The following is a 57,671-nucleotide window of genomic DNA, read 5'->3' as shown; positions in this document are numbered from 1 at the left end:
TCTTGGCGTAAATTTCACACGGTTATCTGCTCCATAAATTCCTTCCATTTGGAACAAATACACTGCTGGGCGATCTTCTGCCAAAATCTGTTGTACCTCTTGATATTGTTTTTCACGTGATGCTGGATCCATATTTACAAGCGCATCTTGTAATAACTTTTCAACTTTAGGATTGTTATAATCCGTTTCCCCTGCTGCTTCTGTTTTGAGATAACGATTATAGTTATTGGATGCGTCAAATAATGAATTACCTATGCCGATCATAAAAATTTCTTTGAATGATTTGGAACTGTATCGTTCACTAAAAGCACTTGGTTCTAGCACTTCCAGATTTGCTTTAAATCCTGCTTCATTCAGCATAGCCGCTACCACTTCAGCATATTCTTTGTATTGAGAAGAGACCGTCATATTCAATTCTGCTCCTGCATGACCGGATTCTTGTAATAATTGCTTCGCTTTGGCTGGATCGTATAATGTCTGTTTGTATAGCGAAGGATCAGCTCCAAAGTTACCCGGTGTAACAGATGTACGAGTCACAATCCCTGCTCCACCTGCAATACTGTCTACAATCCCTTGCTTATCAATCGCAAAGTCAATCGCTTCACGTACTTTCGGATCAGCTGTGACTGTACCCTCTGTTTCACGCAAAATTAATTGAAGTACACGTTGGATTGGAGCTTTAACGATTTGTTTGCCTTCTTCGCTCTGAATACGTTCTACATCGGTAGAAGGAATACCTGAAGCAATATCAATGCCTCCTGCTAACAATTCAGATACACGGGTAGAAGCTTCAGGGATTGAGCGGAACACAACCGTATCCCATTTAGGTGCTTCTCCAAAATACTTATCATTTTTGACCAATTCTACACGGTCATCTTTTGTCCATTTGCTGAACTTGTAAGGACCTGTCCCGACTGGACTTTTAAGAAAAGCATCGATTCCTTTTTCTTTGATATATTTTGAAGGTAGAATGCCTGCTCCCATTTTGGACAAACGATTTAATAATAGTGGATCAGGACCATCTGTGATCATATCAATGGTGTAATCATCGACTACTTTTACTTCTTTAATAGATTTGAAATACGAGTTTTGTTTGAGCGCACTATCTTTGGCTACACGATCAATCGTGTATTTCACATCTGCGGCTGTGAACGGATCACCATTATGGAAAGTAACGCCTTCACGTAGCTTGAATCTCCATGTTGTATCGTTTACTTGTTCCCATGAAGTAGCCAGCACAGGCACTTTCTTTTGTTCATTATCATTTTTGACTAAATAATCGAACATGTTGACCAGTACAGCTTCACTAGAGGTATTGTTATTGTTATGTGGATCAAAGCTTTCAATATCAGTCGCATTCCCGATCGTTAATGTTTTGCTATTCGTAGCTGAATCTGTAGATGATTCTTTGCTACTACCACACCCTGCTAATACAATCGCGACCACTAACAATAATAATCCACTGGTTATCCATGATTTTGTTTTCATTTTCTCCACTCCACCCTTTTAAATCGTACTTTTTTTATTGATGCGTGTGACGGATCGGTTGATCCAAATAATGTAATGCCATAGCAGACAACATCGCTACACCATAAGGAAGTGCAGATTCATCAAGATCGAACATGGGATGATGCAATGGATATGAAGTCTCAGGTTGTCCATTACTTGTCCCTAAACGGAAAAACACAGCAGGTACTTGTTCAGCATAAAAAGCAAAGTCTTCGCCACCTGTAGAAGGTCGAGTATATTGCCACTCCGGCCCTTCTGCCATCAGATCGCAAGTAGCAGTCAAAAAATCAACCATTTGATTATCATTTTTGACGACAGGATAATTCATGTGGTAATCGAGTTCGTAATCAGCTCCAAAGGAACCTACAATCCCTTCAATAACCTGCTTAATCTTCGTAGGCATTTGCTGACGGATATCCGCAGATAATGTGCGTACTGTGCCTACCATTTCAACTTCAGAAGCAATCGAAGCTGCCATTGTTCCTCCTCGAATCTGTCCGATACTGACAACAGCTGTTTCTAATGGATCGATCATTCGACTGGTAACATGTTGCAGGGCAGAAATGACTTGCGCTGATACGGCTATCGCATCAATACCTTCATGCGGACGTGCTCCATGTCCTCCTTTACCAATAATACGAAGTGTGAAAAAGTCAGCTGAAGCAAAAGCGACTCCTTTACAAACAGATACTTCACCGATCTGCAAACTCGGATAAACATGTAAGCCTGTCATTGCATCCACATGAGGATGCTCCAGTACCCCATCTTTGATCATGGTATCGGCTCCGGCTAGCCCTTCTTCCGCCGGTTGAAAAACGAATTTGATATTACCCGATGCGGGTATACCCAGACTACTTAGTAATTGAGCTGCACCCATTAACATGGTTGTATGTGCATCATGACCGCACAGATGAGCTTTACCGGCGGTTTGCGAAGCATAGCTCGTATCTTTGGCATCTTGTATCGGTAAAGCATCCATATCTGCTCGAAGTGCAATTGTTGGTCCGGGTTCTATACCACGCAACAGTCCGACAACACCTGTTTTGCCTATACCCGTCTGCACTTCAAGCCCTAGACTTTGTAAATGCTCTGCTACAATCGCTGAAGTTCGAACTTCCTCATAGCCAATCTCAGGATGTCTATGTAGATCACGTCGCCATGTAGTTAATTTTTCTTGCATAGACTGCGCAGCAGGTAATAACTGCGACAGTCTCACTTGTATCCCTTGCGGATCAGAATGATTCATAAGGATTCACTCTCCTTTTCTTGAGTTCGGATATCATGATCAAATACTCGATGATAGATCGAAGAGGCAGACTGTTCAATATGTTGACGCATCAATATTCGAGAGCGTTCCCCATCATGTGCACGCAGTACATCTAACAATTCAAAATGGCTATCTGAATTGCGTACCCGTACTTCTTGACTATAAGGCATAAGATCAAGTGCAGGATTGATCTTGGTACGAATCTCTCGTACTGCTTTTTCAAAATAAGCATTATCAGATGCTTTGGCAATCATCAGGTGAAACTTCACATCCAGCGCACGAAATAACTCGCGTGAACAATCTTGTTCAATACTCATCTCTAGATACTGCTGTAGTTGATGTAACTGTTCGGCTTGAATATGCTGTGCAGCTAGAAAAGCAGCTTCTGGTTCAATAATCAGACGGTATTCAAATACTTTGCTCCATGACTCCCAATTACTCGCAATCTGTTCACGGTGACGATGATGAGAATTGAGCGTTAAAGGTAAAACAAAGGTTCCTCCTTTAGCCCCGACACGCTTTTCAATCAATCCTTCTTCTTCTAATCGAGAAAGAGCCTCACGTACCGCTAATCGGCTAGCATTGAACATAACCGCCATATCTCGTTCATTGGGAAGTTGTTCTTCAGGTAGTAATTCTTTTAAAATAATCGATTCTTCTAATTGGTCGAAAATAAAATCACTAACTTTTTTAGGAGAAACTTTCTCAAATTGTTGTGGAAAATAAGTTCGCATGTCTTCCTCCTGATTTAAAAAGTAATGAGGATATAGTGTTAATTGTTCTACTTTAATGGTATAAGGTACGAACTTTAGACCATTTAATAAGGCGACAAAAAGTGACTTTTATTTAATATACTCTCTGTTGGAACAGAGGTCAACGATTATTCATACCAAAACGATAGGTTTTATCAATTTCAAATAAAAAAAGCCTAATCAGTGGTATAATCACTGATTAGACTTCTTTGTTCGCGGCAGCATATCCTAGCTTTTTGAGTAATGGAATAATATCTAATTTCTCATCATGATTTAATCCTTGCGTAGCTTTGATAATAGCTTGTTTGTGACCTGTAAAAATGCTTTCAAAAAATTGATTGCCTTCTTCAGTTAGCTCTGCAAAAATAACACGACGGTCATTATCACAAGCACGACGGCATAACATATTTTTCTTTTCTAACTTGTCGACCACATACGTGATATTCCCGCTAGAAATCAGTACTTTTTGCCCTATTTTCTGCAATGGCTGTGGATTCTCGCTGTGATACAAAAAGTCCAATACACCAAACTCAGTTGGGTTCAGACCATAACTTTGAATATCATCATTCACCTGATTCATTACAGCCTGATAAGCACGTGACAATATAATTAACAAATGAAGAGATTCTTTTTCTTCATCATTTTCCATATCTGGATTCGGTTGAATCGACGAGTGTTTCATCTATGAAACCTCCTAACTATCATAATCGTTATATTCTAAACATATAGCGCCTGCGATGTTTTTCATTTAAATTCAGAAAAATATACGCAGACGCTTTATGATTTTATTTCAATAAAATACGTTTAAATTAGAAGCTTTGCGCAACTGTTGCTGCATTTTGAAGACCATCAGCAACGATTTGTTGTGAACGATCCGGGAATGCGTTGTGACCTTCGATGATGAATTTCTCAACATCTGTAATACCCCAGAAGCCAAGCAATGTTTGTACATAACGTACAGCCAATTCGATATCAGCGCCAGGACCTTCAGAATATACGCCACCACTAGCGTGTAACAACATTACTTTTTTACCACCAGCAAGTCCTACAGGACCTTCAGCAGTATATTTGAACGTTTTGCCAGCTTGAGACAAGTAGTCGAAGTAGCTATGCAATACAGCAGGAACAGCAAAGTTCCACAATGGGAATGCAATAACCACTTTATCAGCACCCAAAAATTGAGTTAAGTATTTGTTTACACGGTCAACAGCCGCTTGCTCTTCAGCAGATACTTCCATACCTTGAGAAGCTTTGAAGTTAGCACCTAGAACAAATGCATCATAGTAAGGAATATTTTCAGCAAATAAATCAAGTTCTACCACTTCGTCTTGTGGATGAGAAGTTTTATAGCTGTTTAGGAATGCTTCGTATAGTTGTACGCTGACTGCTTGATCAGCAGGACGGTTATTCGCTTTAACAAAAAGAACTTTAGACATGGATGAAATCTCTCCTTTTATTTGGATACTGTAATAGTATCAATTCATAAATCTTAATTTAAAGATAATATATAAATACACTTTTGTCAACTATAAATTATATAGTGTACTGATAGCAGTTAAACTAAAAGCAACCATCTGATCACTTCCTCTATCAGACAGTTTCTTTTAGTTTTTAGCTTGCTTTATTATATTTATGAACGACGAGCAGGTGCACGTAATACTTCGATAACGCCACTTTCATAAGCAACAACAACTGCACTAGCCATATTGATAAATAATCCATTATCTACAACACCTGGAATATTATTCAACTGATGATGTAATCGTGCTGCATCCTCAATCACATTGAAATGACAATCTACTGTATAGTTGCCATTGTCTGTTTTGAACACATCGCCATCTTTCGTTTGACGCAATACAGGTTTGCATCCAAAGCTAGCTAATTTCTCAATCGTCCACTCATGAGCAAAAGTAACCACTTCTACAGGCAAAGGAAAAGCGCCCAGTTTCTGTACCACTTTATTTTCACCTGTAATGATCATCACTTGACGACTTCGAGCGGCTACGATTTTTTCACGTAGCAATGCGCCTCCGCCCCCTTTAATGAGGTTAAGATTAGGATCGACCTCATCTGCACCATCAATTGTAAGATCAATTTCTCCTACTTCAGCAAAAGGAATGATGGGTATAGACCACTCCCGTGCTAGATTTTCTGATTGAACAGAGGTTGCTACTGCACGTATATGTAGTCCTTGCTTCACACGTTCACCAATTTTTTCAATAGCATAAGCCGCTGTAGAACCTGTGCCTAGACCAACCATCATCCCTTCTTCTACCCAATCCACTGCTTTCTCCGCCGCTAACTTTTTGATATTCATGACCTGTTCACTCCATTATTTAGTCTAATAATTTATTGGATACGATGTTATGGATATGAAATAACAGAATGAGTCTCATCCATAGATTTCATGTAACATTTGCACTATACTGAATACGGGTGAATATTCTCAGCATCATACTATACACATTCACAAATTAAAAGGAGCTTACTATTATGCGAACCGAAAATCAGATCAAATCCAAACTCAACGAATTGACATTGCAGAAAAGAAATATCCAGACACGCCTTGAGGGTCTAACGCCTGAAACTGCTTCTTATACCTCGCTCAATGAACAACTTGCTCGTATTGAAGATATGTCCAATATGCTTGAATGGGTACTTAATGAACCGCTAGGAAAATATCATGCGTAATCATCTTATATCCTATTTTATCTGAATGTATTCAGAATTACAAAAGCAATTCCTCTCTAATTTCTATCCTTCTTATTGCAAAAAATGACAAAAACTATATAATTCTAAATATTTTTTAGGTCTTTTGGTTCAATTCTATAGAACTATGTTTATAAAGTTAAAGAAAATTACTAACTACTATAAATTATTGGAATACAAATTCCGACATATAGAAATGAGTGTTACTGTGCCATTTTTTACAGCTTTATGGAAATAAAGCGACAAATTATTCGAAACAAGCCGATTTATGGGTCATACTAAATACCTAATTCGCTTAGTTCTCTATTAGTTGATTTGTTATTTTATTTCTTATTGATTGTTGTCAACAAACAGGCTCACAACAATCCTTATCCATCTACAAAATCTTAGATTGTTGACTACGTTGACCGATAAGCTTTATAGGGAGTCACGCAACCTTAGATTCACCAACCAAAAATAGGAGTGAGAGCATTGAAGAAAATCAGTAGACTATCTTTTTTCGCTAAAAATTTATTAATCTCAGCAGCTAGTATCATACTTATCGGAGTCATCTTGTTGGTAAGCAGTTATTTTACCCAGAAAACGATCTTAATCAATCAACTTCATGGTCAAGTTCAAGCGGTAACCGACACTTTTGCACAAGGTATTACTCTTGCTGATGTTGAAAAACTTGTAGCTGAAAAAAGTTATGAGGGTGCTAAACAAACAGAAATCCGTAGCTACTTAGATAATATCAACAAATATAATCCTAACATTTCTCAAGCTTACATTTTCGGGACGGAATTGGCAGATGGTAATAAAACATCATTGATCGCTGTGCCAACTAAAGTTATGGAAGCTTTAAAACAGGGAAATATCGATATCGGATATTTGTACGAACAACCTACTGAAATCGTAAACGGAATTCAAGAAATGCTCAAAACGAAACAACCTACATTTACAAGTTTCTACACCGATGATCTTGGACTATGGACGACTATTTTGTATCCTATTCAAAATGGTGACGGTAAAGTTGTTGCTTACTTTGGAGTAGATGCAGATGCAAGTGCTGTACCAGAAGGTCTGAATCAATTGTTAGTACGTGGTATTACGATCATGGTACTCTTCCTTATCGTTATCTTCTTACTTCAATTCTTTGTAGTTCGTAGAACACTAGCTCCTCTTCGCGAATTGATTCGTGGAATTGAAGATGTAAGTAAAGGTAATCTAGATATTCATATCAAAACAGGTAAAGATGATCTAGGGATTATCAATCACAAATTTAACCAAATGGTTGAAAAAATGAACAGTGTTATCGTGAATGTACAATCTGCTTCTCAACAAGTTACTGAATCTGCCAAAATGCTAATGGATACTTCATCTGACAATAGTGAGCGTTCATTAACATTGATTAGCAATATTCAAGACATCGCTAATGGTATGAAATATCAAGAAGAAGCTACAGAAGATACAGCTAAAGCAATGGGAGAAATTTCAACCGTTATTCATACGATTGCTAACAACTCTTCCAACGTAGCAGACCAAGCGTATTCAATGGAGCAAAAATCAGTAGAAGGTAATAAAGTCGTTAACCAAGTCACAGAACAAATGACATTGATCTCTCGTTCTGTACATGATACTTCCAAAGCAGTTGAATTGCTTGAAAGTCGTTCACAAGAAATCGGTAATATTCTAGGTATTATTACAGGAATCTCCGGTCAGACTAACTTGCTTGCTTTGAATGCTTCGATTGAAGCAGCACGTGTAGGTGAACATGGACGTGGATTTGCAGTGGTTGCTGGAGAAGTTCGTAACCTTGCAGAACAGTCTGCTCAATCTGCGAACCAGATCAGTACTTTAATCACTGAGATTCAAACAGAGATCCAAAATGCAGTAACTGCAATGAAAAAAGGAACAGAAGAAGTGGAATATGGTCTATCTATTGCTGACCAAACTGGCAAACTGTTTGCCGAAATTCAATCTGTAACTAAACAAGTAACCGAGCAAATTCAAGATATTTCTAGTGCTACTCAAGAAATCTCAGCAGGTACAGAAGAAATGACAGCAACTACAGAGAACCTTAAAACAACAGCAAGTGTTGCAGCAGAAAATAGCGCTAAAGTATCTCAGCACGTTGAAGGTCAAAAATCTTCGATTATCTCGACAACAGATGCAGCTAACCAACTTTCAACAATGGCTGAACAACTTCAAGAATTGATCTCTCATTTCCATGTACGCAAAATAGATTAATCTGATTTAGGGAAGAATGCCTTCCACAGAACTTGTGGACGGCATTCACTTTCTATCCTAATATCTTTATTTTAAGAAAATTATATATTTTATTTCATCATTAGATCACATTTAATTCACATATATCGCTTACTCTTTTCTCATATCTACCATTACAGCGATCAACTTCAAAGGAGAGATGTTCTATGTCACTGTCGGAAAATGCCTTTACACCTAACGAATATATTCAATTACCTGCTTTGCAAATTCCACTAGATCAAGCAAGACAACAACAGAAAGATACGTTTGCTGTTTATCGTTTTGACCTAGGTGCCAAAATTGCTTTATACATCGGGACATTAGTCAATCCTATTGAGCGTCAAGCTGTTCTGTTTTCTGCTTACCTTGGATGGCTTTATCGAATCTCGGGGGAACACGAGATTCATGCAGTATCTGGATCAACAACTGGACTTTTCCCTTTTTCTCTTTCTATCGAAGATTATCCCTATTTTCAGTCTTTAGTCGACTATGTTGCTTCACAACTCGATGCAAGCCCAGCTACATCTCCTGTAAAAAGCGAAACGGTTTTTCATTTTGGACAGCAGATTCCTGCACAACCTGGACAAGTCATGAACTGGACATTAGAAGCTCATGCCACCTCACTCTCTATTGCGATTGAATATAACGATTCTTTACTAACAGCAGCAACGATTGAACGCTTTGCGGATTATTATATCCGTTTGTTAGAAGGATTATTAGATAATACAGCACTTGCTATTGGTTCTATTGATATATTAAATGCTCAAGACCACACGATCTATCAAGAAATGAATAACACTGCTTTCCCTTATCAAGATCAACAAACGTATCATGGCGCTTTTGAAGCTGCTGTAAATAAATACCCTCAACATACTGCTATTTCTTTTCAAGGGACAGAATATACGTATGAAGAGTTGAACCAGCGCGCTAACCAAGTTGCACATTTGTTGTTAAGACAAGGATTGCAACAGGGTGAATTTGTAACGATGTATATTGATCGCAGTCTGGACAGTGTGATCAGCTTACTAGGTATTATGAAAGCTGGCGGTGTCTATGTACCTGTAGATCCTTCTCATCCTGATGAACGCAATCATTATATTGTCCAAGATACCCAATCTGCTTTTGTATTGATTCAGCACAAATACAATAATAAAGTTCTTCAACTGACTGAAGGTATTACCACATTACGAGGCATCCTTGATATTGAATATCTGAACTTAACATCTGATCCAGCATTTTTGATCAATCCGAATATTACTGTATTACCTGATGATCTAGCTTATGTTATTTATACGTCTGGTTCTACAGGTAAGCCTAAAGGTACATTGGTTGCTCATCGTGGCGTAGTCAACTTAGGCGAAATTTTGCAAAGAGAATTTAATGTAACTTCTCAAGATGTGATGACTCAGTTTGCTACTTATAGCTTTGACGGCTCTGTCTGGGAAACAATTGCTGCCCTTTTCCATGGTGCACATTTATTCTTATTAGATGCTGAAGAAAGAGTGTCTATCGAAGAATTTGCAATTGCCATTGAGCGTACACAAACAACAATTGTAACAGCTTTACCTACTGTATTCTTTAATCAGTTATCTGCTTATTTGTCTGACGAAGGTTATGCCAGATTAGCCAGTCTTAAATTGATTGCTGCTGCTGGAGAAGCGTTGTATGGCAAACGTGTACGGACGTTCCAACAGAAAATAGGCAAACCGATTGAAGTGGTCAATGCCTATGGTCCTACTGAATGTACGGTTTGTGCAACTATGCATAAAGTAGATACTACACTTAGTGAAGATGTTGTAAATGTTCCTATTGGACGCCCTATTGATAACTATAAAGTCTATATCATGAACGAATTTCAAATGCTCTCTCCTGTAGGCGTTCCTGGAGAAATCTATATTTCGACTGTAGGTATTGCTCATGGTTATCTGGATCAACCTGAAAAAACAGCCGCAGCCTTTATGCCAGACCCATCCGGTAATGGTGAAAAAATCTATCGTTCGGGTGACTTAGCTAAATTGTTAGCAGATGGTACGATTGAATATGTAGGTAGACGCGATTCTCAGATTAAAATTCGAGGTCATCGTATCGAAATCGGTGAAATTGAAGATAGCCTGAACAAATATCCGAATATGCAAGATGCTGTTGTGGTTCCTAAAGTAGATGAAACCGGTCAAAATATGCTAGTCGCTTACTTTACAACGATTGATGGTACAGCATTATCTCCAGCTGCAATTAAGCAATTTTTGTCTGATCGACTGCCTTCTTATTTTGTGCCTAGATTTGTATGTCAGTTAGACGAGATTCCTATCTCTCCAACAGGCAAAGCAGAACGCAAAAAATTGATCGCTTATGATCATATCGAAATGCAAGAAACAGCTACCGATTATGTCGCTCCACAAAACGAAACACAACAATGGATAGCAGATGCATGGTCAGGCGTTTTAAATAAGCAACAAATAGGTATTCACGATGACTTTTTTGAAATTGGCGGAGATTCTCTGAAAGTACTCCATGTTCTTACATTGTTAAAACCACAATTTCCTAATCTCAAAATAGCGGATCTGTTCGCTTACAAAACGATTATCCAGTTAGCCGAATATGCTCTTCAGTTAGACGATAAAATGAATATTGAAGCAACAAGCCCAATGATTGAACACACTATTGATCTGGTGGAGTTCCCTGCTCGTATTCAAACTAGTTACTCAGGATTGCTGAACACCACTCATGTTTTATTAACAGGCGCTACAGGATATCTAGGATCACACTTGCTGTATGAGCTTTTGCAACAAAGTGATGCTCACATCTATGCCCTTGTACGTAAAACAGGTAGTGCAGCTAGTATAGAACGTCTCAAAGGCACAATGGAACTGTATTTCGGACAAGAAGTATTACGTGACTTTGAAAAACGTGTAACTGCTGTAGAAGGCGATCTAGAAAGTAAGCGTCTAGGTCTTAGCGATAGCGATTATGAAATGATTACAGAGCATATTGATGCGATTATCCATAGTGCAGCAGATGTTCGACATTTCGGGGATACCGAACAATTTGCCAAATCTAATATTTATTCAACAGCAGAATTACTAGCGATCGCTAGTACACGTCAAGGCATTCGCTTCCATCATATTTCTACGATGGGGATTCCTGAAGATTTATCATTAGAAGGCAAATGGGATCAAGTAAAACAAACGGGTATCCTTGCTGACGATCTTCAAACTGAAAATATGTACACTAACAGCAAGCTAGAAGCAGAAAAATTAATATTTGCAGCTGGAGAACGTGGTATCCCTGTCAATATCTATCGCGCAGGTAACTTATCTAGCCAATCGGTAACTGGTCGCTTCCAACGTAATATAGACAGTAATGCAATGTATCGTATGATCAAAGCGATGCTGTTATTAGGTAAAGCCCCTGCTGCAAATCAATGGATGGACTTTACACCGATAGATTATGCAGGTCGTTCAATTATTCATCTGGCGCTTCAACCGGATACAGCAGGTCAAATGTTCCATATCTGTAACCCACAACAAGTTCATTACGATGATTTGATTGCAATGATCCAAACGTTTGGATATTCGATTGATGTTTTACCTGCTAAAGAATATGCTGAATGGCTGTTAGATTCTTCTATCGAGAAGCAAGCAGATGCTCTTTTACTAGCAATGGGTCAATTAGATGGTGATGGCGCTAAAGATTCTCCTTACCGACTCGCTAATCCTGAGACTGCCAAGTTGTTAGAACAACAAGAAGTATTCTGCCCCAAACCTGATTATGAATTTATATCAGCCATGTTGAGTTATGCATCAAGTATCGGTTACTTCCCTACTGCACCTGTACGTGATGTAGCTGATGTCACTGTCGATGAAATGATTTCTAGTGATATGAATAGATAAAATGATAAAATAAGCGTCTAAATAATTAGGTAAAAGACCCGGTTTATTGACCGGGTCTTTTATTTTTTTGAAATATTTTGCACAACTTAATTGAAAACTATAAACTTTCTCAAAATCGTACCGATATAAATAATACATAATACGACATATTAAGACAAAATAAAACAAAATTTCTTTTGTCGATTATTGTAATAATATGTTTCACAGTGTATAATATGGTTAAATATATAATACTTAATACCTACAATAAGCAGGGAGACCTAAGACTAATGAACTTTAAAAACTCCAAACTAAAATTAACGGCACTTATTGCCACTATCGCTATTCCACTTACGTTGTCACTATATGTACCAACTATGAATACTACAGATACAACTACTCAACGTTATATCGTTTCTTATTCTAACGATCAAGGTAAAGAACAGATTGCACAAGTAGCTGATCAATCTACTAATGATCTTCACGCATTTAACCATCTAAACATGGTTGCTGTCAATCTTACAAATGATCAAAAGAATGATCTTGCTACACAATCAGGCATTACAAGTATCGAACAAAATACAACCTATACTTCTGCTGCTCAAGCTTTTGGTGGAAATATCAAAACAGTAAATGTAAAAGGAAATGAACAAGCTTCATGGGGATACGGTACTATTGATGCTCAAATGGCTTCTGATAGTGGTTACACAGGTAAAGGTGTAAAAATCGCTATTTTAGATACAGGAATTTCTGCTCACTCTGAATTGAATATCGCTGGTGGTGTATCTGAAGTGGGTTACACTCAATCTTATGCAGATGATAATGGACACGGAACATTTGTAGCAGGCGTGATTGGCGCTCAATCGAATGGTAAAGGTCTTGTAGGTGAAGCACCAGACGCTCAAATCTACGCAGTCAAAATTTTGGATAGCAAAGGTAATGGTTCAACAGAAGATTTAGCTAAAGGTGTAGACTGGGCTATTCAGAACCATATGGATATTGTTAACATGTCGATCGCTTTTCCAGAAGGTTCTCCAGCCGTTGAACAAGTACTTGCTTCTGCTGATCAAAATGGCATCTTGCTTATCGCAGCTGCTGGTAATAAAGGTACAGCTAGTGCAGCAACAGATACGGTTCAATATCCAGCTAAATCTAGCCATGTGATCGCTGTAGCTGCTATAGACGACAATCTACAACGTGCTGATTTCTCTTCTAGTGGTTCTGATATCGAACTTACAGCACCAGGTGTAGATATTGTAAGTACATCTAGTAACGGTAAATATGAGCTTCGTAGTGGTACATCGGTTGCTGCTCCATTTGTAACAGGTATGGCTGCTATTCTCAAACAAGCTTATCCAGGTAGCACTAATGCACAGATTCGTCAGGCTCTAAACCAAGGCAGTATTGATTTGGGAGCAGCAGGTCAAGACAATCTGTATGGTAACGGTATGATCAGCTTCCAGCATTTATTAGGTAAAGCTTCTATTCTTGCTTCTAAGTAATGATCCCATGTCCACTTTCCCTTGAAAAGCTGGCATGTTCATATAGAGAATACTTTGTCCCTGTTTTGCACTAGATGACGCAGCTTATATCTACTACAACCTACACTATTCATATAGTATTGTGATGATCAACATCAGATAATAATATGCATCCAAATAGCCACGGTTTTATACCTGTGCTCATCCAAAAATAAAAGCGCCGTTCTCAGCCAGAGACACGACGCTTTTATTTTGTTCTTTTATTGTTTCAGTGGAAAAAACTTCTAAAGTTCAGCGACAGGCAAGCTACCTTGCATCCAATGAAGCTCACTATCTCGAATAACATAGTCTGCCCATTTCATCTCACCAATTCCCCAATTACGAAACTCGGTAATATGACGGTAAAATTGCTCAATCACAGCTTCTTTCGGTTCAGACATCAACGATTGAATCTGTTCACGTAACCGCTCAGGCTTCTCTCTCACACTGTCTAGTACACGCATCATCCACTTATGTCCGGGATACAACATTTCATTATGTGCAAGCACCATACGGCCACCGAATAGTGCCATATTCATCACTGCTTGATGTAGCAAGTACGTATCATCACGCTTCAACGCTTGTTTGCATTCTCCATACCATGCTTCAAATTGAGCATAAAACCGATGGATATTATTTTGCTTCAAAGACATAGGATATTCTGTGATCGTATTTAATACATCCCGCAGTTCTGGAATATCTGAGAATACGACAATAGCACCTAGAAAAGCAAACCGTGCAGGTTCACTACCACAGCGAGCTACTTTTTCCAAATACGCCATACTAATGTATTTGCCATCTATATTTTGCAAAGAACGTCCTACCTTACATTCGGCTCCATCATAATGCAATGAACCGGATTGGAAACGGTCTTCAAATTCTTGATCTGAAACAATAATCATAATATTCATATCTGAATGAGGTGAAGAATATCCATAAGCGACCGAACCAGTAATCAATAGCCCTTTCACTGATGAATCACCACGAAGATGTTCTGTCAGTTGTGAGAGGCAATCCGATAATATATTCACACGGGCCCTCCTTAATCTCAATTTTTTAGTGTTCGATTGATAATGATAATTATTATCAATTAACTTTGTAACGATATTGTAGCTTATTCAATTTCACTTGGCAAGTATTTATGGCGAATCTGTGTCTACAAAATTCAAACGGTATCGAATGTATTCACAATTACGCTGATAATTGGGATACGAACTAAAGCTTACGCATCTATTGCACTCTATCGCTCAACAGAAAAAAGCCTTTTTCTTGTAACCCTGAAGATGAATTCAGAAATCACTTGAAAAAGGCTTCGTCGAATCATTTTATTATACAATGCTGTAGTTCACGATCTGCTTTCGCTCACTCTAGCAATTACGCTTTGGGATGAATCATTTGAGAAGGATCAACGTATTTGTCGAATTCTTCTTCCGTCAACAATCCACTTTGTAATACAGCTTCTTTCAAAGACAGCCCTTCTTGATGTGCATGCTTGGCAATTTTCGCTGCATTTTCATAACCAATATGCGGGTTCAGTGCAGTTACAAGCATTAATGAATTGTCCAAGTTATGTTTAATCTGATCGACATTCGCTTCAATGCCTACAGCACAATGATCATTGAATGAAATCAATGCATCACCAAGTAATTGAACCGATTGGAGGAAATTATAAATAATTACCGGCTTAAATACATTCAATTCAAAGTTACCTTGACTTGCCGCAAAACCGATCGCTGCATCATTCCCCATTACCTGTGTAACGACCATCGTCATCGCCTCGGATTGAGTAGGATTGACTTTACCCGGCATAATCGAGCTACCCGGTTCATTAGCAGGGATTGTAAGCTCACCTAGACCGCTACGAGGTCCACTTGCTAACCAGCGCACATCATTAGCAATCTTCATCAGATCAGCCGCTAGTGCTTTGACAGCACCGTGTACATAGACCACTTCATCATGGCTTGTTAACGCATGGAATTTATTTGGAGCCGTCACAAATGATTTGCCTGTTAATTCTGAAATTTTCTCAGAAGTTAGTCGTCCAAAATCAGGATGTGCATTAATTCCTGTTCCGACCGCTGTGCCTCCGATAGCAAGTTCTTTCATTTCTTCTACACTATGTGTAATCATACGTGTACTTTTCGCCAGCATCGCTTCCCATCCACTGATCTCTTGTCCCAGTGTAAGTGGCGTTGCATCTTGCAAATGAGTACGTCCAATTTTGATCAAATCTTTGAACTCTTCTGATTTCTGTGTAAACGTCTGTTGAAGCTTAGCAATCGCAGGAATCAAATGATCTTCTACAGCCAATACACCAGCTACATGTAATGCTGTTGGAAAAGTATCATTCGAACTTTGCGACATATTCACATCATCATTCGGATGTAAACGATCTGTTTTGCCTTGTTCTTCAAGCCACTGATTACCACGATGTGCAATCACTTCATTGACGTTCATATTGGACTGTGTACCGCTTCCTGTCTGCCAGACAACTAACGGGAAGTGTTCATCCCATTGACCTGTTAGAATCTCATCTGCGGCTTGAGCGATCGCTTGTGCTTTATCAGCGGATAATTTACCTAATTGTTGATTGACCAGTGCTGCGCTTTTTTTGAGCAAAGCAAATGCATAGACCACTTGCTTCGGCATTTTTTCTTGACCAATTTTGAAGTTTTCTTTACTGCGCTGTGTTTGTGCACCCCATAATTTATCAGCAGGTACATTAATTTCGCCTATTGTATCTTTCTCTACACGGTATTCCACTCGACAAAATCCTCCTTTGGATCAAATCATCTGTAAAATAGTAGGACAGATTAGCATCGTTCTGCTAAAGATCAACCTCTATGATTGTAACGCTTACATGCTCTGCAAATCAATCCTTTATACACCAATCGATCGGTTCCATCCCTTGTGATTCCAAAAATTGATTCGTATGGCTAAATGGCTTACTGCCCATAAATCCTTTGTGCGCTGAAAAAGGACTGGGATGCGTAGAGGTAATCACATGGTGCTTACTGCGGTCGATGGCTGCTCCTTTACGCTGTGCATGGCTTCCCCACAGAATAAATACAGCAGGTGTCTCACGTTCATTTACAGCTTCTATCACACGATCTGTAAATGTCTCCCATCCTTGATTCTGATGCGAAGCCGCTTGTCCACGTCTGACTGTCAGTACAGCATTAAATAATAAAACTCCTTGTTCTGCCCAATGAATCAATGAACCATGCTTAGGAATCGCACACCCTAGATCATCATGTAACTCTTGATAAATATTATGTAACGAAGGTGGAATCGATACCCCTGGCTTGACTGAAAAGCTTAACCCGTGCGCTTGCCCTGGACCATGATAAGGATCTTGACCCAAAATAACGACCCGAGTTGATTCTAATGAAGTGTAATGCAGTGCGTTAAAAATATCATACATATCTGGATAGATCGTTGCTGTCCGATATTCTTGCGCTAGAAATTGACGCAGTTCCAAATAATAAGGCTTTTGCAGTTCATCTTCTAGTACATCTGCCCAATCATTGCGAAATATAGCACTCATAAATTAGCTTCTTCCTTTCATTGACTAGATTCTTTTATCATTACCCATATTTAAGAATAACCAAAAAATAGCAGTCTCTTGATGATACTCAAGAAACTGCTATGTGAATATATCTATATTTTACAGACGGGATTGCAAAAATTCATCAGTAAACTTTTTAAATTTATGACTCATTTGAGTTAAACTATCTACCACTTCACTAAATTCATTCACTAAGTGTGCTTGTTCATGAGAAGATGTAGCAATTGCTGAAATTTCTTGTTCCATATATTGAATCGATTGTTGCACACTGGATAATGATTTCTCAATATTTTGTGTCGCTTGCTTCGTATCGACAGACAATTTACGAACTTCAGACGCTACGACACCAAACCCTGCTCCTGCTTCTCCTACACGAGCTGCTTCAATCGCTGCATTCAGACCTAACAAGTTGGTCTGCTCTGAAATTTCACGGATAAAACCAGCGACTTTATTCACATCTTTAGAATTTTCAACTGCTTGACGGGTGTTGGACTGAATATCTGTTGTGGTTGCCGATAATTGCTGTGATTGAGCAGCGATCGTCTGAACCATATCACTTAACTGTGCACTGATCGTTTCCAGATCAACTGTGAAATTGCCTAACAGCTCATTGTGCTGCAATGTATACGCTGTTGCCAAAGCACCGATCACTTTACCATTTGCATCTTTAATTGGAACCGAAGCGGCATCCAATTCAAATCCATACGCAGAAGCAGGTACACGACTCACAGAAGATATTCCATCTACCAATGCTGCACGTAAATTATTATCGTCTGGCGAGATCGGTGTACCTGGACGCAAACCAAGATCCAATTCTTTAGCAGGACGATAATATTTAAACTCTTTCAAGTCACATACACCTAACATAATATCGTTACCTACAATTTTTTCGAAATATTGCATACAGATAACCATCATATCTACAATGCTGATTGATCCATGACCTGAAATTTCATAATTGCCATTATTATTTATTTGATTTGAAGACTCATTAGACAAGTGATTCACTCCTCATACTATAAATTGTTCATAATTTAATTTCGTCATTTTGAAGTTGTTTGTGAATAGCATTATTGATAATCATTGTATATTTAAGAATGAATCTATCATTTTAAAAAATATTTTTTATTCTTTTGAAAGTCTCATTTTGACAATAATAAGGTCATTTTTATACTATATATGGTCTATTCATATTTTTTAAATCAACATATCGATTTGGGTTTGTCTTTGGTTCACCTCTAATTCCCTCCAAAACCAAAACGTAGAGTTGTGTGAATCCTTTAAATATGGTAAAAATGATACATAGACATTGTTTTTCAGCAATTTGTCTTGGATAATAAACAATCGCTTAAAAGTGTACATATCGATCATTTTGGTTAATAGAATGATAGGTGTTTATTTCTAGGCGTGTTGTAGATACATGTTACAAATTGCAGCTGGATGCCTAACGTTTTACAAATTATAGAATTTTACGAGGAGGAAAAGAGAAATGAAATTTTTCTTAGACACAGGTAACCTTGAAGAAATCAAACGTATTTCACGTTTGGGAATCGTAGATGGTGTAACAACTAACCCTTCATTGATCGCTAAAGAAGGTCGTGTATTTAAAGATGTAATCGACGAAATTTGTGCGATTATCGACGGACCAGTAAGCGCAGAGGTTGTAAGCCTTGATGCTGAAGGTATGTTGAAAGAAGCTCACGAAATCGCAAAATGGGCCCCAAACGTTGTTATCAAATTGCCTATGACTGAAGAAGGATTGTACGCTTGTAACCAACTTTCTAAAGAAGGTATCAAAACAAACGTAACTTTGATCTTCTCCGCAGCACAAGGTTTGATGGCAGCTAAAGCTGGCGCTACATTCATCAGCCCATTCGTAGGTCGTCTAGATGATATCGCTGTTGATGGTATGAAATTGATTCGCGATCTTCGTTCAATCTTAGACACTTATGGTTTGAAATCAGAAATTATCGCTGCAAGTATCCGTAATGTAGGTCATGTAGAAGCAGCTGCTCTTGCTGGTGCTCACATCGCTACAATTCCAGGTACTTTGGTTCCAGTTCTATGGAAACACCCATTGACTGACAGTGGTATCGAACGTTTCTTGAAAGACTGGGAATCTGTTCCTCAAGCTAAAGAAGAAGTTAAAGAAGAAGCTGGAACTAAATAAGTCATCCAAGTATAAGTGATTATACTTTATAAGCAGGGATCTTCGGATTCCTGCTTTTTTATTGCAAATTTTAATTGTCTTAGATATAATTGTTATAACATCTATATTGAATGATGCCTTTACCCAATGAAAAGTAAGATATTTAACTTCGTACAAATCACTTTCTTATTCAATCACAAAAAGTCGCGCTTTTAGTTGCAGGCGCTAAGGAGTGGGTATATCGTGCAAGAATTAGAATCGATCGGGTTTGTTTTAGGAACCACTTATCGTAAAGTCAGTCAGTCTTTGGCTTATCATTTAAAAGAACATGATATTACACCTGAACAATGGAGTGTATTGTATTATGTCTGTGCGCAAGAAGGTATGAATCAGAAAGAACTAGCTTCGCATGTGTTCAAAGATCAACCGACTACGGCTCGTATATTGGATGTATTGCACCGCAAAAATCTAATTCGTAAAGAAATGGACCCTCAAGATCGTAGAGCTTTTCTTGTCTACCCTCTGCCTGCTGGGCGCGAATTAATGGAAAAAATCTATGCGATTGAACAAAAACATAATCAAGACTTAACAAACCTACTTACACCTGAGCAATTCAAAGAACTTCATCATTTACTGCATTTATTACGCAATAAGTTAGAACCTCATGCCGAAGATACACCTGAAGTACCGCGTCACAAGAATTAGGATTGGCAAAAGAAATGGAGAGAAATATAGACTATGGAACATACTAACAAAGAGAACCTTTTATCAAAAGATAGCCTTCCATCCCAACAGGATCAACCGTTAACAGAGATAGCAGATATAGATGCAGACGCCCCTTCTCGTCTTTGGACGAAAGAATTTTTAATTTTAACTGCATGTAACTTACTTGTTTTTCTTAATCTGCATATGATCTTATCTTCTTTACCTTTATACATGCGTGAACATTATAATGCAGGCGACTTCTATGTCAGTCTATGTACAAGTCTGATGGCATTAGCAGCGATCGTTTCCCGTTTATTTTCAGCGAGAGCCTTAGAACTGGGTAAACGGAATGTGATTTTGTTTGGTGGATTGTTGATCGCACTGCTAGGTACGATTGGATACTATTTTAGTGCTACTATTATTTTATTATTGGTGATGCGTGTTATTTTTGGATTTGGATTTGGGATGTACAGTACTACTTTTCCAACGATGGTATCCGATATTATCCCACGCAAGCGCATGGGTGAAGGTATGGGATACTTTGGTCTGTCGACTACAATCTCCATGTCGATGGGTCCACTGATCGGGATGAGTATTGAAAAGCAATATGGATTTACACCGTTGATTATTATTGGTTCGATATTTATTCTTATTTTGTTCCCGCTTGCTTATAGCCTTGTTAAAGGGCAAGATAAAAAGATTGCTGAGCAAAAAATCATAGCAGATCAGCGCAAATTAGCTGCCCAAGCCAAAGCAGCTTCAGAAGGAATAGTTGTTGAGACAATCGATACTCCATCGCTTCCTGCTAAAGCTTCTAAATTCGAGAAAAAATTATTATTACCCAGTCTTTTGAATTTCTTAATGTCATTAACATATGGTGGATTGGTAAGCTTTATCGCTTTATTCGGTAAAGAAGCTCATCTTGCTAATCCAGGTTACTTTTTCTTATTTAATGCTTTGGCTGTGATTGCAGTTCGTCCGTTTTCAGGCAAAATCTATGATAGCAAAGGCCCTAAAGCGCTGATCATACCCGGTGCTGTCTTATTAATCGCCGGTTTATTATTGTTATCTTTTGCACACTCTACGCTTGGCTTATTCGGTTCAGCGATATGTTATGGACTAGGATGGGGAGCATTACAACCAACCATGCAGACATGGATGATTCAAGTGGTCAATCCACATCAACGTGGTATGGCGAACGGGATGTTCCTCAACTCACTGGATATGGGCGTAGCGCTCGGTGCGATGATCTTAGGAGCTATTGCAGGGATTACCAGTTATACTTCTATGTACCGCTTCTCCGCTCTGTTTATCGTGTTATATATCCTTGTAGGTATTGTCTATATGATCAAAGCCAAAGGAACACCTGCTCAGACACAGCACAGTATTCATATCAAAATTAAATAATATCGATTTTAGATTCAAATGAAATAGTTCCCTCTGCACATATTAAAAAGACTGCCTCTACGTCATGTAGAAGCAGTCTTTTTTGATTATTTTCACAAGCCTCATATGATATCAACGTATTTATTGAATGATCTCAAATATACAAGCTTGTTTGTGGATACTGAAACAGACTCTATGAAGAGTACTAGCTTACAGCGTTACCGTTACTTTCTGGTCTTGTGCTTGCAATCGGATACCGTGTTCAACAGTAGATTGCTCTGCACCTACGATTGCGCCAACACTTGTAATACCACGTAATACAACAGACCACGATTTGAGCGTACCTTCTGTAGCGATATCAATCGTATTATTTTGACGAGAAGCTGTTACGATCGCTTCTTGTGCACCTTGCATATTCACTAAACTGATTGAAGTAGATTGACCTTCTTCCAGTTCAAAAATATGAAGTTCTACACCATCCGTATAATCATAATCTGGTTTGTTTTCTTCTGCACCTAGAGCAATAATGCTATTTGGCTTAACCAGTAAAGGCAAGTTCATAAAGTCGAATGTCTCGTTATACCAACGTCCACCTTGTACAGAAGCACCTGTTAAGAAGTTCGTCCATTTGCCTTCAGGTACATAGTAAGTCGCTAATCCTTCGGTATTAAAGATCGGAGCTACCAATAGAGAATCACCGAACATGTACTGACGATCTAATGTATGAGTCGTTGGATCTTCATGGAAATCCAGTACCATTGGACGCATCATCGGTACACCCTGCTCAGACGCGTTTACAGCCGCATCGAATAGGTAAGGCATCAGGCGACATTTGAGCTTCGTAAATGCACGTAGCACATCGACAGACTCTTCATCGAACAACCAAGGGACACGATACGATTCATTACCATGTAGACGACTATGCGAAGATAACATACCGAATTGAACCCAGCGTTTGTAAACCTCTGGTGCAGCTGTCATTTCAAAGCCTGAAATATCATGACTCCAGAATCCAAAACCAGATACTCCTAGAGATAATCCGCCACGTAGCGATTCCGCCATCGATTCGAATGTAGAAGAACAATCGCCGCCCCAGTGTACAGGGAATTGTTGTCCACCAACTGTAGCCGAACGTGCGAACAATGCTGCTTCATTTTTGCCTAAGCTTTCTTCCAACAATTCAAATACAACTTTGTTATATAAGAAAGTGTAATAGTTGTGCATTTTCACAGGATCAGAACCATCGTAATAAACGACATCGGTTGGAATACGCTCACCAAAGTCTGTTTTGAACGAGTCTACGCCTTGGTCAATTAGCACTTTCAACTTGCTCTTATACCATTTCACTGCATCTGGATTGGTAAAGTCGACCAGACCCATCCCTGCTTGCCATAGATCCCATTGCCATACACTACCATCTGCACGTTTAACAAGATAACCATGCTCCATACCTTCATCAAATAAATATGATTTCTCAGCGATGTACGGATTGATCCATGCACAGATTTTGAGACCTTTTTCTTTCAAACGTGTCAGCATCGCTTCCGGTTCAGGGAACATGCGCTCATCCCAGACAAAATCACACCATTGGTATTCACGCATCCAGAAACAGTCAAAATGGAACACCGATAATGGAAGATCACGTTCTTTCATCCCATCGACAAAATGATTTACTGTTGCTTCATCATAATCCGTTGTAAATGAAGTCGTTAACCATAGTCCAAATGTCCAGGCTGGTGGCAATGCAGGCTTGCCTGTTAATGTTGTGTAATTATCTAACACTTCTTTCGGATTACGACCACCGATGATGTAATATTCTAAGCTTTCGCCTTCAACACTGAATTGTACTTTAGATACATTTTCAGAAGCCACTTCATACGATACTTTCTCTGGATGGTTAACGAATACGCCATATCCTTTGCTTGAAAGGTAAAATGGAATATTTTTGTATGCTTGCTCACTGCTTGTACCGCCATCTTCATTCCAGATATCGACAACCTGTCCGTTTTTGACAAATGGTGTAAAGCGCTCGCCTAAGCCATAAATATATTCGCCAATTCCTAATTCCAATTGCTCACGGAAAAAGACCGTATCTTCAGGACCGTTAATATAACCTGGACCCCGGTGTACACTACCTGTTAAATGACGACCTGCAAAATCAAAGCTGATTCCCCAATTGCTATTTTTACGAATCGTTGCTGTCAGATCGCCTGTTTGAAATACAGTACGATCGTCATCTTCGACGATTTGAATATCGGTCTCCAATTGAGCCAATTCAAATTCAGGTAATTTTTTTAATCCACCTTTGTGATGGTTAAATTGCACTTTGATCACGTTCGGGATAGGAGAACTCAAAGATGCTTTGAGCAATGTCCCATTTAACGTATCGCCTTTATGTACAATTTTCTTAGTTGCTGCGTATAACGTTAATTCATCATTTTTGGTTACGATATCGCGAATATCCACTGGATGTTGCATACTGTACCCTTTGCGTGTCATCCAATAGCCATCTGTAAATTTCATGTTATTTCCCCCAATAATATTGATTTGGTTATAAAAATGTATTTGTGCAAATCGTTTTGCTATAGTTATAATAATATTGATAAAGAAAGCGCTCTTCTTCTTTTATTTTGATCATATGTGTAAGGATATTGATATTGGGCTGATTTGGTGAGGGTGGGGGATCTTTGATGGGAGTGCTGCGTGAAGGAGGTGGTGCTTGTCGTCGCTGGTGAAGAAAAATGCTTTGAATGACTGCTAAAGCAGTCGCATTTTTCTTCAAAGGCGATCGCTTCGCTCTTTCAGCACCGCCTCCTTCCCTCCGCTCGTGGTAGGAGATCATCCACTCTCACAAAATTGCAGGAAATTTCAATAAGGTGGTGGGTAGTGGGAATGGATAAGAACCAAAAAATGAAATCAGTAAAAGAGATGTTGACCTTTAGAGATATTCCTTTATCTGGTTAACACTTTACACAGCAGAGCAAATGGAATTGTTCTATGGGGTTAGCTGACAACAGTGATCGTAATAATAATCTATTTGTGGAGCGTCCAATACCTATATTGTGCAACCAAAATATCTGAAGTACTTTGAATTAAAGGCGGTGAAGTCAGTGATTCAGGAGCAATTGCGGGAAGAGTTAAAAGAAAATCGGATTCATGGGAGTCTGATGTATCCGGTGAGTGTGTATCCGATGGATGATATTGAGGAAGAGACTGTTTTGGAGTGTCACTGGCATGAAGAACCAGAATTGATTTTGGTGACGAAAGGTCGTGCTTTGTTTCAAATTGGAACGATTCCTTATGAGGTACATGCGGGTGAAGCGGTGTTTGTGAATAGTGGTGAGATTCATACTGCATACCAGATGGAACATGAATCTTGTAGCTTTGTAGCTACAGTTTTCAGTATGTCTTTGTTAAATAGTGCAGGCTATGACATGATACAAGCGCGATTTATAGATCCATTGTTACGTAAGCAAATGGTGTTGCCTGTTCATATTCGTGGGCAAGAAGTCTGGGAACAGGAAGTGTTGACATTGCTAAATCAGATTGTGGATATCAATAAACAGCAGACCGTAACATGCGAACTGACTACCAAAGCGTATCTTTATCTGATTTTCGCCCAAATGATTGAGCACATGGATACTCAAGTGGCTCTTATTCCTGCGCCGAGCGATAAAGTACAACGACTCAAAACAGTACTCGGTCATATCCATGATAACTACCAACAGCCATTACGTTTACGTGAATTAGCAGAACAGATCAATATGAGCGAAGGACATTTTTGTCGCTTTTTCAAAAGTTTAACTCAAAAAAGCCCTATCGATTATATTAATCGCTATCGGACTCAGCAAGCTTGTCGACTGTTAGAAAGCAGTGATCGCAAAATCGTTGATATTTCGCTTGAAGTTGGATTTGATAGTTTGAGTTATTTTATCTCTGTCTTCAAGCAACATCGAGGATCGACTCCTTCACAATATCGCAAACAGACCAATGGTGTCTCCAATTCGTTCATTACTGAATTGCAAAAGAATTCTATTGAGTGACAAATGCTAATGAAATAAGTAGATGTAAAAAAGGAGAACCTCTGCGAAATAACACAAAAGTTCTCCTTTTTCACTTACTATCTATTAACCACGATGATCATTGAGCACATAGCGATCTGCATCCATATCGGTAATAAATGGAGTCACTTCATCAATCGCATATAAATGCAATACGTGCATCGCCCGTGTACAAGCCGTGTAAAATAATTTGCGTTCGGCTTCACGATGATACTGTTGACTGGAAGCATCATATAATACAACTGCATCAAATTCTACACCTTTAGCTAAATAAGCAGGAATAATAACGGTTCCTTTTTCAAAAGCAGGTGTGTTTTTAGTAATCTTACGCAGTGTGATCTGTTCTTTAAGCATATGATAGGCTTCTTCGCATTCACTCTCCGTTTTGCAAATAATCGCTGTATACTGATAACCTTGCTGTTGTAGCCCGTGAATATCTCGAATAATATCGGTATGCATCGATTCACGATCATCATAGAGAGATACTTGCGGCTTATCTCCACGACGATTAAATGGAATAATATGCTCTCCACCTTTAATCATGCCACGTGTAAAGTCTACAATTTCATACGTAGAACGATAACTGCGGGTCAAACGAATAATCTCACTATTTTCTTTACCATACAATTCTAACAAAGGATCTTCTTCATCAAAAACAGAATTATGGCTATAAATCGCTTGATTAAGATCGCCTAAAGCTGTCATGCGAGCACGTGGAAATAATCGCTTCATAAATTCCAACTGGAATGGTGAATAATCCTGTACTTCATCGACAATTACATGCTTAATCGCATGGTTAGAACGGAATCCTTGCAGTTGCTCTTTTAGATACAGATATGGTGTAGCATCTTCGTATCCCAATTCACCTTGATCTAGACGACTAACGGTTTGTTTGGCAAAGTCTTCCCAACCTTCAGGCAATTGACCGTTGTTGATTTTGGCAAATAATACTTCGTCTGTGAACATCTTACGATAGACTGCTTTGATATCTGCAAAGCGAAGCCTTTTCACCCATTTACGTAGTGGTTTGAGCCAATCATTAACGACCATTCGAGCAGCCAATTCGGCTTCTAATTGGAAATCATCAAAAGAAGGCATTTTCCCTTTTTGCTTCCGACGCATCATGGTATAGGCACGATGATAATCATCGGTACTCATCAATTGCACTTGTTCTTCTACCCAAGCTTCTTTACGTTCTTTGCGTCCAAATAAACTTACTTCTTTAAGTAGCCAATCCCGCATTAATTCGATACGATTACCTAATTTGACAGCAGAATCGAATCCATAAAATTTATCTAACATCTGTTCGCGGGTCACGATATCTTTACCTTGAAAACGAATCGGACGGAATGCCATCCCTTCAGTTAACAACAGCTCTGTATATCGCCGAATCGCTTTGAGATAAGTTGCTGATGATTTATAGCGAATCCCTTGTACACGTGCATCATGCTCCAGATCATCTTTCCATGCTAAAAGATATTCCATTTGTGAAAAAACATCTTCCAGATCAAATTCTCTTCCGATCCGCCGTTCTAGATACGCTTGAAATGTTGTCTGTAACATATTCTCTTCGCCAAGTTCAGGTAATACAGTAGATACATAACTGTTAAACATAGAGTTCGGGGAAAAGAGTACCATCTGATCCGCGCGCAAGCTATCACGGTAACGATACAGCAGATACGCTACACGTTGTAACGCTGCTGATGTTTTACCACTGCCTGCTGCTCCTTGTACAACCAGTAGACGACTACGATCATTACGAATCACGCTATTTTGTTCTTTTTGAATGGTAGCTACAATATTTTTCATCTGATTATCTGCGGTATGACTAAGTACTTGCTGTAACAATTCATCACCGATCGTAACCCCTGTATCAAATAAAACATCAATCTTGGCATCACGAATAACAAATTGACGTTTTAATTCCATATTCCCTTCAATATTCCCTACAGGTGTACGGTATGAAGCTGGCCCGGGAGCACCATCATAATAAAGACTCGATACTGGAGCACGCCAGTCATAGATCAGAAACGTTTCTTCATCATCATCGAGAAAAGAACCAATACCTAGATAAATATGGTCGGTTGCAGGCTCACCCACTTCTTTGAAGTCGATCCGTCCAAAATACGGTGATCCTGATAAACGACGTAATTTGTCTAAGGTTACACTGGAGCGCTTGTGAGCTAATTCAATCTCGGTTAATACCTGTGATTGCTGACGTAAACTGGTTGAAGTTTCACCTACATCATCCGGTTCACTAAAGTTAACAGTTACTTCATCCCAGAAGTCTTTACGCATACCGACAACATCGCCACGTGCTGCTCCTACTTCTTGTTCAAGCACTGCCATTTTGCGATTAATCTGACGGGTTACGTCATCTACCCGTGCTTGTTCGTCTTTCCAATCTTGATCATCTATCGCCATATTGGATCATCTCCTTTATCTATCTCTGAATGTTCTATGCAAATATACATTTGACAATATATATTAATTATGTTATGTTAATTCTATATTGATAATTTTGGTATATTTATGTTCTTTTGCAGACCAATTTTTATTGTACGCTCATCTATTACAAATTGCAAATACCAAAGCCGCATGTCTGGAGTTGTCCAGCAATGCGGCTTTTTTTGATGGTTCTATTTGATTTAAAATGATTTATTTGGTTAAGATAATAGGTTCGCCTTTAGTGATAATCATCGTGTGCTCATATTGAGCTACAAAGCTACCATCATCTGTTTTGAGTGTCCAACCATCGCTACCTTCTGCTACTTCTTCTGCTTTGGTCGATACGAATGGTTCGTAAGCAATCACAGAGCCTTCTTTCCATAGACCATTATCTGTTGGATCATAATAACTCAAAATATATTCAGGATCATCATGTAACGATAGACCAATCCCGTGTCCCGTTAAGTTGGTAATAATTTTAAATCCTAATTTTTTGGCGGTATTATATGTTGCTTTACCTGCATTGCTTCGCTTAGAACCTGCACGAATTTTTTGAGCCCCTGCTTCAAATGCCAAAATCGAAGCTTCACACAATTGAGTCAGAAGCGGATCGCCTTTACCCACAACGAAAGATACGCCTGTATCAGCAAAATAGCCATCTAATGAAGCAGACACATCGACATTCACCAGATCGCCTTCCTGAATCACACGATCCCCTGGAATACCGTGAGCCACTTCTTCATTGACACTAATACAAGTAAAGCCTGGGAAATCATATGTCACTTTAGGTCCAGATAGTGCGCCATGCTGTTCTAACAACTTAGCTGCATGCAAATCAAGGTCTATCGTACGCATCCCTGGTTTTGTCATATCTTTCAGTTCATCACGGATAATAGCGACCACTCGACCTATTTTTTTTAATCCTTCGATATCTTTTTCTGTTTTGGCAATCATATCTTTTTCTCCTTTGTCGTAAACGTCAGGAAACGCCGGCAAATAAGCAGGTGTGATTTAACCCGTTTTTTGCCGGCGACTTCGTGTCGCACTTCTGTATATTTCCTGATTCATCTTCTAGCTCATATTCTATATTGTATAATTAATCTTCACTCGTTACAAATAAATCTACTACTTTTCATCATTGATCTATTCATTCTTATAATAATTATGAGTAAAAGAGCAACGCAAAAAGGAGAGAATCACTCTCTCCTTCTTGTAGATATTTAGTATGACAATCGTTTGTCATGCAGCCATACTCCGACAAGCTTCAGCGCAATGACGGCAGGCTTCTGCACAACGTTGACAATGGTCATGATCATGTTTGGCACACTCTTGAGCACAATCTTCACAGATTTGCGCGCATAATGCACAAATTTGTTGCATATATGGACTTTGAGAAGTCATAGCTTTGGCAGCATATTCACATATATCTGCACATTCACGATCCAGTCGTAAACAGCCTCTCATCATATCCAAATCTTTTTCTTCCAGACAAGCAGCATAACATTGATTACAAGCTTCCATACATTCCAGACAAGCTTCTAGACATTTTTGTCTTTCTGCTACAGATATCATTGTTAATTCCTCCTTGGTATTAAGTTTCGCTCTACTATTTATTTAACCTAAATAGAGAAAACTAATACAAAATACAGGAATTAATCCAAATTATCGATAATACGGTCAAGCATTTTGATGGTGATATTACGTTCTTCGACTGTAAAACCATTAAATACATCTTCAATGGTCTGACTGGCTTTATCACCTAGATCGTCAACAATACTACGGCAGTAGTCTGTCAAATAAATTAGATTGGTACGACGATCGTCAGGATGAGGTACACGTACCACCATCCCGCGTTTGATCATATTATCGATCAATCTCGATACGCTAGGCTGATCTTTACGAGATAGGCGTGCAAGACGGTTCTGTGTCTGCCCGTCCCGTCTCCATAAAAATGAAATCAAAATCCATTGTTCATGTGTGACCGGATAGCCACCATCACGGAAATATTGATTTAAGCGATTGTGTGCAAGACGTGTAGCAATAGAAAGTTTGTAACCGATTGAGTTCTCTAATGTGTAGGGGATATTCGTCATTCCCATAAGTCTCCTTTTAAACAGTCATCTTCGATGTATCGACTTGGTGATTATGATTTCCAAGGCCAAGTCGGGAAATTTCTGCGGTCCTGTTTCTCTTCATTTTCTTTTTCGATAGTATCATGCTTAGAACTGGTATGATCTACTAAGCGATTAAGGCGTTCTAATTGATAGCCATAATCATACATCACAGCTGCTACAATAGACAACCTTAACACGCCACTAAAGTTTTCTTGATAGCGATCAATCATGGTATCCAAAAATTGATCATTGGCTTGCTCAACTTCTTCAGCCTCATGTCCATCATTTTTAATCTTATTATCGAGCTTCAGCAAAATATGCTCATGGAACTTAATTAACTGTTCCAGATGATTGTCAAAGTAATCATCTAACTGTGGAGTTCGTTCTGCTTGAAAATAATGTTGCTCTATAGCAGTTAGTACATCTACCCCTTTCCTAAGCGCTGTTAGCATTTGTTTATTGACTACAATGTGTCGATGTCGACTGAAAGAAGCTCGTTTTAATTTCTTCAGTTCCTCTTCCATCAAATTGTACTTATCACTTAAAGACTGAATTGAATTTTCTAGCGCTTTTTTTTCTTCACGGAAAACAGACTCTTTAATTTCATCTGACACTGCTGTTCGTAACAACAAAGATAATTTAGCGAATGTATTCTCAATCTGCCCTTTAAACTGTTCTAATGGCTTCGGTGGTGCAACCAGTATATTAATCAAAAAGGCAGACACGATACCAATAATACTGAGTGAAAAGCGATTAAGTGCAAATTGCCATTGACCGGAAGCTTCCATTACCGAAATAACAGTCACTAATGTTAGGCCAATCGTATCTCCCATTTTGAGACGCAAACAAATCATAATCACCACAACACACATCAAGCCAATCGCAATTGGCTCATTGGAGAAAAACATTCCTCCAAGTAGTGCTAGTATGGCTCCTAATGTATTGGTCTGAATCTGATCCAGAAAATAACGGAAAGAGCGGTAAATAGATGGTTGCATTGCAAAAATAGCAGCAACCGCAGCAATCACCGGTGGCGTCAGATCAAGCCAGGAGCTAATGTACAAAGCAAGCGTAACCGCGATTCCGGTTTTGAGCATGCGGGCTCCAAAATTCACATGTGTTCCTCCTTCTGATAATACGGGTTCGAGTAGATTAATCTTTGAGTATAATAGTTGTAAAAATAGTGGAATATATAGTATTACCCCAGATTAGTCCTTTTGTGAAGCAGAAGGTTGAACTTTTTTACCTCGCAGTCTACGCAGTAGCGGTACACGATACTTTACCATCACCCATTTGATCACAATATAAATAATAATCGCAAAGATAATGCTGTTTACAGCGGCTCCTGTAATAAAATCAACTCCTGCATCCCGCCAATGATGAGACTGATGGATCGGCTGCATATAATCTTCGGGCCAGTCTGGAATATCAATATTAGGCATACTTGCTGGAAGACGCGCAGAGCGCCATAATGTCACTAAAAAATGTCCTGTATGATAATTCAGAAAAAACGTTAAAGGCCATACAAAAGAATCCAGTGAAGCGGCGAAAATAGCGGCTGGCATCGCTCCTTTGAATAAACGAGTCAATCCCAATGACAGTATGGGACCGATACCAATTAAGGGATACCAGCTTGGAAATAGTCCTACTGAAAAACCAATAGCTACTTGATGTGCTCCTTTTTTTAAGCGAAGCAGGCGAATCATGTTTAATTTCAGAAATCGTCCCGGGTGAATTTTTTTCATCAGGACCTCCAATCAGTGCCTTATCCATGTCAGTATTCTTTATTGTAACTGGTTCTTTTACGTAAAGAAAGTCTGGCTTCATGGAATTTGTCGAAATATGACAAAAAGCGCCCTTCCGTATGATAACGGCATTAGGCGCTCTGAAATGTATAGCTATAGAGGTTACATTTATATCATAATTTTCTCTTTTAATAATTCTGCTAAAATATCAGGGTAATCGGTGATAATACCACCGACTTGCATGTCGATCAGTTCGCGCATAACGATAGGATCATTGATCGTCCATACGTTATATATCACTCCGGCTTGCTCTGCCTGTGCTACTCCGTCAGATGTAACTGCACTGTAATGAGCATGTAAAGCTGAAGCGCCAAATGTTTTGACATAATCCCATGGATGGACTAGATTTTCCATATACAGAATGCCTGTTTGAATCTCAGGTGCTAATTGATGACATGTCTGTAATGTATAATGGTTGAAGCTTGAAATAATCACACGATCAGTCAAATTATACTCTTGTATCATACGTACCAATTTTTCTTCAATACCTATATAGGGTTCAATATTGTTTTTGATCTCAATATTAAGCATCATCTCTGTCGATGCGATCCAGGACAATAACTCACTTAATAACGGAACATGTTCATTGGCAAATTCCTCGCTATACCATGAACCTGCATCTAATGTTTTAATTTCATCGTATGTTAAATCTTTAATCTGACCTTCGTACCCTGTAGTACGCTTCAAGCTCTCATCATGAATCAAGACAAGCTGTCCGTCTTTGGTCATTTGTACATCAGTTTCAATCCCGGTTGCTCCCAATTTCCAACTTTTCTCAAAAGCCGCCATTGTGTTTTCTGGGCAATACCCGGAAGCTCCTCTGTGCGCGTAATTGATAATCGATTTCATGGAATAGCTCCTTTTCGATATAGCTGATTTGTAATCTACATATTCTACTTTACCAATTATACACATTAATGATTAGGAGAATATAAAAAAACCACTTTCTTCAATGATCCAGAAAGTGGTTTTTTATTCATTATTATAGATAAATTATTTGTCATGAGTAGATCAAACTATTACTTCACAAGTGCTTTATTGGCTAAAGTCTGTGTATCAGCCAGCATTTTCTGCATATCCATTCCATAATGATTACCTAGTAAAATAACCAGAACATCATCATCCAAATTATGCGTAAATCCTGTTGCATATCCTGTACCACTACCATTGTGATAGATGGTGCGTTTGCCATCTACATTTTTAATTAAGAATGCATAACCGTATGGCTTCAGATCGGAATATGTTGTAAACATTTTATTGACGGTATCTTCACTTAGAATCGTATGATTATCAAATGATTTGTACCATTTCATCATATCATCCAGTGTTGAATAAAACGTACCTGTACCGGATTGAGATACATAATATCCTGCTTCATCCCAAGTATCGCCGTCTTTGACATATCCAGTGATTGTTTTGGTTGCTGGTGTTGTCTCGCCAGTGTCTTTCATATTTAAAGGATCTAAAAATTTCTGTTGGATATACTCTCCATACGATTCACCGGATACCTGTTGAATGATATAAGCTAGCAATACATAACCTTGATTACTATAGTTAAATCGTTCTCCTGGCTCAAAGCGTAACGGCTTGGTTTTGATCTCATCTACTGTCTGTTCTAACGTCATTCCTTCTGTACGGGTGAAGTTAGAGTTAAAGCCTGCGGTATGTGATAACAACATATGCACTGTAATCTCATTCCCACGCGGGAAGTCTGGAATATAATCGGATAGATGATCGGTTAACTTCACTTTACCATCTTCGATTAATTTCATCACTGCGGATGCGGTAAATGATTTGCTCAATGAAGCAATACGAGATTTACCATCAGGAGGTGTTGCTTTTTCGCCACCAGATAATCCGTATCCTTTACGCATAACCACTTTACCTTTGTATGCAACAAGAGCTAGACCTGAATAATTTTGAGATTGTAAATACGTATCTACCGTTCTGGCAGAGCTTGCATATACGGTCGATTGATCGGGTGTCAAATTAATCGTCGTTACTTCAGGTGTAGAACTTACGGTCAAATTCGCTTTAAGTGAATCCGATAAAAAGCGTGCTGGAACCATCATCGTACCGTATACGTTACGAGATACTTCTGGCATTTCAATCTCATATCCATCTAAAGTAATCTTATTCGTATTGGGTGTATGTACAACCTTGTCTCCATGACTATACATAACAACAGAACGAGTTGACGCATCCCATTGTGCTGTGGCTCCTAATTCACGAGCAGCTTGACGTAAAGGAACCAGTGTTGTTCCTTTGGTTACAAATGGTGCTGTATCCCAAGCGACTTCTTTGCCAGCAATCGTAATTACTGCGGGCTTTTCTGTACTTGCTGCTTGAGCTTTGGGTGCGATATGTGAAGCTGGAACAATAGAAACGGTTAGTGCAGAAACGATTAACAATTTGGTCGCTAACGATACCCAATTGCTTTTTTTAACAAATGTCATAACGGTAAAATCCTCCTAAATCAGATGTAGCATTATAACGCATGCTCACGTAGCCGATAATATGCAGCACTATCTATTATAGTAGTTCAGCCTTCGTACAAGCAAGGCGAATACACATCAAATATGCGATTGATCGAAAAACACAGTCATAGTGTGTACGCTTTGCTCGACCTAAAAGTTGTGCTCCTCTCTGATTTTGTTGAGGTTATGACGAGGTAGTTAGCTGTTTGACAGCATCTTTGATTTTCAATTCATCTGCAATCGGACCCGTACTGATCCAATACTTGGCATTTACAGAATACAGATGATGGTTTTGCACAGCGGGTAGTGCTTGCCAGATCGGTGATTTTTGCAATTCGGCAAATTCAGACTGATCTTTCTGTAAATCTTCGCTTGTTCCTCCTGCACTGCCTGATGTGACAAACACATAATCAGCTTTGACTTCAGGAAGTACTTCTGTCGATAGATTTACATTTTGCTTATCTGGATTGTCTTTCTGCAATTGATACACCAGTGGCATCGGTAGTAATCCAAGATCGTTGTATAACATCCCTGCATAGCCAGGTAACGTTTGACCTTGTTTATTTTGATACCCTGGCAGATACAGACGTATATCTTTACTTGTTGTCCGTAAAAAAGCGATCGTTGCTTTATCGCCGACAGCCTCCGTAATAGTAGCTTTGGCTTGTTGAACCTGACGATTATGATCGGTAATGACTTGGTGAGCTTGATCTTCCAGATCCAATGCTTTACCTATTTTGACAATAGAATTTTTCCAATCTTCACGATCATACACAATGGTAGGAGCGATTAAGCTTAACTGATCATATGTAGTTCGATCAATCGTGGCACTGGCTACGATCAGATCCGGCTGTGCATCGGCAAAAGCTTCTAGATTGGCTAAGCCACTATCCATATTTAAAATAGATACTTGCTGCGCTTTGAGACGATCTTCTAAATAATAATTTTCACCAACAGATACTCCTAATACTAATGGAGCTTTGAGCGAAAGCAACATATCTTCAAGATTGTATGAAGCGATACGCTTAGGATGTAATGGAATCGCTGTCGTTCCGAATAGATGCTCTACCGATTGAGTCTGTGTAGCATCGGTTTGACTTGTAACCATTGATGATTCAGATGAGCTTGTAGCACCGCAACCTGCTATACATATACACAGGATAAGAATGAATACAGGAAAGACTTTGCGTAATGATAATAAATACATATTTTCACTCCTTTTATTTATTGAGAATAATTCTCATTTATAAATATAACATAGTATTTGCTTTTATGAATCTAAACGCTTCGATTTTCATTTTTTAAATATATATCTGCACCAAAAAGCCTTCTATTCCTTTGAAAGATAACTGTCCATCCAAAGAATATAAAAAGCTTTAATGATGATCAGATAAATAATCTATAGGTATAATCCTCTGATATTATAAAAATTCATTATACTGGATAACCACTTGTCTCAAAAATTGTAGTGACTTCTCTGTATTAGACGACTCCAAAGAATGATTAGCTTCTGGCAATACAATCGTCTCCATCTGTTGCAAATGTTTTACTTTTTCACGACTGATCTGACTGAACATCGGATCATCGGTACCGTATAGCAATAATCCTTGCGACTGAGTAATATAAGGCAATGTCTGATCGAGCGGAGTTAGAAATAGATGACGTACAGGTAATGCTTTGTATTGGTCAAATACGCCTCCTGCTACTACCGTCCCCAGACTTTTGCTAATACTGGTGTAATTGGTGTAGTTGTATGCATTGGATTGACGGATCACTTCTGTACACTCTTTAACCAAAATATCCATTTGGTCGGATTCCAGTTCAGTTCGAGCTGCCTGATAACCATACTCTAATTGAAGAACATCGTTTCCTTTTTCTAAAGCACTTTGGGTCGCATAATACAGTAAAGAACGATCACAAGAATAGCTTTTACCTGGAAATAAAATAACAAGTGTAGAGGAACCTTGTGTAATATGTATATGTCTGCATGTTGTTCCCCAATGAGACTGGTTTTCAATAATCTTTCGTTTCAACAACACTATATTCCCCCTATACCGATAGCTTGATCATAGAACCAACAAACGTAGACATGCTCTGTTTATTTATCCTCAAGAAGTCTATACATTAGCTCCTTTATACCGTCAGCCCCCTACGAATCAGATTGGCACTGACAGGCTCACGTCCTAATTCTCGTGCCCAAATGGATAACTGACCGATATGATGAATCTCATGGGCAATCACATGACGCATCACCTCACCATAGGTCAATGATTCGCTTGATCCGTCTTTGCGTATATTGTGAAGAATATGATTTTCTTGATCGGATGTCCATGCTTCTACATATCCGCCTACTTCTACATGCAATTGATCAGACAAAGCCCGTAATTGAGCGACTGTATGGTAGTCTTCAAAATCAGTGAGTAAGCTATGTTGATCTCTAAGGTCATTAATCCAGCTATATTCTACATCTACAATATGATAGAGCGTATACAAAATACTGCCTACGCCACCGGTACGTTGTTGGAGCAATTCTTCTATTGATACGGATTCACACCAATCGAACCACTCTTGACGTACTTGCCAGTTATAGCGAAATAACATTTCCATCGGTATACCTCCATTTTCCAGATCGTTTTATCTATTCAAAACAATGATATAGATAGGTCTTCCCGTTCATACTCCGTTGGTCTGGATCATAAATATGAGAAGTGAGTAATTGTTCTACCGTTAATGAAAGAATAAATTTCTGCAATTGAATCTGATCGTCAAATTGCAAACGCAGTACCTGATCATGTTTATCGTCCTCTAGTGTAATATCCCAAGTTCCTATATTAGCGTTTGTCATTTTCAAGCACTCCTTGTTGATGTGTTATCCCTTAGTATACATGACATCGCCCTATCTTTCCTATCCTTTCTCTATTGTTCATTATCGTTCTAGCTCACTATCTGTAAAATGGCGAATGCCTTTTTCTTGTTTAAATTTGTTCTGATTATACGTGGCAGAACTTTGACGTGGGATCGATAAGCTATTCCATTCACTGGTTTTGAGCATTTTGGCAATATATACAATCTGTCCAACATGATATGGATAATGAGCAAGCTGTCGATTGATCGCTTCAAGTAAAGTATGCCCTTCATTACGAATATAGATGATCTGTTCTAACTGCTGAGGTTCAACTTGATCCAGCGTATCTAATAAACATTTCCACCCTTCTTCCCACTTGCTGATCACATCAGCCGCTGTAGCAAGATCATTTTCAAACTCAGCATCTCGATTACGCCATTCCTTTTCACCATCGGTTGTAAATATTTCTGTCCATCGTGAAAGCATATTGCCCCATAAATGTTTTACAATCATCGCAATACTATTACTTTCTTCACTGGGAATAACAAATAACTGATCTTCTTCTAATTGTGATATCGCTTTATCACCGAGCGTTTTGTAATATAAAAACTGCTTACGTGCACTGGATAAAATGTTAGTATATATTTCCATAACATCAGCCTCCACTATTGGGATAGGATCATATTCGTCTTATAATGGTATTTTAAAGCAATATCGACAGCACTCCCAATTATTTTTTATCATGTAAGCGATTAAATATTTGTATAAGCTTCATTTATCACTTTACAAATGTCGATCATATGCCGAAATATACATTACTACCTTTGTCATTTTTTATCAAAATATAGGAGATTTACAGAGTTGCGATTGGCATGAGTGTGATACATTGCAGTATGATAGATAAACCGTAGCCTCTTTTTCTCGAAAAATATTACTGATTAATAACTTTTTATTTTGTTTAACCATTTATGTACTACATTTGTATAGCTAACTGTTATTTTTAGAAAGGAATTAAACGATCATGAAGCACCACGCTAGAAGAGAACGAGATAACGAACAATTACGAAGCAAAATTATGGATGCGGCACGTACTCTTTTTGTCACTGAAGGATATGCTCACGTATCAATGCGTAAAATTGCAGATCGTATCGAATATTCACCGACCACTATTTATCACTATTTTGCGAATAAAGAAGCCATTGTGCAGGAGTTATTGCGTGAAGTCTATTCTCAATTTTTTACTGTGTTAACGAAGCAAGCGAATCAATTAGAAGAACATGGTTACGATATTCCAGCACGCCTATTTCTAGTATCCAAAACGTATGTAGAATATGGGATTATGCATCCTGATCATTATGATATTATGTTTATCAGCAATCTAGAATCCGTATCAAATGCAGAACTTGATGTGAACGATCGACTCAATGGATATACTTTTCTCCATGAAGCGGTACAGATCGCAATTGATCAACAATATATTGTAGATGTCGAAGCAGATATCATTGTACGCTCACTCTGGGCGATGTTACACGGATTAACTACGACATTATCTAGCTTTTCCGAACGGATTGGTCAAGAGCAAGACGAATCACAAACACAGCAAAAGGATACACTGTCTAAAAAAGACAACAGTATATCCCCGTACAAACAGCACATTATTGACTTTACTCTTCGGCATTATATGAAGAGTATTCTACAACCAGGTACACCACTACCTGAGTCTGATCCTGAACTATAATTCTATACGGTAAATAGCAAATCCTTCTCCGTTCATTCCAGAGTACGTTAACTGTGGATGAGCGGATAGGATTTTTTGTGCATCCGGTGAAGAAGGAACAGTAATGATCGGCTTGGATAATACCAGTTCTTTATCAGAGGATGATCCTAATGTAAGCGACCAGTTATGATCTGCTTCTGGATGAATCACCTTTTGTGCACGAATATACTGAATCAATACTTCTCGATTCTCTACAGGCACATCTAAAATAACACGATTTCCATCAGGATTAGCAAATGGAGTCGAATATGCCCGGTATTGATTGGTCACCACGATATACTCTGCATGATCCTCTACGTCTTTGCCTTCATAACGTAACTGTTCAATACGATGGGCATCTTTGTTCAATAATTGTCCTGCTGCACTATACCGTGGTGGCTGACACACATTGATCTGATACGTCATTCCGTCAATGATATCGAAATTAAACGAAGGAAAATCGGGATGAAGCAATGATTGTTCTTCAGTAACCTGTGGATCAATATGCTGATAAAGCCCTGCTGACCATTCTAACCATTCACGAATCTCTGCCCCGGTTAGACGTACTGCGCATAACGTATTCGCGTAATTATAAATATCCGATGTATGTTGTAGTGTCATTTTGCCAGCTTCAATATAAGCGTAATATTGTGGTCCATAACGTCCACCTGTTTTGAAAGCAGAAGCAGCCGACACGATAGGAAGATGACTGTACAATGTATCTGCCAATACTTGTTGTGCATACCAGATTTGAGCGTTATTAATAATTTGTACATAAGCACTGTCCATTACTAATGCAAAATAACTGTATAAGGGAATCGTACTTTCTCCTACAGGTGTATGAATATGATCCAATATGATTTGGTGCGGAATAGCAGCAATCTGTTCTAATTCTAGATCTGGTTCTACAGTAGATACTCCTTGTTCACGATCATAAATCGCACGCAATTGAGATACACCTTGTTCTACACTCCACACATCATTCTTATAATGCAATTGCAGATCGATGATGCCTAGATGACTCCCCCACACGCCTGCTTCTACCGCAGGCACACCGTTAATCGTACCTTGCTCAAGATCCACTCCTTGTTTACCAGCAAATTCATTGCCCGGAAATAACTTATGCGCATGCCCGAAAAAGATCGCATCGATCCCTTCAATCTCACTTAGCGGTAAAACAGCATTTTCACTGAGAACTGTTGTATCGTCAGAGTCTACATATCCAGTATGAGCAAGCATCACAATCAGATCTGCTCCTGCTGTACGCATCTGTGGAATCCAATACTGTGTCGCTCTCACCATATCTTGCACTGTGATTTCACCTTCTAAATGAGCCTTGTCCCATTGCATAATCTGAGGAGGCACTACGCCTATCACGCCGATATGAATATTATGTATATCTCCATGATCGTCTACAATTTGTCGTTCTAAAATTAAGTAAGATGGCAACAATGTATCAGGTAGCTTATCTGATTCTTGAGCTGTTGCTGAATCCTTAGAAGCATGATAAATATTAGCATTCGTATATGGGAACTGGGCACCTTCTATACACTGCTGTAAATAATCCAATCCATAATTAAATTCATGATTGCCTACGGTTGCTGCATCATACGATAACGTATTCATTAATTGATGAATCGGATGTACTTTGTCTGTTGCTTCTATATAAGAATCTTGTTGCCAGAACAGACTAGAAGCTGCGTAATCGCCTAATGGATTCCCCTGTAAAATATCTCCGTTATCAAACAGCATATGATTTTTCACTTCTTTACGTGCTTGATGAATCAAAGTCGCTGTACGAGATAGCCCAATATCTACAGTCTCTTCATTACGATAGTAATCATATCCTGTCAGACTCACATGCAGATCGGTTGTTCCTAATAAACGCAATTGAGCTGTGATCGGTTGCTTGGTATTCATTCTATACTCCTTCTTTCACACTCATAATAGTAACCATTTTACAAAACATTTGACCACTGTTTAATATTTTACAAATAATTGACAGAAGTCATCATTTGCGCTGACCCTTCTTTCCCAATAAAAACGTAGAATAAATTTTGTGGGTTGTTTATCGCCATTTACAAATGTATAACAACTTTAAAAGTGATATTAACTATCATAGTTATACCTTAGCTTATCGTAAATAGTAAATATCTAACCTACAAATGATTACATAAGGGAGTTTTGCATACTTCAAACGGTGCCTACAGTCTATATCATGCACAGCTTTACCTACACAACCAGTAAGACTACTTTTCTAGGGGGAAATAAAAGTGTTCAAAAAAATATTAATGTTAAGTATGACCGTTGCTCTGGCAACAGGACTTGCAGCTTGTGGTAATCAAGCGGCATCTACAGGAACAGGTAATGCAGCAGAGTCTTCTAGCTATGTGCCGACTGAATTGAAAGTTCAATTCGTACCTTCACAAAATGCAGACACGCTTGAAGCCAAAGCCAAACCACTTGAACAATTACTAGGCGACAAATTAGGGATTCCTGTCAAAGTAACGGTATCTCCTGATTACAATACAATCGTAGAAGCAATGGCTTCCAAACAAATTGATGTTGGATTTTTACCACCGAATGCTTACGTACTTGCTCATGACAACCGTAAAGCAGCAGACTTATTGCTACAAGCTCTTCGTTTCGGTGTAAATGATGAGACAGGTCAACCGACTACAGATAAAGTAAACTTTTACAAATCAATGATTATCGTTAAAAAAGATTCAGACATCAAAACACTTGCTGATCTAAAAGGTAAAAAAATGGGATGGCAAGATGTGACTTCTTCCGCAGGTTATGTATTCCCGGCAGCTGAAATGAAAGCAGCAGGTATTGATCCAGATACAGACGTACAAGGTATCACGATCAAAGGTCATGATGCGGCTGTAATGGCTCTGCTTAATGGTCAAGTTGATGCCGTAGCGATCTTCCAAGATGCTCGTAACAATGTTAAAAAAGATGTTCCAGACGTATTCGAACAAACACGTGTCCTTCACTTCACTGCTCCTATTCCTAACGATACGATCAGCGTACGTTCTGATATGGATCAAGCATGGCGCGACAAAATTAGTCAAGCCTTTATCGATATCGGTAACGATCCAGAAGGTAGCAAAATTATTGAAGAAATCTACAGTCATGTAGGTTATGAAAAAGGCGACGATAAAAACTTCGATCCTGTTCGTAAATATGCAGAAGCTGTAGGTCAAGCAACCAAGTAAACAAAGAATGTAGTGAGCACTTGGCAGCACCGTCCTTCTTTTCGGACGGTGTTTGCTATTTTACATAGCAATCTGCTTGTTGAGTTCATCTATAGGTACGATGCGACTAATGAAGTACATTATTCTGAATATAGAAAGTTGGCAAATCATGATTACATTCAATGACGTTTCCAAAGTGTATCCTAATGGAACCAAAGGGCTTAACCATATCAATCTAACGATTAACGAAGGCGAATTAGTCGTCATTGTCGGACTGTCCGGCGCAGGTAAATCAACTTTACTTCGTTCGATCAATCGGTTGATCGATATTAGCGAAGGTGATATTCAGATTAACGGTCAATCGATCACTTCGGCTTCAGGTGCCAAATTGCGCCGTATTCGCCGTGGGATCGGTATGATTTTCCAAAGTTTTAATCTAGTGAAACGTTCGACTGTAATGCGTAATGTATTGTCCGGTCGTGTAGGTCATCATTCTACACTACGCACTGTATTCGGTATGTTCCCCAAAGAAGACCATGAACTTGCTTTAGATGCGTTAGCACGCGTTAATTTGCAAGAAAAAGCATATAGTCGTGCAGATCAGTTATCCGGTGGACAGCAACAACGGGTGTCTATCGCACGAGCGTTAGCGCAACAACCACAGATTATTCTAGCTGATGAACCGGTAGCTTCTCTTGATCCGTTAACGACTCGTCAAGTAATGGATGATCTTCAACGTATTAATCAAGAGCTTCAAATTACTACAATTATTAATCTGCATTTTATAGATTTGGCACGTGAATATGCGACTCGGATTATCGGGTTACGGGCAGGAGAAATTGTATTCGATGGAACACCGGAAGAAGCTACAGATGATGTATTTTCTCATATTTACGGACGCCCGATCCATCGTGATGAAGTATTAGGCGCTAATGCACCTGGCGAAGATATCGTGACTGTGATTCCAGATGCGGCAGATATCAAAGCGACTTCTGGAGAACCGTTATGAATATGATGATTGAAGCCCCTGCAGCTCCTAAGAAATACAAAAAAATACTGACATGGCTATTTTTTATAGTCGTGCTTGTCCTTTGTAGTATTCAGACTGAAGTTACTCCTTATCAATTGATACGTGGATTACCACAAATGGGCATTTTGTTAAGTGAAATGTTCCCACCCGATTGGAGTTACTTGCCTACGATCTGGAAGCCGATGGTTGAAACCGTACAGATTGCACTGGTCGGTACGATGTTAGGTGGATTGTTAGCAATTCCTGTATCCTTACTCTGTGCCTACAATATTGTACAAAGTCGTTTGGTTTCTTTGCCCGTACGCTTGATTCTGAATTTAGTGCGTACCATTCCTGATCTATTATTTGCTGCGATTTTTGTAGCGATTTTCGGGATAGGACCATTTGCCGGAATGTTAGCGATTCTATTTTTCTCATTTGGACTTATTGCTAAGCTTACTTTTGAAGCGATCGAAGCGATTGATCCGGGTCCTATGGAAGCTATGACGGCTGTAGGTGCCAATAAAATTCAATTAATCGTCTTTGGCGTAATCCCTCAAGCATTGCCTTATTACATGTCTTATCTGTTGTATGCTTTTGAAATTAATGTACGAGCAGCTTCTGTTCTAGGTCTAGTGGGTGCTGGTGGTATTGGTCTGTTACTGGATCGCTCTCTTGGATTATTCCGATATGATCGCGCAGCTATGATTATTTTGCTAACGCTTGTGATTGTACTGGTTATTGATTACGGAAGTACTGTATTGCGGAGGAAATTACTATGAATCATACGTTACCGGCTAAGCCACTCTGGCACAAAATTCGTCCGTGGTGTTGGGTTATTTTTCTGGTTGTTGTGTATATCTGGGCATTTAATGGTCTCAAATTCGAAGGGATTCAATCCACTGCCAAAAGTGTCTCCCTCTCTATTTTAGATGGATTTATGCATCCTGATTGGTCATTTGTCTATGATCCTGCGGGTGAAGATTTATTACGTGGACTACTTGATACTTTAGTCATTTCAATCTTAGGTACATTTATTTCTGCTTTTCTTTGTATTCCTTTTGCTTTTTGGGCAGCAACTAATATGAGTCGTCGTCGTCCAGTTTCAGGAACAGGTAAGTTCAGTCTTAGTGTAATTCGCGTTTTTCCTGAAATGATTGTTGCGATCTTATTTATCAAAGCTGTTGGCCCGGGTTCTTTTGCCGGTGTGCTTGCACTTGGTATCCATTCGATCGGTATGCTTGCCAAGTTATTTTCAGAAACGATAGAAAGTATTGAAACAGGTCCTAGTGAAGCCTTAACGGCTGCTGGAGCCACGCGATTACAAATTCTATGGTTTGCCGTATTGCCTCAAGTGATTCCTCAATTTCTCTCGTATTCGTTGTATCGGTTCGAGATTAATATTCGCTCAGCTACAACACTGGGTCTAGTGGGCGCTGGTGGTATCGGAACACCACTGATTTTTGCTCTAAATATGCGTAATTGGAATCGTGTAGGTGTGATTCTGTTAGGAATCATCGTACTGGTTATCTTAACCGATCTGATCTCGGGTTGGATTCGGAAGCGTATTGTGTAAAATGGTTGGTTAGCACTACATGATAAGCAATCAGCATATCGTATCCGTTGCTAGATAGAAACAAAATAAAAAGGCATGAGCACTCTGGGATTCATCAGAGTATTTATGCCTTTTTGGTTTGGTATTTTTTGGTATGGATCTAGTATTGTCTATAGCTTACCGATCCAAGTCTAATCTTAATGCTCGATATCTGCTTCATACTCTGCTTTTTGCTGTTCCCAGTATTGCTTATCTTCAGCAGTAATCGCTCGTAAGACTTTGCAAGGATTTCCTACAGCAATCACATTGTCTGGAATGTCTTTGGTGACCACCGAGCCTGAACCGATTATTACATTGTTCCCAATCGTTACGCCCGGGTTAATCACTGCATTTGCTCCGATCCAGACATCATTGCCTATCGTGATTTCTTTACCAAATTCTAAAAGGGTATTGCGTACATCAGGATCGATAGGATGCCCTGCTGTATACACACCTACTCGTGGGCCAAAAAACACATTGTTGCCTATCTTTACTTTGGCAACATCAATAATAATACAATCATAATTGGCATAAAAGTTATTACCAATTGTAATATGACAACCATAATCACAACGGAATGGTGGTTCAATAAATACGTTCTTACCTGCGGATTCTAACAATTGCTGAAGTAATTCAGTCCGATACTCCCACTGCTCTGCGGTTGTGTTGTTAAATAATCGAGTAAGCATCCGAGATTTCTTATTATCTGTTGCTAATTCGCCTACACCAGCCATATATAATTTCTGGGCTAGCATCTTTTCTTTGTCTGTTGCCATGTATACGATTGCCTCCTTGAATATCCACCTGTATCTGCTTAATTCATTAGACAATGATGGGGTATTAAATTATAATATTACTTATTATAATACTTTTAATAACTATTATCAAAATTCGATAGAGGTGATACTCATACAACCGTTTATCCATAACACGATACATGTAAAACAAATCAATACAGAAGTGATTAAAAAAACTCTAAAATCGCTCACTTCAGCGACCAAAGCTAATCTAGCTCAAGCTACAGGATTAAGTATCGCTACCTGTGGAACAATACTCAATGAATTACTAACAACGGGCGAAGTATTAGAACATGAACAAGAAGATTCTCATGGTGGTCGTCCTGCGAAGAAGTTTATGTATAATGCTCACTTTTCTTATATTGCTTGTATCTATATCAAAGCAGAAGAAACTCGGCACTCGCTGACATATACTGTAGCTAATTCCATAGGTGAATATATCGAAAGCGGGCATGAAGAGGTGTCTTCTGTGAATGCGACAATAATTGATCATTTGATCGAACGATTGATTCATACCTATGGCAATATCAAAGCAATCGGGATAGGGATCCCGGGTGTAGCGCATCAAGGGATGATACAGATCTGTGATGCTTCAGAACTGATTGGGGTTCCTTTAGAATATCAATTGAACGAAAAGTATGGCATCGATATTATTATTGAAAATGATATGAATCTGACCGCTTATGGATTTTATCAAAAACAACAGTATGATCAAGATAAAACGATAGCAGTAGTAACTTTTATCAAAGGAAGCTTCCCCGGTGCAGGATTAATGATCGATGGGCATATTCACAAAGGAAATACTCGATTTGCAGGTGAAATTTCTTTTCTCCCTTTCGGCATAACACGAGAAGAACAATATGCTCAACTTCATCAGCCTTCGACTTTTATTCCTTTAGCCGCCAAAATGCTAATCAGCTTAATCGCTACAATTAATCCGGAAAAGATTGCTTTAACAGGCGATCAAATACACTCAGAACAAGTTAAAGATTTGTACAACGCTTGTCTGGAATACATTCCTATAGAACACATGGCAGAACTTCACATGTTGAAAGAGCCTGATCAAGATTATATGCATGGGCTGGTGTCTATGACTTTAGAAAGTCTTGATTATGCATTACAGTTGGTTGAAAAGCGAAGATAAATGATTAAATGTTGATGACTTTTGGCTTCTTGAAGATCAAAAAAACTATTCCTTAGAAAGTAGGAATGGTTTTTTGATTTGATATTTAGCGTTACCCGCAGACATTCAATCATCCACTTATACTTTCCTTTATTCATTTACTTTTTTACCGCTTTGAACAAAATAAAAGAAGGCTTGCGACGCTCTTGTGTGAGCTTGGGCATTTTCTCCAAACCTTCTGGAATAGACTCCGGTTCATCAATGTGTTGTACGATCAAATCATGAGCAATCATACCATTTACCAGTGTAGATACTTTCCGGTGATACTTAATCACATTATCAACAACCCAATGAGTGCTACGTTGCCCTTCTTCCCCATAATTATCTATCGCATAATGCAATCTCTCTCCGTGCTCATCTTCTACCCAACCTTCCATATCTAACTTGGCTGTGGTAATCGGGTGCTCGGTTGAAAAGACCAATGTTCCTCCGGAACGTAACCATTTCGCAATCTGCGCCATCAGGCGATCATAATCAGCGACATAATGAAAAGCTAAAGAGCTGACAATCAGATCAAACGATTCAGCTTCAAAATTCAATTCTTCTATCGGTGCATGAATATATGTAATCTCTGGAAGCTTGGGTGCAATACTTAACATTTTGCTTGAGATATCTGCGCCAGTCACATGCGCTGCTCCCTGTTCTACCATATAGGAAGCTAACTTACCGAATCCACAACCCATATCAAGTACTGTTAATCCTTTTAAATCCGGCAATAATGCTTTCAAAGCAGGTTGCTCCACAAAATCATTAAAAGTAATCCCTGTGCTCCGTAACTCTTTATAATATTCAAAAAAAGTCGGGTCATCATAAATATTTTGGCGCATCACCTGTAACCTCCTCGACGCATTTACTTTTGGCGACAAACTACAATGTTCTGTCTGTTTAAACTCATTATACAATATAAAGCAAAACAAAAGAGCCGCTCAACACGGCTCTCGTGTATGTATTAATATCCGCCTGTATTCGAAGCCCATACTGGACCTTTGCCAGTAGCATAAAGAACAACGTTTCCATCATCTTGTACAACCAGGCTATCTCCAATTAATCCAGCAGGTACATTACCTTTATAATGTGCATTACTCCATCCTTTCACATCTGCTGTCCAAAATACGATACCTTTAGAAGGATCAGTAACGCGTAGTGTGTTAGGGAAAAGTGTTAATGCTTCTGGATATCGTTGAAATTCACGACCTAAAAATGTGTCATAGTATTTGAATACATCACCATCAGTATTCGTATCCCACATTGGAATGCCAGCATCACGATACAATACCAAGTTGCCATCATTTTGCATGACCAAATTAAATCTACCGCTTGGGGATGATAACATCTGACCTTTAGCCAATGTCTCGCCAACGTTCAGTGTACTTTTAGCAGATGCAGCTGAAGCATGGTTGAACTGAAGCATAAATACTGCAAGTAAAACTAGAACAAACTTTAACGAAATACTTTTCATCACCATTTCTCCCTTTGGATATAATTTTAATTCCTGAAATAATATATTACAATTTCAAGGTATTATCAACTAATTTTTAACATTATATACAATTAAGGGATTTTAAAATGATCGGTTATTTTATACGATTTTTAACACAAATGGTGTATATTTTAATGAAATTATTCTATTATACGTATAATTTTAATACTTATTATGATTATTTAATCATTCTACTATTTTTTTATTTCTATATATTTATACCGATTTGATTCGATTTCGTTCTAATATGTATGTCTTCCCCTTTCTGATCTAAATCGATAACTTATATTTTATTTATAATAAAATGGTTACATATGCTAAATATTATTGTGTATATAGATTCCGGATAACTTTGAGTCCCTCTGCTTACAATGTAATTTTAAGGGTATAAATGTAAAAAGAACCTATTTTAATTACAGGAGGAATAATCGTAATGAAAAAACCTTTAGGTAAAAAACATCTTGTCCTTTCTTTTCTAGGTGGAGCTTTATTTTTTTCAGGTATTTCATTTGCAGCAGATGCTACAACGGTGACTCCGAATACAGAGGCGTTAAAATTTTATGTAGATGGTGAACAAAAAACCACTTCAGCACAATACAATAATCAAGGCAGTATGGTTCCAGAGTCTTTTAGATATAGTGGTACTACATATGTACCGATTCGCCATGTGAGCGATCTTCTAGGTAACAAAATGTACTGGGAACCTCAATCTGCAACGATTTCTGTTAACAGTCCAGTGGTAGAGATCAAAAATAGCAAAGGTGAGTCGATAGGAACAGCCGTCCTTACGCAAGATCAGAATAATGTGAATATCAAAGTGAATGTCAAAAATCTACCCGCAGGCAAACACGGGATTCATGTTCACCAATCAGCTATTACGAATAACGACTTTGCTACAGCAGGATCGCATCTGAATCCAGAAGGACATGAACATGGTCGTCTCAATCCCAAAGGACAACATACAGGTGATCTACCTAACTTAGAAGTAGCCGCAGATGGTACAGCTAATACTACAATGGTATTACCAAATGCCAGTCTAGAAAAAGGAAATGAACACACTCTTTTAGGGGCTTCCATTATTATTCATGCTGCTCCTGATGATGAGATGACTGATCCGACAGGAAATTCAGGAGATCGTATTGCTGGAGGAAATATTCCGCAGTAATCGAATTTATAAGGATAGGAAAAAAATATAGGTTTATTCAAAAACTCTCTATATGGTTTAGAGAGTTTTTCTTTTATGTTTCTTTGGATTGCAGAACTTTATGTTGGATGCCCGTTGTACAGGCAAATTAAAGTTCAAAATGGTCTAACGTAGAAGTATCTTTCGCTATCGACTATACTGGTTATATCTCATTTTTAGGTGAAAGAGGTGATAGATATGCCCATTCTTCGCAAGCCGATCAGACGTACACGCCAGATTATCACATTGATCGCTATTGCGGTAGTGGCTTTGACGTTTCTATATGTAAGCAGTATAAAGACAACAGAAGGTGTATTCCGCGTGGTCGGCGTGACCGATCAAGGTATTGTGGTTCAACAAGGTCAAGACACTGCTAATCTCAAAACAACACCAGATATTATGCAGTTAGTACAGATCGATCAGCTTTATTTTATCCGCTATCATTCAGACTGGATACGCCATCCCAAGTTAGAAGATATTCAACTGGTCGCTCCAAAAAGTGCAGGTTAAAGCATATATGATCACATGCTTACCTGCACTTTTTATTTAAAAAACTTATCTACTAATCCAGTAGCACTAACATATTTGGTATTGTAATGAATCCGCAGTAATGTTTCATCTGTGGGATCCCCTTTCACTCCTTTAAAATAAACAGTGCCTTTACCTTCATCTGTTATTTGACTTGTTTCTCTTTGAGCCTTCGTATCGTTACTGTTAAGTTGGTTATCTTGTGAATACATAAATGCTGTCTCAAACGTTCGATATCCTTTACCAAATACATACATATACTTGTAGCCGTCATTGGCATCTTCTTCTACGCCAATACTAAAACAATAAACCTGATTCTTCTTATTATCTGCACGAGATTCTTGTAGCCATTCGTCTATAAGTTTTTGGTGCTGTGGTTCAATCTTATCAAATTCATATGTATAAATATCTTGTAACAACGGTTTTTGTACTTCTTGCTTATACTGAACTTCAACGCTAGGTTGCGCAGGTGCGGTGCAACTAGCAAGCAAGATCATACTACTTATAGATAAACCACTTATTATTTTACGCATAATGACTCCTATTCTCAGATAAATATCAAAGGAACTTATCTATAGAAATCGCAATAGATGAGTTCCTTTGTTTGTTTATAGCCAAAATGTTGGATATTTTCGATGCTTGATTAAGTTATTGTATAGCAAGGCAACACAGACTACTACGATAGAACCGACTAACACTGGCGTAATTAGAAAAGACCATGAACTCGCTGCGGTAATGACAACGATCGGATTTGCACCGGCAGGAGGATGAGTCGTTTTCGTTAATATCATAAGAGCAATACCCAGTCCAACCGCTAAAGATAAAGCCCAGATGCCGTTCCCTAACCAGTGATATATCACCAAACCGCATAAAGCAGTAATAAAGTGTCCACCAATAATATTTCTAGGTTGCGATACAGCCGCCTCTGGAAGTGCAAAAGCCAGTACACAACTTGCGCCAAAAGGAGCTATCAATAAAGACAAATGCAACCCTTCTGAAAGACTCACCAGTATAAATATAGTGATAAATCCACCGATAAAAGCTAAAATAGCCTGCCACACACTAACCTTCAGTGGAGAACGAGCTTGTGTGGAACTTTTGTTGAAATATAACTTTAGATTTTTGTACAAAATGATAACCCCTCTACAGATGTTTATTTCCCTATAGAAGTATACATCAAAATGAGACATCTTTATAATGAATAATACTAATAATGATTATCTAATAATATGCTTATATTTGAATAATAATTTGTGTTTATTGCGCTCAATCGTAAAAAATTATAAAACCAATAACATCGTAATCGATGTACCGACGACAGCTACTTTTTCAAATCCTAAACGTTCATATAAGCGCACAACGGGATTGCTCGGATCTACACTCAATGAGACTTGAGCGATCTGTTGTTGTCGTAATTCAGTTAGTAATGCTTGCATAAGCGCTGTACCTACCCCTTGTCCACGATACTCATCCAATACAGCTAATCCTAACTCTGGTGTTACCTCGTCAATATAACCATAACCTTGATTGTCTGCTGGTAATACTCTAGCCGTCACAGCTCCAATCAGTTGTTGCTGGTCATTGATTGCAGTATAACCAACATCTCCAGCTTGACCCCAATCTTCTACATATTTAGCCAGATGTGGTTCATAGATCACTTCCCGATCAAATGGTGGTTCTCCTTCACGCACATAAAGAGACAAATATAACGTTTCCCACAAAAAATTCTGATCGTCTGCGGTAACTGCCCGAATACTCCATGTATGCATATCCAACCACTCCTTTATTTATATATGTACTCTGTCTATACCGGCTTATTCCCATACCTGATCTAACTTATCGGCATAAAATAAAATCGCTCGCTGATACCGTTCAATCCCTTTATCATTTGTTGTCTCTGCTAGTTCAGTCATTAATAACTGCATGCCTTCTGCATATTGTTCTAGATTGTACAGCACCATTGCATAAAACACTTTAAATTCTCGTGCCTCCGGATAGTCTTGAATCGCTTGCTTGAAAAGAATCGCTGCTTTTTCATAATGAGCCAATGTGCGGTACGTGCTACCTAGTCCAAGCATCGCTCCCTGACGATCTTCGCCTTGTAGTCCATTAGCAAGAGCTTGTTCATAATAAGGCATGGCTTGTGCTTCTAATCCTAGATTGTCATACGTCCATGCAACCTGATATAACAACACAGGATCATCGGGATCTTCCAATAATAAATGGAGTAATTTCGTGCGTGCTTCTTCTAATTGTCCATTTTGACGTAATTCAATCGCTTCTTGCATCTGAGTATTGGTCATATTGGTTCTTCCTTTCGACTTGTTGTTTCTGTACTCCATTCTGGATTCGATACATCAGCTGTAGTGATAAGATCGCTATCATTATAACAAAAGACCGACAATGATTGTCGATCTTCGATGGATGAATATGAAGTTGAAGTTGTACAGACGTATTTATTGGATTTGCTGAAATGAATCGTAGTGATCAGTTGTTTTGTAGATCAGTCCATCGGTAGAATACAATATCCGATTGGCTCCCCGAAAACCAGATGTATAGTTGATATCGGCTTCATGCCATTTGCGTCCTTTGGAAGCTGGCAGCAGCTTTTCATAATTACTAAAATAATCGCCACCAATACTTTTACCGGGTGCCACTTTATTCAAATTACCTTTCGACGATTCCCATCCCAACGATTCTGCTTTGGACTTGGTGATATAGTTACAAGGTAATTTTTTATACTCTTTCAAATAATCGGCAACACCATCAAAGGTATTGATAACTTTGCATGTATTTGCGGAGTTCGTTTGGTTATTGTTACTCTGGTTATTTGGGGTTTGGCTAGTATTGCTTGTCGATTTATTCGAAGATTCATTCTGTGTCTGCGAATTATTCGAATCAACCTGTGTTGTCTGATTAGATGCTGTGGTACTTGTATTTGTAGACGATCCATCTTGTAACTGGGTGATAAAGATAACACCCAATACAAGGATTAATACAATACCTGATAATATCTTTTTCAAAAAAATGCCCCCTATTTATAAATCTTATTCTAGATGTTTATTTAAATATTCCTTTATACTTCATAAAATTTATATAATTTAAATGTATATCCTATAGATATACATTACAATCTAAATATCTTATACTATATTTATAAAATAAAATGAGGTGATGAGTATGTCCAAAGCTACACTTAGCAAATGGGGAAACAGCAGTGCTATACGTATCCCTACAGATTTAATTAAGCGTTTGAATTGGTCTGAAGGTACCGAAATGGAAATGATTATTACTAATGATAATGAAATTCTTCTACGTCCGATTCTTCAACAGGAAGAATCTAATCAAGATTTGAAAGCTCACCTCAATAATCTTTTAGCTCAAATCAAGCCAGAATCTCCCCGACATAAAGAAATGGATTGGGGTATTGAAGGAGACGAGAAACTTTGAAAATTCCTACTCGTGGCGATTTAATATGGCTTGATTTTGATCCACAAGCAGGTCATGAACAAGCTGGTCGCCGTCCTGCTATCGTATTATCAGAAGAAAATTTTAATCAAATCACTGGTTTTGCTGTCGTATGTCCGATTACAAATCAAATAAAGAATTATCCTTTTGAAGTTGAACTCCCTGCTGGTCTTCGATTTCAAGGCGTTGTTTTAACCGATCAAATGAAAAGCTTGGATATTAAAAAACGTAACTTTTCTATTGTAGATCATTTGTCTATTCAAACAAAATCGATGCAAAATATTTTGCGTAACACACGTTCTATTTTAGCCTAATTACAGTACGAAGCATTTCGGACTTTAAAGTTTTAGAATTCTCTTGATGCAGATATAAGGAGAAATAAATTGAAATTCGTAAAATTAATGCTAATCCTTACTATAGCTTTATCTGCAATAAATATTCAACCCCAACCGATCGATGCACAATCATCTAGTAAGGTCGATTCAGCACTCAAAGATCGCCTGATGAAACAATACGGTCTATTACCTGCTTCATCTGAAAAACAGCCTTCTCTACTTGATCTAAGTCAGGGTAATTTTGGATTCAGTTTTGGAGAAAGTGATTCTGTATCTTCTTCCTTACCCACTGTACTTTTACGTGTTTATTTTCGCTTGATCTGATCTAGTTGTTATATCGACTGCATCGCTCTGGAAATCGTTTTAGCATTTCATCAATTTCTTCAATCTTTTCTTGTAATACTTCTTTCGTAGACGAGATGATAAACTTTTTCTTATATTCATCTTGATCTAGTTTTATTAGCTTTTGCGGATAAAACGCATGACTTAAGCTAAGTTCAATCTGCCCTTCTTCGATATAAGAAATTTCAATTTCTGGTTCCATAAATGCTGCAAATGTCCATGTCATCTGTTTATCTCGCACCGAAACTAACCAATCTCGCAAACCTTTCAATTCCGAAGTCATCATAGACGGACTGATGGCTTCCCACTGAAATCCATTTTGATCTTGAGCGATAATCTGTACGGTTAGCCAATCATCATACCACTCTTCTATAACTTCATATTGATACCCTAAAATCTTGATTTCTACTCTTGCCTTACCATCTATCCATAACATATGATATACCGCCTTATTTTAAAATGTATGTATAAGACATTTTCTACATTGTCTATTGCTTGGTGGAACGCTGTGGAAATTCTACAATCATGTTATCCAATTGCTGTATGAGATCGTACAAAACGTCTTCAGGCAATTCCATAATTAAACTTTTATCTACCGTTTGTCTACCATGCTCCATTAAGGCTTTAGGATAAAAAGACTGAGATATACCTATTTCTACTGTTCCATTTGGAATATATGTAAAGCTTAATTCAGGTTCCATAAAAAAGAAGGTCTGCCACACCACATTCTGTACTCGTATCGAACCGAACCAATCTCGTAAGTCCTGTAACTCTTTAGCAAACATACAAGAACTGCTCGCCTCCCACTGTAATCCATTTTCATCTTGGGCGATCAACTGCACCGTTAGCCAGTCGTCATATAAGCATTCAACTCTTTCTGGAGGATAATCATAATGTAAGATGTTGAGTTCAAATCGAATATTTCCACTAATCCATAGCATGTGATGTACCGCCTTTATTAAATTTAAGTGCAAGTAGTCAGTATACCAAACTTCACGAGTGACATCACTTTGCTATCAGAGTGAACGTATACAGCTAAAAAAAGCGATGCTACGATAATAGCATCACTTTTTTGGAGGTTTTTATTATGGATGATTTTGAAAAAGATTTTAATCAATTCAAGTCAATGCGGATGGAAAGTATAGCGAATACGATTATTTATGGGTCAGACGAGTATAAGAAGTTGATGGTAGAAAGTGATCGGCTTTTTACCGACTTATGTACATATGTGAAGCCAGAAGGAATGAAGTTGTTGAGGGATTATTGTAATGTAGTGACTCTGCTACAAGGAATAGCAGAGTCGGTGATGTATGAGCAGGGGTTGAGGGATGGGATAAAAATTTAAAACAAAATTTATAAAATTAATTATTCTTTATTTTCGTAATCTAAAATCAAGGTGTCTAATTTTTGAATTTTGAATTTTGAATTAGCACACTCATCATAGAAAGAACGAGCAGCCTTAATAACCTTATTATTCTTTTTTAATATAAGATCAACTTCATCCAATATTGCTTTAAAATGTTCTTCTGATTCCTTAAAAAATGCAGAGGTAATAAAACTTTTGAGTGCCTTTTTTATATTTTTTAATTTTTTATATGTCAAGCCTTGTGCATAATAATTAAAATAATTCTCATACAATTGTATTGAAATTGAATAACATTTCAAAGCTTCAGTTAAAAAATATTCATCTTCTAATTTTTCAATATTAATAAGTTTATAATATATATCTCCTATTTTTTTATATACAGCTGAGGAATTTTCATTATTTATTTTTTTAGGATTTTCTAAAACTTTCTCAGCAAAAAATAGTGTTTGTTTAAGATCATTGACTAATTCTTCTTGTTTATTTCTGTTTTTCATTTTTAATTTAGTTATTTCGATATAACATAGTGCTAAAATATAATAGCCATAGCATTTATTTTCCTCTTCATTCAATTTAGTAATAAATTCAAAAGCTAATTTTGTAGAATAAATATAAATATCAGAAGATTCTTCTGTATATGCTAATAAATAAGCATTAATACTTGCGTTAAAATAATAATCAGCATCTATAAACACTTTTTCTCCAAGTTCAATCGCTCTAGTATAATATTTATTAGCTTTTTTGTAATTATTTAAATCATAATAAGTTTGAGCTATTTTAAACAACCATTCATTATCTACAAGTGATGAACCAAGCAACTTCAGTTCTTTTTCTGTCATTTCTTCATTATTTTCTTTTCCTTCTTTAATTAGATCAATAATTTCTTCAGTAATTTCCAATAATTTGTCTTCGTCTTCAAATTCTGGTAAAACATCAATCATTCCGTCTTCAGAAATAATTATGATAACACATTTTTGCCCACTTTTTTTTAATTTTGCAATATAGCGATAAGCTGAATTGAATCTTGCTCCTCTACTAGCATCACCTATATTTTCTTGAGCTTCTCCATCAAGAATTACTCCAATACCATGACAATTGCAATCACTATCAAAGTAGATTGCTCCATCAATAGAAGTTAGAAATTCAATATGTTCTGGATTTATTGGTCCTACTTCGATTACTGTTGACTGTTTGCTAAGCTTTTTAATCTCATTTTTTGCTGTTTCAAAGTTTGTAAAAACTACTATTGTTCCATGTTTCTGCATTCTCGCTTTTTGAACTATCTCATTCAGTTTTTCTATTTTTATCTGCTCTTCTTTATTCTCAAACAGCTCTTTAGATAAGATCCTAGAAAACCTTTCTATGGAATAACCTTCTTCATTAATTTTAGGATTTTTAAATGTGATTGATATTAATTCTTTTTCTTCTAGTTTTAAATCAGAACGATAAAATTTTTGATTTTCTTTTGTAATTAATTGACCTTCTAATATTGATTGCATCTTTAGTTTTGCAAAAGATAGTATATATTTTGAGACTCCATGAAAATCTAACCTTAAAATTAAAAAATCTTTTTGCAAATGCCAATTAACTTCTCCTATTCCATAAATTACGTTATGATCTGCAATAAGGTAAAGATCTTTTTCGATATTTGTCAATTCGAGTAATTTACGTATGCGCTTAGCATCTTCAAGTTTTATAACATCATGCTTAGCAAATCTTATAGCAAATCTTATTAAGTCACTTTCTATAATTAATTCTTTATTCATAAATAAAATTGACCCAAAAGCAATTGAAGATTCATAAGCTCTAGAAGATATGTCATCTAAAGACTCTAATAAATTATTTACATAAAATTGACTATTTATTGAATTTAAAGATTCTGATTTGAGTTTTGGTGATTCAATAAAAGTTTGTATTTTCCCAAAATATAATCTAGCAATCCTACGATTATATTGAGTACAATCTTCGTTATATTTTTGAGAAATTATACTCGCTCTAATAT

Annotated in this window: 56 protein-coding genes (1 of these 56 running past the window's edge); 20 read left to right on the top strand and 36 right to left on the bottom strand. The window is 38.0% G+C overall.

Annotation, left to right across the window (positions count from 1 at the left end; all coding sequences use genetic code 11):
- From PTI45_RS04480 to rpiA, 6 genes are all read right to left on the bottom strand, one after another.
- On the bottom strand, positions 1 to 1,488 hold the 5' portion of the coding sequence (locus tag PTI45_RS04480) for an ABC transporter substrate-binding protein (protein ID WP_069326343.1). It extends 48 nt beyond the left edge of the window; 1,488 of the gene's 1,536 nt are visible here — the first part of the coding sequence; it begins with the start codon at positions 1,486 to 1,488; the stop codon falls past the left edge of the window.
- 34 nt (positions 1,489 to 1,522) lie between these two features.
- On the bottom strand, positions 1,523 to 2,755 hold the full coding sequence (locus PTI45_RS04475) for a M20 metallopeptidase family protein (RefSeq protein ID WP_069326342.1): 1,233 nt from the start codon (positions 2,753 to 2,755) through the stop codon (positions 1,523 to 1,525).
- The gene (locus tag PTI45_RS04470) at positions 2,752 to 3,510 is read right to left on the bottom strand and encodes a FadR/GntR family transcriptional regulator (protein WP_069326341.1); all 759 of its coding nucleotides are present in this window, start codon (positions 3,508 to 3,510) and stop codon (positions 2,752 to 2,754) included. The genes PTI45_RS04475 and PTI45_RS04470 overlap by 4 nt, the downstream gene beginning before the upstream one ends.
- Positions 3,511 to 3,727: 217 nt before the next feature.
- Positions 3,728 to 4,210 carry a MarR family winged helix-turn-helix transcriptional regulator gene (locus PTI45_RS04465; RefSeq protein WP_425415566.1) on the bottom strand — a complete coding sequence of 161 codons (483 nt, stop codon included), beginning with the start codon at positions 4,208 to 4,210 and terminating at the stop codon, positions 3,728 to 3,730.
- A gap of 127 nt (positions 4,211 to 4,337) precedes the next feature.
- Positions 4,338 to 4,964: an FMN-dependent NADH-azoreductase gene (locus PTI45_RS04460; protein WP_069326340.1), complete on the bottom strand. Its 627-nt coding sequence runs from the start codon at positions 4,962 to 4,964 to the stop codon at positions 4,338 to 4,340.
- Between the two features lie 194 nt (positions 4,965 to 5,158).
- Positions 5,159 to 5,845, bottom strand: a complete 687-nt coding sequence (gene rpiA, locus PTI45_RS04455) for a ribose-5-phosphate isomerase RpiA (protein ID WP_069326339.1) — start codon at positions 5,843 to 5,845, stop codon at positions 5,159 to 5,161.
- A gap of 176 nt (positions 5,846 to 6,021) precedes the next feature.
- Between rpiA and PTI45_RS04450 the strand changes: the two genes are divergently transcribed.
- From PTI45_RS04450 to PTI45_RS04435, 4 genes are all read left to right on the top strand, one after another.
- Complete coding sequence (locus PTI45_RS04450; RefSeq protein ID WP_069326338.1) at positions 6,022 to 6,219, top strand: hypothetical protein; 198 nt, start codon at positions 6,022 to 6,024, stop codon at positions 6,217 to 6,219.
- A gap of 489 nt (positions 6,220 to 6,708) precedes the next feature.
- Entirely contained in the window at positions 6,709 to 8,466 is a 1,758-nt protein-coding gene (locus PTI45_RS04445; RefSeq protein ID WP_069326337.1) for a methyl-accepting chemotaxis protein, read from the top strand.
- Positions 8,467 to 8,651: 185 nt separating this feature from the next.
- Entirely contained in the window at positions 8,652 to 12,374 is a 3,723-nt protein-coding gene (locus PTI45_RS04440; protein WP_069326336.1) for a non-ribosomal peptide synthetase family protein, read from the top strand.
- A gap of 269 nt (positions 12,375 to 12,643) precedes the next feature.
- Positions 12,644 to 13,855, top strand: coding sequence for a S8 family peptidase (locus PTI45_RS04435; RefSeq protein WP_069326335.1), 1,212 nt, complete (start codon positions 12,644 to 12,646; stop codon positions 13,853 to 13,855).
- 263 nt (positions 13,856 to 14,118) lie between these two features.
- Here PTI45_RS04435 and PTI45_RS04430 read toward each other — a convergent pair whose 3' ends face one another.
- The 4 genes from PTI45_RS04430 to PTI45_RS04415 all read right to left on the bottom strand — a co-directional run bounded on the left by PTI45_RS04430 (position 14,119) and on the right by PTI45_RS04415 (position 18,440).
- Positions 14,119 to 14,904, bottom strand: a complete 786-nt coding sequence (locus tag PTI45_RS04430; RefSeq protein ID WP_069326334.1) for a hypothetical protein — start codon at positions 14,902 to 14,904, stop codon at positions 14,119 to 14,121.
- A gap of 343 nt (positions 14,905 to 15,247) precedes the next feature.
- The gene (gene fumC, locus PTI45_RS04425; RefSeq protein ID WP_069326333.1) at positions 15,248 to 16,636 is read right to left on the bottom strand and encodes a class II fumarate hydratase; all 1,389 of its coding nucleotides are present in this window, start codon (positions 16,634 to 16,636) and stop codon (positions 15,248 to 15,250) included.
- 109 nt (positions 16,637 to 16,745) lie between these two features.
- Complete coding sequence (locus PTI45_RS04420; protein WP_069326332.1) at positions 16,746 to 17,420, bottom strand: uracil-DNA glycosylase; 675 nt, start codon at positions 17,418 to 17,420, stop codon at positions 16,746 to 16,748.
- A 120-nt stretch (positions 17,421 to 17,540) separates the two neighbouring features.
- Positions 17,541 to 18,440, bottom strand: coding sequence for a methyl-accepting chemotaxis protein (locus tag PTI45_RS04415; RefSeq protein ID WP_241669332.1), 900 nt, complete (start codon positions 18,438 to 18,440; stop codon positions 17,541 to 17,543).
- Positions 18,441 to 18,930: 490 nt separating this feature from the next.
- Here PTI45_RS04415 and fsa point away from each other — a divergent pair, with 490 nt between their 5' ends.
- From fsa to PTI45_RS04400, 3 genes are all read left to right on the top strand, one after another.
- Complete coding sequence (fsa, locus tag PTI45_RS04410) at positions 18,931 to 19,611, top strand: fructose-6-phosphate aldolase (RefSeq protein WP_069326331.1); 681 nt, start codon at positions 18,931 to 18,933, stop codon at positions 19,609 to 19,611.
- Positions 19,612 to 19,833: 222 nt separating this feature from the next.
- Positions 19,834 to 20,295 carry a MarR family winged helix-turn-helix transcriptional regulator gene (locus PTI45_RS04405; RefSeq protein ID WP_083243340.1) on the top strand — a complete coding sequence of 154 codons (462 nt, stop codon included), beginning with the start codon at positions 19,834 to 19,836 and terminating at the stop codon, positions 20,293 to 20,295.
- A 33-nt stretch (positions 20,296 to 20,328) separates the two neighbouring features.
- Positions 20,329 to 21,702 carry an MFS transporter gene (locus PTI45_RS04400; protein WP_083243339.1) on the top strand — a complete coding sequence of 458 codons (1,374 nt, stop codon included), beginning with the start codon at positions 20,329 to 20,331 and terminating at the stop codon, positions 21,700 to 21,702.
- Positions 21,703 to 21,891: 189 nt separating this feature from the next.
- On the opposite strand, the gene yicI is transcribed toward PTI45_RS04400, so the two are convergent.
- A complete protein-coding gene (gene yicI / locus PTI45_RS04395) occupies positions 21,892 to 24,204 on the bottom strand; it encodes an alpha-xylosidase (RefSeq protein ID WP_069326329.1) in 2,313 nt (770 codons plus the stop codon).
- A gap of 587 nt (positions 24,205 to 24,791) precedes the next feature.
- Here yicI and PTI45_RS04390 point away from each other — a divergent pair.
- Entirely contained in the window at positions 24,792 to 25,724 is a 933-nt protein-coding gene (locus tag PTI45_RS04390) for a helix-turn-helix transcriptional regulator (RefSeq protein ID WP_342672110.1), read from the top strand.
- Positions 25,725 to 25,808: 84 nt separating this feature from the next.
- Here the strand turns inward: PTI45_RS04390 and helD are convergent, their stop codons facing one another.
- From helD to PTI45_RS04325, 13 genes are all read right to left on the bottom strand, one after another.
- Positions 25,809 to 28,166 (bottom strand): RNA polymerase recycling motor HelD, encoded by a 2,358-nt coding sequence (gene helD, locus PTI45_RS04385; protein WP_069326328.1) that lies wholly within the window; start codon positions 28,164 to 28,166, stop codon positions 25,809 to 25,811.
- A 234-nt stretch (positions 28,167 to 28,400) separates the two neighbouring features.
- Positions 28,401 to 29,144: a type I methionyl aminopeptidase gene (map, locus tag PTI45_RS04380; RefSeq protein WP_069326327.1), complete on the bottom strand. Its 744-nt coding sequence runs from the start codon at positions 29,142 to 29,144 to the stop codon at positions 28,401 to 28,403.
- 285 nt (positions 29,145 to 29,429) lie between these two features.
- The gene (locus PTI45_RS04375; protein ID WP_069326326.1) at positions 29,430 to 29,762 is read right to left on the bottom strand and encodes a four-helix bundle copper-binding protein; all 333 of its coding nucleotides are present in this window, start codon (positions 29,760 to 29,762) and stop codon (positions 29,430 to 29,432) included.
- Positions 29,763 to 29,842: 80 nt separating this feature from the next.
- Positions 29,843 to 30,283 (bottom strand): MarR family winged helix-turn-helix transcriptional regulator, encoded by a 441-nt coding sequence (locus PTI45_RS04370; RefSeq protein ID WP_069326325.1) that lies wholly within the window; start codon positions 30,281 to 30,283, stop codon positions 29,843 to 29,845.
- A gap of 50 nt (positions 30,284 to 30,333) precedes the next feature.
- Positions 30,334 to 31,419: an FUSC family protein gene (locus PTI45_RS04365; RefSeq protein ID WP_069326324.1), complete on the bottom strand. Its 1,086-nt coding sequence runs from the start codon at positions 31,417 to 31,419 to the stop codon at positions 30,334 to 30,336.
- A 93-nt stretch (positions 31,420 to 31,512) separates the two neighbouring features.
- The gene (locus tag PTI45_RS04360) at positions 31,513 to 32,049 is read right to left on the bottom strand and encodes a DUF2062 domain-containing protein (protein WP_069326323.1); all 537 of its coding nucleotides are present in this window, start codon (positions 32,047 to 32,049) and stop codon (positions 31,513 to 31,515) included.
- Positions 32,050 to 32,217: 168 nt separating this feature from the next.
- Positions 32,218 to 32,958, bottom strand: coding sequence for a glycerophosphodiester phosphodiesterase (locus tag PTI45_RS04355; protein ID WP_069326322.1), 741 nt, complete (start codon positions 32,956 to 32,958; stop codon positions 32,218 to 32,220).
- Positions 32,959 to 33,128: 170 nt separating this feature from the next.
- On the bottom strand, positions 33,129 to 34,565 hold the full coding sequence (locus tag PTI45_RS04350; protein ID WP_069326321.1) for a serine hydrolase domain-containing protein: 1,437 nt from the start codon (positions 34,563 to 34,565) through the stop codon (positions 33,129 to 33,131).
- A gap of 205 nt (positions 34,566 to 34,770) precedes the next feature.
- Positions 34,771 to 35,793, bottom strand: coding sequence for an ABC transporter substrate-binding protein (locus PTI45_RS04345; protein ID WP_069326320.1), 1,023 nt, complete (start codon positions 35,791 to 35,793; stop codon positions 34,771 to 34,773).
- Positions 35,794 to 36,007: 214 nt separating this feature from the next.
- Entirely contained in the window at positions 36,008 to 36,622 is a 615-nt protein-coding gene (locus PTI45_RS04340) for a hypothetical protein (protein ID WP_069326361.1), read from the bottom strand.
- A 97-nt stretch (positions 36,623 to 36,719) separates the two neighbouring features.
- Entirely contained in the window at positions 36,720 to 37,193 is a 474-nt protein-coding gene (locus tag PTI45_RS04335) for a DinB family protein (RefSeq protein WP_069326319.1), read from the bottom strand.
- Between the two features lie 31 nt (positions 37,194 to 37,224).
- Positions 37,225 to 37,431 (bottom strand): hypothetical protein, encoded by a 207-nt coding sequence (locus PTI45_RS04330; RefSeq protein WP_069326318.1) that lies wholly within the window; start codon positions 37,429 to 37,431, stop codon positions 37,225 to 37,227.
- Positions 37,432 to 37,512: 81 nt separating this feature from the next.
- Entirely contained in the window at positions 37,513 to 38,082 is a 570-nt protein-coding gene (locus tag PTI45_RS04325) for a DUF1572 family protein (protein ID WP_069326317.1), read from the bottom strand.
- A 370-nt stretch (positions 38,083 to 38,452) separates the two neighbouring features.
- Between PTI45_RS04325 and PTI45_RS04320 the strand changes: the two genes are divergently transcribed.
- Positions 38,453 to 39,169: a TetR/AcrR family transcriptional regulator gene (locus PTI45_RS04320; RefSeq protein WP_069326316.1), complete on the top strand. Its 717-nt coding sequence runs from the start codon at positions 38,453 to 38,455 to the stop codon at positions 39,167 to 39,169.
- Here PTI45_RS04320 and PTI45_RS04315 read toward each other — a convergent pair.
- Positions 39,164 to 41,107: a bifunctional 2',3'-cyclic-nucleotide 2'-phosphodiesterase/3'-nucleotidase gene (locus tag PTI45_RS04315; RefSeq protein ID WP_069326315.1), complete on the bottom strand. Its 1,944-nt coding sequence runs from the start codon at positions 41,105 to 41,107 to the stop codon at positions 39,164 to 39,166. The genes PTI45_RS04320 and PTI45_RS04315 overlap by 6 nt on opposite strands.
- A gap of 353 nt (positions 41,108 to 41,460) precedes the next feature.
- On the opposite strand from PTI45_RS04315, the gene PTI45_RS04310 reads away from it, so the two are divergent.
- The 4 genes from PTI45_RS04310 (at position 41,461) to phnE (PTI45_RS04295) (ending at position 44,972) form a co-directional block, all read left to right on the top strand.
- Positions 41,461 to 42,408, top strand: a complete 948-nt coding sequence (locus PTI45_RS04310) for a phosphate/phosphite/phosphonate ABC transporter substrate-binding protein (protein ID WP_069326314.1) — start codon at positions 41,461 to 41,463, stop codon at positions 42,406 to 42,408.
- A 148-nt stretch (positions 42,409 to 42,556) separates the two neighbouring features.
- Positions 42,557 to 43,396, top strand: a complete 840-nt coding sequence (gene phnC, locus PTI45_RS04305; RefSeq protein WP_083243337.1) for a phosphonate ABC transporter ATP-binding protein — start codon at positions 42,557 to 42,559, stop codon at positions 43,394 to 43,396.
- On the top strand, positions 43,393 to 44,178 hold the full coding sequence (phnE, locus tag PTI45_RS04300) for a phosphonate ABC transporter, permease protein PhnE (RefSeq protein WP_083243336.1): 786 nt from the start codon (positions 43,393 to 43,395) through the stop codon (positions 44,176 to 44,178). Before phnC ends, phnE (PTI45_RS04300) begins: the two co-directional genes overlap by 4 nt.
- The gene (gene phnE, locus PTI45_RS04295; RefSeq protein ID WP_069326312.1) at positions 44,175 to 44,972 is read left to right on the top strand and encodes a phosphonate ABC transporter, permease protein PhnE; all 798 of its coding nucleotides are present in this window, start codon (positions 44,175 to 44,177) and stop codon (positions 44,970 to 44,972) included. Before phnE (PTI45_RS04300) ends, phnE (PTI45_RS04295) begins: the two co-directional genes overlap by 4 nt.
- A 176-nt stretch (positions 44,973 to 45,148) precedes the next feature.
- Here phnE (PTI45_RS04295) and PTI45_RS04290 read toward each other — a convergent pair whose 3' ends face one another.
- On the bottom strand, positions 45,149 to 45,766 hold the full coding sequence (locus PTI45_RS04290; RefSeq protein ID WP_069326311.1) for a sugar O-acetyltransferase: 618 nt from the start codon (positions 45,764 to 45,766) through the stop codon (positions 45,149 to 45,151).
- Positions 45,767 to 45,950: 184 nt separating this feature from the next.
- Here PTI45_RS04290 and PTI45_RS04285 point away from each other — a divergent pair, with 184 nt between their 5' ends.
- Entirely contained in the window at positions 45,951 to 46,931 is a 981-nt protein-coding gene (locus PTI45_RS04285; protein WP_342672109.1) for an ROK family protein, read from the top strand.
- Between the two features lie 137 nt (positions 46,932 to 47,068).
- On the opposite strand, the gene PTI45_RS04280 is transcribed toward PTI45_RS04285, so the two are convergent.
- Both PTI45_RS04280 and PTI45_RS04275 read right to left on the bottom strand, forming a co-directional pair.
- Complete coding sequence (locus PTI45_RS04280; RefSeq protein WP_069326310.1) at positions 47,069 to 47,797, bottom strand: class I SAM-dependent methyltransferase; 729 nt, start codon at positions 47,795 to 47,797, stop codon at positions 47,069 to 47,071.
- Between the two features lie 122 nt (positions 47,798 to 47,919).
- Complete coding sequence (locus PTI45_RS04275; protein ID WP_069326309.1) at positions 47,920 to 48,429, bottom strand: hypothetical protein; 510 nt, start codon at positions 48,427 to 48,429, stop codon at positions 47,920 to 47,922.
- A 454-nt stretch (positions 48,430 to 48,883) separates the two neighbouring features.
- Between PTI45_RS04275 and PTI45_RS04270 the strand changes: the two genes are divergently transcribed.
- Complete coding sequence (locus PTI45_RS04270) at positions 48,884 to 49,615, top strand: superoxide dismutase family protein (RefSeq protein ID WP_069326308.1); 732 nt, start codon at positions 48,884 to 48,886, stop codon at positions 49,613 to 49,615.
- Between the two features lie 216 nt (positions 49,616 to 49,831).
- Positions 49,832 to 50,143, top strand: a complete 312-nt coding sequence (locus PTI45_RS04265; RefSeq protein ID WP_069326307.1) for a hypothetical protein — start codon at positions 49,832 to 49,834, stop codon at positions 50,141 to 50,143.
- A gap of 32 nt (positions 50,144 to 50,175) precedes the next feature.
- Here the strand turns inward: PTI45_RS04265 and PTI45_RS04260 are convergent, their stop codons facing one another.
- From PTI45_RS04260 to PTI45_RS24590, 5 genes are all read right to left on the bottom strand, one after another.
- Positions 50,176 to 50,694: a hypothetical protein gene (locus tag PTI45_RS04260; protein ID WP_069326306.1), complete on the bottom strand. Its 519-nt coding sequence runs from the start codon at positions 50,692 to 50,694 to the stop codon at positions 50,176 to 50,178.
- Between the two features lie 75 nt (positions 50,695 to 50,769).
- On the bottom strand, positions 50,770 to 51,291 hold the full coding sequence (locus tag PTI45_RS04255; RefSeq protein ID WP_245703417.1) for an HPP family protein: 522 nt from the start codon (positions 51,289 to 51,291) through the stop codon (positions 50,770 to 50,772).
- Positions 51,292 to 51,441: 150 nt separating this feature from the next.
- Positions 51,442 to 51,930 (bottom strand): GNAT family N-acetyltransferase, encoded by a 489-nt coding sequence (locus PTI45_RS04250; RefSeq protein WP_069326305.1) that lies wholly within the window; start codon positions 51,928 to 51,930, stop codon positions 51,442 to 51,444.
- Positions 51,931 to 51,975: 45 nt separating this feature from the next.
- Entirely contained in the window at positions 51,976 to 52,464 is a 489-nt protein-coding gene (locus PTI45_RS04245) for a tetratricopeptide repeat protein (RefSeq protein ID WP_069326304.1), read from the bottom strand.
- A gap of 153 nt (positions 52,465 to 52,617) precedes the next feature.
- Positions 52,618 to 53,184, bottom strand: coding sequence for a ribonuclease domain-containing protein (locus PTI45_RS24590; RefSeq protein ID WP_342672108.1), 567 nt, complete (start codon positions 53,182 to 53,184; stop codon positions 52,618 to 52,620).
- Positions 53,185 to 53,335: 151 nt separating this feature from the next.
- Between PTI45_RS24590 and PTI45_RS04235 the strand changes: the two genes are divergently transcribed.
- The 3 genes from PTI45_RS04235 to PTI45_RS04225 all read left to right on the top strand — a co-directional run bounded on the left by PTI45_RS04235 (position 53,336) and on the right by PTI45_RS04225 (position 54,288).
- Positions 53,336 to 53,611 carry an AbrB/MazE/SpoVT family DNA-binding domain-containing protein gene (locus PTI45_RS04235; RefSeq protein ID WP_069326303.1) on the top strand — a complete coding sequence of 92 codons (276 nt, stop codon included), beginning with the start codon at positions 53,336 to 53,338 and terminating at the stop codon, positions 53,609 to 53,611.
- Positions 53,608 to 53,943, top strand: coding sequence for a type II toxin-antitoxin system PemK/MazF family toxin (locus PTI45_RS04230; RefSeq protein WP_069326302.1), 336 nt, complete (start codon positions 53,608 to 53,610; stop codon positions 53,941 to 53,943). The genes PTI45_RS04235 and PTI45_RS04230 overlap by 4 nt, the downstream gene beginning before the upstream one ends.
- Positions 53,944 to 54,012: 69 nt before the next feature.
- Entirely contained in the window at positions 54,013 to 54,288 is a 276-nt protein-coding gene (locus PTI45_RS04225; protein ID WP_069326301.1) for a hypothetical protein, read from the top strand.
- 1 nt (position 54,289) lies between these two features.
- On the opposite strand, the gene PTI45_RS04220 is transcribed toward PTI45_RS04225, so the two are convergent.
- Together PTI45_RS04220 and PTI45_RS04215 are read right to left on the bottom strand one after the other, a co-directional pair.
- Positions 54,290 to 54,742: a WapI family immunity protein gene (locus tag PTI45_RS04220; RefSeq protein ID WP_069326300.1), complete on the bottom strand. Its 453-nt coding sequence runs from the start codon at positions 54,740 to 54,742 to the stop codon at positions 54,290 to 54,292.
- A gap of 52 nt (positions 54,743 to 54,794) precedes the next feature.
- Positions 54,795 to 55,247 carry a WapI family immunity protein gene (locus PTI45_RS04215; RefSeq protein ID WP_069326299.1) on the bottom strand — a complete coding sequence of 151 codons (453 nt, stop codon included), beginning with the start codon at positions 55,245 to 55,247 and terminating at the stop codon, positions 54,795 to 54,797.
- 146 nt (positions 55,248 to 55,393) lie between these two features.
- Here PTI45_RS04215 and PTI45_RS04210 point away from each other — a divergent pair, with 146 nt between their 5' ends.
- On the top strand, positions 55,394 to 55,651 hold the full coding sequence (locus tag PTI45_RS04210; protein WP_069326298.1) for a hypothetical protein: 258 nt from the start codon (positions 55,394 to 55,396) through the stop codon (positions 55,649 to 55,651).
- A 20-nt stretch (positions 55,652 to 55,671) separates the two neighbouring features.
- Here the strand turns inward: PTI45_RS04210 and PTI45_RS04205 are convergent.
- Positions 55,672 to 57,671: tetratricopeptide repeat protein (locus tag PTI45_RS04205; RefSeq protein WP_139129211.1), on the bottom strand; the 2,000-nt coding region annotated here is incomplete at its 5' end.

This window comes from Paenibacillus nuruki (assembly GCF_001721045.1).
GTDB classification, from domain to species: domain Bacteria; phylum Bacillota; class Bacilli; order Paenibacillales; family Paenibacillaceae; genus Saccharibacillus; species Saccharibacillus nuruki.
The sequence above is the reverse complement of the archived record's forward strand: the minus strand, read 5'-3'. Positions and strand labels throughout refer to the sequence as shown.

Bases quoted from the DNA above. Each gene is read 5' to 3' on its own strand.
- PTI45_RS04475 (WP_069326342.1), bottom strand. From the start codon at position 2,755: ATGAATCATTCTGATCCGCAAGGGATACAAGTGAGACTGTCGCAGTTA.
- PTI45_RS04470 (WP_069326341.1), bottom strand. From the start codon at position 3,510: ATGCGAACTTATTTTCCACAACAATTTGAGAAAGTTTCTCCTAAAAAA.
- PTI45_RS04465 (WP_425415566.1), bottom strand. From the start codon at position 4,210: ATGAAACACTCGTCGATTCAACCGAATCCAGATATGGAAAATGATGAA.
- PTI45_RS04460 (WP_069326340.1), bottom strand. From the start codon at position 4,964: ATGTCTAAAGTTCTTTTTGTTAAAGCGAATAACCGTCCTGCTGATCAA.
- rpiA (WP_069326339.1), bottom strand. From the start codon at position 5,845: ATGAATATCAAAAAGTTAGCGGCGGAGAAAGCAGTGGATTGGGTAGAA.
- PTI45_RS04450 (WP_069326338.1), top strand. From the start codon at position 6,022: ATGCGAACCGAAAATCAGATCAAATCCAAACTCAACGAATTGACATTG.
- PTI45_RS04440 (WP_069326336.1), top strand. From the start codon at position 8,652: ATGTCACTGTCGGAAAATGCCTTTACACCTAACGAATATATTCAATTA.
- PTI45_RS04435 (WP_069326335.1), top strand. From the start codon at position 12,644: ATGAACTTTAAAAACTCCAAACTAAAATTAACGGCACTTATTGCCACT.
- PTI45_RS04420 (WP_069326332.1), bottom strand. From the start codon at position 17,420: ATGAGTGCTATATTTCGCAATGATTGGGCAGATGTACTAGAAGATGAA.
- fsa (WP_069326331.1), top strand. From the start codon at position 18,931: ATGAAATTTTTCTTAGACACAGGTAACCTTGAAGAAATCAAACGTATT.
- PTI45_RS04400 (WP_083243339.1), top strand. From the start codon at position 20,329: ATGGAACATACTAACAAAGAGAACCTTTTATCAAAAGATAGCCTTCCA.
- yicI (WP_069326329.1), bottom strand. From the start codon at position 24,204: ATGAAATTTACAGATGGCTATTGGATGACACGCAAAGGGTACAGTATG.
- helD (WP_069326328.1), bottom strand. From the start codon at position 28,166: ATGGCGATAGATGATCAAGATTGGAAAGACGAACAAGCACGGGTAGAT.
- map (WP_069326327.1), bottom strand. From the start codon at position 29,144: ATGATTGCCAAAACAGAAAAAGATATCGAAGGATTAAAAAAAATAGGT.
- PTI45_RS04375 (WP_069326326.1), bottom strand. From the start codon at position 29,762: ATGATATCTGTAGCAGAAAGACAAAAATGTCTAGAAGCTTGTCTGGAA.
- PTI45_RS04370 (WP_069326325.1), bottom strand. From the start codon at position 30,283: ATGACGAATATCCCCTACACATTAGAGAACTCAATCGGTTACAAACTT.
- PTI45_RS04360 (WP_069326323.1), bottom strand. From the start codon at position 32,049: ATGAAAAAAATTCACCCGGGACGATTTCTGAAATTAAACATGATTCGC.
- PTI45_RS04355 (WP_069326322.1), bottom strand. From the start codon at position 32,958: ATGAAATCGATTATCAATTACGCGCACAGAGGAGCTTCCGGGTATTGC.
- PTI45_RS04350 (WP_069326321.1), bottom strand. From the start codon at position 34,565: ATGACATTTGTTAAAAAAAGCAATTGGGTATCGTTAGCGACCAAATTG.
- PTI45_RS04345 (WP_069326320.1), bottom strand. From the start codon at position 35,793: ATGTATTTATTATCATTACGCAAAGTCTTTCCTGTATTCATTCTTATC.
- PTI45_RS04335 (WP_069326319.1), bottom strand. From the start codon at position 37,193: ATGGAAATGTTATTTCGCTATAACTGGCAAGTACGTCAAGAGTGGTTC.
- PTI45_RS04330 (WP_069326318.1), bottom strand. From the start codon at position 37,431: ATGACAAACGCTAATATAGGAACTTGGGATATTACACTAGAGGACGAT.
- PTI45_RS04325 (WP_069326317.1), bottom strand. From the start codon at position 38,082: ATGGAAATATATACTAACATTTTATCCAGTGCACGTAAGCAGTTTTTA.
- PTI45_RS04320 (WP_069326316.1), top strand. From the start codon at position 38,453: ATGAAGCACCACGCTAGAAGAGAACGAGATAACGAACAATTACGAAGC.
- PTI45_RS04315 (WP_069326315.1), bottom strand. From the start codon at position 41,107: ATGAATACCAAGCAACCGATCACAGCTCAATTGCGTTTATTAGGAACA.
- phnC (WP_083243337.1), top strand. From the start codon at position 42,557: ATGATTACATTCAATGACGTTTCCAAAGTGTATCCTAATGGAACCAAA.
- phnE (WP_083243336.1), top strand. From the start codon at position 43,393: ATGAATATGATGATTGAAGCCCCTGCAGCTCCTAAGAAATACAAAAAA.
- phnE (WP_069326312.1), top strand. From the start codon at position 44,175: ATGAATCATACGTTACCGGCTAAGCCACTCTGGCACAAAATTCGTCCG.
- PTI45_RS04290 (WP_069326311.1), bottom strand. From the start codon at position 45,766: ATGGCAACAGACAAAGAAAAGATGCTAGCCCAGAAATTATATATGGCT.
- PTI45_RS04280 (WP_069326310.1), bottom strand. From the start codon at position 47,797: ATGCGCCAAAATATTTATGATGACCCGACTTTTTTTGAATATTATAAA.
- PTI45_RS04275 (WP_069326309.1), bottom strand. From the start codon at position 48,429: ATGAAAAGTATTTCGTTAAAGTTTGTTCTAGTTTTACTTGCAGTATTT.
- PTI45_RS04270 (WP_069326308.1), top strand. From the start codon at position 48,884: ATGAAAAAACCTTTAGGTAAAAAACATCTTGTCCTTTCTTTTCTAGGT.
- PTI45_RS04265 (WP_069326307.1), top strand. From the start codon at position 49,832: ATGCCCATTCTTCGCAAGCCGATCAGACGTACACGCCAGATTATCACA.
- PTI45_RS04260 (WP_069326306.1), bottom strand. From the start codon at position 50,694: ATGCGTAAAATAATAAGTGGTTTATCTATAAGTAGTATGATCTTGCTT.
- PTI45_RS04250 (WP_069326305.1), bottom strand. From the start codon at position 51,930: ATGCATACATGGAGTATTCGGGCAGTTACCGCAGACGATCAGAATTTT.
- PTI45_RS04245 (WP_069326304.1), bottom strand. From the start codon at position 52,464: ATGACCAATACTCAGATGCAAGAAGCGATTGAATTACGTCAAAATGGA.
- PTI45_RS04235 (WP_069326303.1), top strand. From the start codon at position 53,336: ATGAGTATGTCCAAAGCTACACTTAGCAAATGGGGAAACAGCAGTGCT.
- PTI45_RS04220 (WP_069326300.1), bottom strand. From the start codon at position 54,742: ATGTTATGGATAGATGGTAAGGCAAGAGTAGAAATCAAGATTTTAGGG.
- PTI45_RS04215 (WP_069326299.1), bottom strand. From the start codon at position 55,247: ATGCTATGGATTAGTGGAAATATTCGATTTGAACTCAACATCTTACAT.
- PTI45_RS04210 (WP_069326298.1), top strand. From the start codon at position 55,394: ATGGATGATTTTGAAAAAGATTTTAATCAATTCAAGTCAATGCGGATG.